Here is a 57,671-nt window from a genome sequence, read left to right as displayed (position 1 = left end):
ATCTCTATACCCAGACCGACGGGGGATACGTTCTTGACCTGCGCCGTGACCCCGCTTACACCACTGCAGCTAACGTTGATATTCAAGGGCACATTGACCCTTAAAAATCGTCTTCTCTCAGGTAGTTTTTGCTTCATTTGTCACCTATGCCGAGAAGTATAACACACAAAACGCCGTTACGTCAAGAATATCTATAATATTATATATATAACAAAAGCGAGCGGTTATAAACCGCCCGCTTTCGCATTTTCCCTTGATCCCGCTTACTTCGCAGCTGGCATATCCGGCGTAATGACCGGTTTGTCATACTGCCCTACCGGGAACGTTGCCATGTCGACAACGCCTGATGCCGTCCGCGCGAATGCCTTACAGCTACCCTGCCACAACCCCAGGAAAAGTCCCTTTACCGGGTTCGACGCTTTCGACTCATCTACTATCCTCTTAGGTATCTCTGTCCAACCGAAAACGGCATTAGAAAACCCTCTTTCCGCTTTCTGTATGGGCCCTACGGGATATGTCTTGGCGGTCGATGCCTTAGCGGATGGCGCATCCGCGGCTATGGCCGTTAACGAAAAAGACATCGCAAGAACTAACACCAAAAAAACCACAAAAAACTTCTTCATTATTAGTCCCCCTTTCAGGTTTTCATGGAATATATCATAACGCGGACAAAAAGTCAAACGCATACAATCAGTTACGGACTTTACGCTCGTATGCTTTTATGGATAAGCGCCTACAAGGGCCGGAACGCCTACTCTCCCCGCGCGGCCTCTCCACTTGTTACCCAATTACGAACAAGAAGCACGACATCCTTGTCCAGCTCAAAATACCGTCTTCCGTTATGTTCATTGTACTTTCCCAGATAATCGCTGATATCACGGCAAACAGCGACTTTACTGTCGGGGTTATTGAGTTTGGCCGCTTTTTCAATCTGGGAAAGGAATCCCGGCGTAAAATTTATATCGTTCCTTCCTGTAACGATAAGCACAGGGCCTGGCAAAGCTTCTACGGCACCGATAAAATCCCTCTGCAGTATATTGCGGAATTCAGATACAGGCATGTTCATCGCCTTAAAGAACATAACTCCGCCTTCGGTCCTGCCAAGTTGATCAAAGAAAGCCAGAGTGCCATCCGGAACATTACTCCCCACTACCGCGTCCCCGCGTATGATGGGATCTCGGGACATATACTTGCCGATCATCTCCTTAACATCGGACACCGTCACGCTCGATCCTAAGGGAGTTGCTTCCGGCAATCCTAATACGATACATCGACCGGCATATTCCTCCCCATCCACCGACCTTACAGCCAGATATCCACCTCCTTTATACCCGGCTATACACATTCTGGCCTGGTCTATTTTGGGGTCCTTCATCATGAATCTTATAAAAGACCTTATATCCTGTAACTTCTTTTTATCGTCCATTCCCCCTATACTGCCTTGGCTTTTCCCTCGACCGGGGCCATCATAAGTGAAGAAAGCGTATCCGGCGCTATTCAGCTCCGCCGCCATAGCTTTTATCATTTCCTCTTCCCCCAGCGGTACCGGCCCGTCGTCCGGTATAAAAAAGAAAGCACCGTACTTTTCCAGCTTGTCAGGGTACCAGGCCCGACCGGAAAGCACACGGTTAAAACTGTCGAAATATATGTCTTTTTGCGCGCCGTAAGGCCTGCGAGAATGAACAGCTTTTTCGATATACAGGGTCGCTGGAGCCGGGGAGAAATTTTTCTCCGTCATATCGGACGAGAGATACAAACTGTTCCTGACCCCGTCAATCACACCATAGACCTTATGCGCGAATTTCCGGATACGCTCGACCGGGTCTTCCGTAACCCCTGTAAGCACGTACTTTCCCCCATCATTGAACACTATCATGAGGGGTTTATGGGTGTAACGTGACATATATAGGGTTATATCCTCTATATACTCACCCGTAAGAATAAAGCGATCAGCTTCTACCTTTTTGCCTAATACCGTAATATAGCTTTCATCGTCGTACCTCACGGCTATGGACCCCATAAGCGGAGCCAACGGGTCCTTGAACGGTATGATCACATGGAAATATTGCGTTCCCTTTTTCCAGTAATTATACATTTCCATAAGCGGCATATAGGATACGGCTCCCTCAGGGGAGAACTCAAGGCTGTCAGTTGCCACCGGGAACTTGTTCAGGACAAAGAACCGGGGATGTTCATAAAAGAGATAATCCATACCATCGGGCCTGATGTCCGCGATAACAAGCCTTTTCAGGCCGCGCTGACCTAACGCCTCTTCACGCGACCTCAGGAACTTTACAGCGTCTTTTTTTAAGAATATCTCCTTACGCACACGGGAATAACCATAAGAATCGTCCGCCCTATACGCGCTTCTATACACGATCTTATCCTCTGTCACATACCTGTCTATCTTTACATAGGCCTTGGTTATCCCGCCGTTATCCTTGAGTTCATATTCATACCAGACATGACCCGACATATCGATATATACTAACGCGAGAAGGAACAGCAGGAAGACCGAGGCCGTTGCCAGAAAGACCATTATCAATAATTTCTTCATATGAGCTTCAGCCCCTTGAGCGTATATTTCAATTCTATGTTCTCCGCGAACTCGTTCCTGGCGAAACTATCGCGCGAAGCTATTCGCTCGATCATACCTTCGGGGCAATTACGTAGCGGTTGGCGGAAAGAAAGAGTTTCCCCCGGGGCTATGCCTTTACCAGCGCCCAGGTCATCATAAAGCTTATCATGCAATACCGCGCCGGCTTCATCCAGTGGTTTGAGCCACGCCTTATATACAACTGTACCGTCATCCTTCACGAACCCGACCTCCAGCAATATGGAAACTATGGTCTTGCCCGAATTGTTCTTTACAGCCCACTCCAGGATCGGCACATCCGCGTGGTCGCCTTCAAGCTTGACCCGGATATTGGATATAACGACTTCGTTACGAAAGATATCGGCGGTAAGTGAATATATCGAGAACCTGTATTTTGAAGCCAGGCTATCCTTCCTCCACTGCCCGTACAGTAAATACCCCGCAAGGGTGGAAATGAACACCAGAGCGATTATCCCGGAAGAGAATATAGCCACAAAAACGTTCTTTTTCTTTATGAACATACCATTTCCCCTAAAGAGACACAGCCGGCATGACTTTCAGAAGTATGTCGCCAAGATCACATCCGACATATTTCGCCACGACCGGGCATTTTGCCTTGAATATGAAGAAAATACGCCGTTCGGCACTGCCGGCAAGGGTCTCGAAATTTCCCTGCCCCTTACTGATCACCATATCGGCTGTATTATAACACTTAATAAGCTCTTCGTTGCATTTTTCTAATATGGTGCCTGGGGCCCGGCATCCACTGGAGATGACCCTGCATACCTTGTCTAACCCTATATATACAGCGTCTTCGATGGTAACGTCGTTGATTATCGGGCCTTCCCGGACAACTGCCGTTACATTTTTTCCCATGGTCTCTATCAACAGCTTGTCCATGACTATCTCGCCGGCATTGTCAAGCAGGTACAGGATATTCCGGGCGGAGCTGACCTCCTCCCGGAAGGCTTTGTAATCAAACACCGCGAAGTCCCTATCCGCGCATTGTTCCAGTTCCTTTTTGACATCGAACACATGGGAAACGCCATAATCGATTATATTGCCGGCGACAGCCATCCTCACCGCCAAAAGCAGCGGGTCCCGCGCGGACCGCAGTGTATTTTTGAGCTCAGGGTACAACGCGAGCGCCATTCTATTGTTGGAAAGCTTTACCTCTTTATATATATCTTCCTTCCCCATGATTTCCGCTACCATGTCATATATCTGTACCGAGGACTCCGGGGGGGACGAACTAGGATCAAAAGCAGAGATCAATTCCTGGGCCTTTTTGGCAACAGACCCTAAAAGACCGCTATCAGCGCCGGCGAACCCGGCCGCGTCTCGAGCCTGACGGATAAAACATGACATACATTCCGGATATGTTCTCAAATTATCTCCTCTTTCAGGATGATCTGCCAAGGCCGGGACTTAGGAATATATCTGACAGGTAAAGTAATTGGAACAGGCCTATAAGCCGGGTTCTGTAGGCATATGCCCTGTGACCATCCATCTGGGGCTATTATCACTAACAGCCTCTTGCAGCCTACCCGGGAGTTTGACGAAACTAGCAGCTTCGTGACCAGCACGCGCGGTGATCCGCGCATACAAAGTTCCTCCCCTATTTGGCCTTGCTCCGCGTAGAGATTGCCGCGTTTCACCCCCTGACCTCAGGATGCCAGGCATCTAAGACCAGGGACTCGTCTCTGTGGCTCTGATCCTCATCTTGCGATGGACGGGTATTACCCGCTACGCTGCTATGTGGAGCCCGGACTTTCCTCACAATGTACAAAGTACAAAGCGCGGTCACACAGCCTGTTCCAATGAGCTTTATAAGTGGCGTTACGCCACAATTCCATACGCTCTGTTAACAAGAGCGTCTGCTTCTCTGTTCTCGGCCCTGGGGATCTCAACGACCTTGACTTCCCTGAACATCTTGAATATCCGTTTCGCGATACAGTTCAGCTTCAATATGTTCGGATCCTTAACCTTGTATTTGCCCGTAAGCTGGCGGGCCACCAGCTGGCTATCCATACATATCTCTATGTGCCCCGCGCACATATCTTTCGCTTCCAGGAGCGCGAGGATAACAGCCATGTATTCGGCTATATTGTTGGTCCCGGAACCTATAAGCGCCGACAACTCCCCGGCCTTATTCCCCTCGGCATCATAAAGGACCGCCCCAATGGCTGACGGCCCGGGATTTCCTCGCGACCCGCCATCGGTGAATATCTTGAGACTGTCAGTCTTTTGCATAAAGTATCCGGGCGCAATTTTCACAGAACACGATATCTCTTTTTATTTTGACATCGTTCAATACCTGGGGCCTGAGCTGCATGTTACATTCGCCGCAAAAAGCTCCTTTAACTTCCGCCAGAGCCGTCCTCCCCTTGTTCTTTAGGATACGTTCATACCGGTAAAGGGTTTGCTCATCGACGCCGGCGGCGACGACCTTACGGTCCGCCTCCATCTTACTTACCTGGGCTTCAAGCTCTTTCCTGTGATCCTCGATCTTACGTTTTTCCGTCTCGACCAAAGCCGCTTCTTCCCCACAGGCATCCTTTTCACGCGCTTGGTCAGCCTTAGCGTTCTCGATCTCGTCAAATATCCGGATCAGGTCTTCCTCCAAAAGGGAAATATCAGCCTTTATACTTTCTATCTCCGACTGGAGAGCCGTGTATTCCTTGTTGTTCTTGATCTGATAGAGCTCTCCCTCATGCTTCTTGACCTTCTCTTCTTTATCTTTCATTTCAAGTTCTTTTTTCCCCTTGGAGAGCTGCAGTTCCTTCAGTCTTGATTCCGCCGCGTTAAAAGCACTCATTTTCTCGGCCAACTCAGCGTCAAAACCCGCGATCATATCGGGAATGGACGCTATCTCGGAGCGGATGTCATAAAGCTGGGAATCGATCTTCTGAAGTTCGGCCAAGCAATCGATCACGCCGGAATAGTCCGTCTTGTCGCTCATTTTTTTCCTTTTCAATGTAATGGTGGGCGCAGGGGGACTCGAACCTCCGACCTCATGCATGTGAGGCATGCGCTCTAACCAGCTGAGCTATGCGCCCCAAAAATAACAAAAAAGTCAACCACCCAATAGACCGAGGCCTCATCGTAAGTCCATTGTACAGTTGACCTCACATACGTTCATTGAGCGGGGACCAGTATCCCGATGTTAAATGGTGGGGGCACATGGACTTGAACCATGAACCTACTGATTATGAGTCAGTTGCTCTAACCACTTGAGCTATGCCCCCACACTGCAACAACCGACGGTTTTTACAGAGTGCGTATTATATCACAATATTTTGAGGATTTGCAAGAGCAAAAAATAAGGCCTATATAAAGCGAAAGGACAGGCTTTTGCCTGCCCCTCCGTGATCAACTTAATCTTTCGTGTACTTACTTTTTCTTCTTCGCTACTTTTTTCTTCGCGACCTTTTTCTTTGCTACTTTTTTCTTCGCGACCTTTTTCTTTGCGGCCTTCTTTTTCTTTACTACCATTACTTCACCCCCTTTAGTTAAATTTACTGCCCCTCAACTTAAATATTTTTTCTTTGATTAAAATATACATTATAAAAACTGATTTGCAAGCCAAAATAAAAAAATTTTTCATATTTTCTTCTTTATCACGACAACCGATAGCATGTCATTGCCGAACATGCGCGCGATCTGCGGCATCTGCTATACCCCTTGAAATACAAGGGCTGTAGGAGCACGCCCTGAAACGCGTTATCCACCCGCTACGGATCGGGCCGTAATTTTTTTTTCAAAAATCATGTTGTAGGAAAATTTTTTATGAAAAACCGCCGCGATCAAGCTTTCAACGCATCTCTCAATCGTCGTTCCGCGTCACTAACGGCCCTGGTGAACTCAACGGCCACACCGTAGGTCTTCACCATTCCGTGTCCATACTCTTCGCATCTTACGACACGGCCCATCCATTTACTTTCATGCCCGTCAGGCATAAGTATTACGATATCGACTTCATGTCCGATCTCCATCATATCCATGGACACGAAAAATGTACCGCCCATACTTAGATTTTCGGTCACGGCAAGTCCTGCGGCGGTCCCATTCGGGGTCCCGGACCTGTATTTTAGCGTGAACTTGTGACCAGCCCTTTTAAAGGCCCTTTTTTCATCTGATATCATCGTACTATGAGGCTCCCGGACCGTTAAAACGAAGTATATTACATCCGCTTCCCTCATCGAACCCTTTTGAGACATCCGGCCCGACGACCTCAGTTATAACGGCCTCTACAGTTATAAATACCTTATCCCCGGAACGCAGGCACCCGGTGGTTCCGCCTCCTTCCCTCCCCGCGGAAATATGTAGATGTACCTTGTGAGACACCCCTGACCTGATTATCGTCCCCGATCCAAGAACTTCCCTTGGCTCTTCGAAATCATACATAATGGGTTTAGGCGGGATAGCCCCGTCCTCAGGGCCCGTCACCATACGAGCGGATGCCAGGGCGCCAAGAAGCGTGACCGTAGCGAACGAAATGTTCTCCTTGCGCGCTATCTCCTCGATCCCACGCAAAAGAGGGTCACCATTGTCAAACCTGACAATGATGACCCTCCCTACTTTTGCTTCGCGATACTCCATGATACGAATACGGACTTGTTACATATAACGCTCTGGCCCGCTATCCTGTTCCTTGAATTCCGGTTTATATTGTTCCGAGGGTCGTCCGAAACAGATCCCCAGCCCCTCGAATATCTTCACCTGGTCCAGGTCGACATGACGTTGTTCAATGGCTTTTTTCGCCTGCATATAACGTATTTCTTTCCCCCTCACTCCGGCCACGGTGACACCGGTGATCCCGTTAACCATGAGTTGGACCGCCGCCGCGCCGACCTCCTTGCCAAAATTAACATCATACGCGGAGCTGCGACCGCAACGGACAAGATGTCCCGGCGCGACAGAACGCACTTCCGGTATGGTATAAATATCTTCCACGTACATATGCGTCTCTTCCATTATCTTCTTTACACTTGTGTCCGCCTTGAACCTCTTCGTAAGTTCCTGACAAACGTATTTGGCGGCACCGGCGAGTTTTTTATGCCCGAACGAGTCCACCCCGGCGGATTCATCCACGATCTCAGCCCCGCTAGCGTTCCGGAGCCCTTCCGCCACGACTATAAGATATGTCACGGCATTGACGTCACTTACATGCACACGGCTATAGAACCTTTCTTTTACATGCTTGTACAGGATATCGAAGTCCACGGGTATTTCCGGGATAAGTACCGCGTCGACATCTCCCGCCACGCCACCCCTGAACGCGGTATGCCCGGCATATCGCCCGAACACCTCCATGACGATTATCCTGTTATGTGTACGGCCGGTGGTCTTGAGTTCATCGGCATAAACGGCTATTTTATTGATGGTCGAATCACCACCCACCGAATACGTCTGGAGGTCAAGGTCCATGGTCTTCGGCACATGTACACAGTTGACACCATTCGTATGGAGGTCCACCATGACACTACCGGAATCATCCCCTCCGCTGATGACAAGGCCATCCAGCTGGAATTTCTTCATTCCTTCCTTTATACGGTCATATTTGCCTTCATCCTTGATCTTCTTCACCTTCACACGCGAATGTCCGGCCTCGGACCCCGCGTCGTTGGCGTTTATCAGGTCAAGCCGTTCCGACGTCAACTCGGTAAGTTTTTCGAAATCCACCAGGTTATACAATCCCGCGTACCCGTTCGGCACCACATAGGTCTTGATCCCCAGGGCATTTCCCATGCCCGCGGCACCCTTGATAACAGCGTTAAGCCCCCCGCAATCCCCTCCGCTGGTTATGATCCCGATCTTCTTAATAGCCGACATACTTCCTCCTGTTCCACTGTTTTATGGTTGTTAAGCAAGTGTTTTAAAAATACGCGTCCAGGGATTTCTTGAAAAAAGAGTTCCTGGTGGGCATCTTTACCTTGAACGTTCGTCCACTTAGTATCATTTTTTCCAGGGCCTTATCCCCGCTTTTCCAGTTACCATACGTCAAAATGAACTCAAAATCATCCCCGCTCTGTCTTATTGAGCTAATAGTGTAAGGCTTGAATGGAACGAACTGAAAATCCAGTTTGGCGTCCTCGAACGTATAGTCCACCTTCGACTCTTCATCTATCAGCTCATACATTGTCTGGTAATCCGACCTCTGCCACGCGTTCAGGAACTGGGTCACCACGCTGACAGCCTGGGGGCATAGATCATAATCCGGTCCATCCCCGGAACCGCCCAAGGGAACCCCAAGCATCATGTCCCCGTCTTCCATGCTGATCTCACTATGGGCCATGGTCACCACAACCATAAATAACAGCAGGAACACTACCTGCGCGCTGGAATACCTGAGCATGATCCTCATGAGCCGAACCTGTAATGTTTTTTTATCTTTTCGCTTATATCCCATACACATTGCATCCCTTCGGGAAAAGTGACCAGGTCTCCCGGGCCGAACTCCGCGGGAGAACCACCATCAGGTGTCACCTTAGCCCTGCCTTCAAGTATGTAACAGACCTCTTTCTGGTCATAGGACCAATCAAACCGGGAGGGTTCTTTCGTCCATATGGGCCATTCTTTAATACCCATACTTTCAAGTGTTTTTTTGTCAGGCCTTTCCACGTTTATACGCATATCACACCTCCTGGAACGTTCATATCGCGGTATCCAGAACAAAAGTGACCGGGCCGTCATTCTCCAGCCCCACACACATCTTTTTCCCAAAGGATCCCGTCTTTACCGTCAGCCCTCGGCCCCGAAGGACCTCATTGAAATACTCCCATAACGCCATGGCCCTCGCCGGTTCCTCGGCGCCATCAAATGCCGGCCTGTTGCCGTCCTCCAGGGATCCCAATAAGGTAAATTGCGGTACGCTGAGGATCTCACCCCCCGCGCGAAGTATGTCCAGGTTCATTTTGCCGGCTTCGTCCTCGAATATCCTTAACTTGGATATCTTGGCGGCCATCCTGCCGGCATCTTCCAGCGTATCGCCGACAGCCACCCCTACCAGGAGAAGCATGCCCTTGCCTATTTTCTCTTCTTTCCCGGGTTCAGACACTACTCTGGCCCGGGTTACCCTTTGTACAACGATCTTCATCGATCTATATCCTATTATAAACCTTTCCTATTATCAACTATTATCATGCGGATCAACAGGCTAGCCTCTTATATTAACAAGCTCGCCGATACCGTCGATCTCTACCTTTACCTTGTCCCCAGACCCCATTGGGCCCACCCCCGGAGGTGTGCCTGTCGCGATGACATCTCCAGGCATAAGTGTCATTATCCCGCTTATGAACTCCAGTATTTCCGGGACACTGAAGATCATCCGGGACGTTCGGGAGGATTGGACGACGTTCCCGTTCAGATATGTCCGTATCCCGAGATCTGACGGGTCGAGTTCTGTCTCGATCCACGGACCGAAAGGAGCGAAAGTATCAAAGGATTTCGCCCTTGTCCACTGCACATCCTTTTTCTGCAACCCGCGGGCGGTAACGTCATTAAAACAGGAAAATCCACTGATATGATCATATGCCGCTCCGGCCCTTACATGCCTGGATCCCCTGCCGATAACGAACGCCAGTTCTCCCTCATAATGGACCTCTCCCTCGCCTTCATATATTATGGTCCCACCCGGTCCTATTACAGCCGTCGCCGGCTTAATGAATATTACCGGTTCCCGCGGTATTTCCATGTTCAGCTCTTCCGCGTGATCCCTGTAATTCAGGCCCACACATACTATCTTGGAAGGGGCTGACGGAGGAAGAAGCGTAACATCATCGAGCTGGTATTCGACCTTACGGCCGGCGCTTATAACTGTGGCCGTATCTCCGGAAGGGGTCAATATGCCCTCTAATATCGAATTATCATGTTCAAATCTGATCAACCTCATAAATGTCCGGCCTCACGATCCCTGGCATGGGTCATTTGTTCAACGCTTATATGCGGTAGCTGCTATCTCTATGCGGGCGTTTTTCGGTAATTTCACGGCCTGGACAACATATCTGGCGGGTTTTATCTCTACTTCACTGAAAAAACGCTCGTATACACCGTTCATATCCGCAAAATCACCCATATCACGCAAAAAAACCTCTGTTTTAACGATATCCGCAAGGGACAGACCGGTACTTATGAGTATGTTCGAGATATTCGCCAGAACAGTGGCTGTCTGTTCAAGGATATCGTCTTTGCCCATATCCCCGGTGATCCGGTCTATAGCTATCTGCCCGGAAACAAAACAAAGATCCCCGGCCCATACCGCCTGTGAATAAGGCCCTATGGCAGCCGGGGCATCGTGGCATTCTACCTTCTTCTTGGTGATTTCATCCATGGATCATGCCCGAGACCAGGTTATTGCTCTTCTATGCTGATCCCTTTGTCCCCTAAATAGTCGAACATCCGCGCTATTTCCTCTTCCTCGCCGTGTATAATAAGATATGCCCATCCGCTTTCCGTGGAGAAAGACGCTTCCACGATCTTTATGTCCACCTTATAGTTACGGATCATATTACAGATTATAGGTTCTTCCTTCAGCTCACCCGGGATAAATAACTCAACATGTTTTTCCTGCATATCGGCTCCTTCCATTTGTGTGGACCTGCTGCCCCTATTCCGCGAACCCCATATCCAGGAAGTTCTTGAGTTTTTTAGCGCGTATCGGGTGCCTTAATTTTTTCAAGGCTTTCGCCTCTATCTGTCTTACCCTCTCCCGGGTAACATTGAATATTTTCCCCACCTCTTCGAGGGTGCGGGGATACCCGTCCCCTATACCAAAACGCAGGGTAAGCACTTTCTGTTCTCTATCCGTAAGCGTCTCAAGGACCTCATCCATCTGCTCCTTGAGCATCGCGTACGCGGTAGCGTTCGCCGGCGATACTGCCGACTTATCCTCGATAAAATCACCAAAGCTCGTGTCCCCCTCATCCCCTATAGGCGTCTCAAGTGATATGGGATGTTGTGCTATCTTGATTATCCCACGTACCTTTTCCACCGGAAGCTTCATCGCCGAAGAGATCTCCTCAGGGGTAGGCTCCCTCCCGTTCTCCTGGACGAGCGACCTGGAGACCCTGACAAGCTTGTTTATGGTCTCCGTCATATGCACGGGGATCCTTATGGTCCTCGACTGGTCCGCGATAGAACGTGTTATGGCCTGCCGTATCCACCAGGTCGCGTACGTGCTGAACTTATAACCCCTCTCGTACTCGAATTTATCGACCGCCTTCATCAGGCCCATATTCCCCTCCTGTATAAGGTCCAGGAAGGAAAGTCCCCGATTCGTGTATTTTTTGGCTATGCTGACCACCAGCCTCAGGTTTGCCGCTACCAGCTCTTTTTTCGCCTTCGTATATTCTATCTCGATCTGCTCTATCTTTTCCTGGTCCTCCTTGATCTGGTCCACCGAACGCCCTACCTTGCGAAGCAATTTCCGGAGCTGGGACTTAAGCGCGGCGTTGTTCTTTTTCTTCCTGGCGTTCCTCGGGTTCTCCAGTTTGGCCCTTATCAGATTGGCCTCTTTAAGTATTTCCAGGAGCTCATCCGATATCTTTTCCGTTACGGAAATGGACACCTTTAGCTTCTTCATGAGCTTAAGTATGGTGTCATGTTTCTTGGACAATTTGATGCGCTTGATCAGGAGGCTCTTGCGTTCCTTGACCTTTTCGACATCTGACCCGGGTTCTACGTCAAGTACATCATCAAGGTTATAGTCATTAAGCATATATTCCTCTATCCTGCCTATGACCATCTCCCGCCCGAGCTTAATCTGGAAGACTATGTCCTTGAAATCCTTTTCCGTCTTTTTTATCCTTTTGGCCAGTTCCAGTTCCTCATTGCGGTTCAGGAGCGGTATCTGTCCCATCTGTTTCAGGTACATCTTGACCGGGTCGTCTATCTGTACGAATTTCCGCGTCTTGATCTTCTTCTGGTCACGTTTGACCGCGAGTGGTATCCTTTCCACTTCCTCTTCGGATTCGACCACCTTTATATCCGCGCTCTGCAAAGCCGTTATGACCTCGTCTATCTCACTTGAAGAAACAACTTCTTCCGGGAGGATATCATTGACCTCATCGTAGCTCAGGAACCCCTTGTCCTTACCCGCCATGATCAGTTTTCTTACTATCGCGGACCGGGCAGCTGGGGCCTCGTCCTCATCCTCGGGGAAAACCTCGTCAACATCAACATCGCGCACCTTTTCGCCCGCGGCTTTCATTATCTTCTTTTTTCTCGGCATGATATTACGCCACCTTTTCTTTATGTATCTTCTTGATCTCTTCTTTTAGGTCCTTCATTTTCTTCATCAAGAGCAACATTTCCCCGTTATCCTTAGCTCCCCGCAACTTATCCTGCAAAAGAGCGTATTTAGCCTGGAACTCGTCTTCGCGCATACGAAAGATACAGTCTTTCAAGACCTTTTCCGGCTCGCCACCTATATCTGAGTTCCTGATAGCCGCGATGACCGCGTTCTTAACGCCTTCGTCCTCTTCTATCCGGCTCAGGAACTTACCCGGGGTCACGTTCACGGTACCGCCCTCATCCATCATTTGTTTAAGGGCCATGAGGGCCTTTTTTATATTGTTGTCCGTGAACCTGTCCAGTCCCAGATCGTTCTCAATGGACTCGAACATGGACCGGGAGGATATCGCCAGGCCCAGAAGATGTAGTTCTCCGCTGTTATACAGGTCCCTTTTTTCATCCGTCTTTTTTTTATCCGCGGTGAACCGATATGAATAATCCTTCACCTTTTTAAGCTCATGCTGCAGGGCCGATTCATGCACCCCTAGCCGCTGTCCCAGTCGCTTAAGATAATCGGACCGCTGCACATAGTTCTCGGCCTTCGCGATCGTCGGGAGCATCTCGCTGGCTATGCCGGCCACATCCGAGGCCCCAAGCTTCTCTATCAAAAGATCCAGCTTGTAGTCAAAAAGTTCCTTTGCTTCCCGCGCCGCTTTCAGGAAAGCCTCTCCGCCGTTCTTACGAGAAAAACTATCCGGGTCCTCTCCCTTAGGAAGGCGGGCCACACGCACCTTCATTCCATTCTCAAGCAATATATCCAGGCCCCTCAGGCTAGCCGATTCCCCCGCCTGGTCGGAATCATATACCATGACCACCGTATCCGTATATTTCTTGATCATGCTTACCTGTTGTATCGTCAAAGCGGTGCCGGAAGTAGCCACGACGTTATTGACCCCGAACTGTGCCGGCATCACCACGTCCATATAGCCTTCTACCATGATGACAAAACCATTCTCCCTTATGGCCCTTCTGGCGAAATTAAGGCCGTACAGGGTCCTGCTCTTGTTATATATGATGGTTTCAGGGGAATTTATATATTTAGGGAGGGAATCGTCCATTACCCTGCCCCCGAAAGCTATGATCTTCCCCCGTTCGTTAAAAACCGGATATATCACGCGGTTCCTGAACCTGTCGTAATCGCTTTTGCCTTTCTCGCTGGGTATGGTCAACCCGGCCTGACGAAGAAGATCATGGGAAATTCCCTTTTTTTCGCAGTATTTACGCAGGTTTTCCCATCCTTCCGGGGCATATCCTATGCGGAATGTGGTCAACGTTTCAGGATTGAGCCCTCGGTCCTTCAGATACTGTAAAGCCCCATGGCCGGACTGTCCGCGCAGGTTGCTCTGGAAAAAACTCGCGGCTATCTGGTTCATTTCGTGCAATTTAGTTGCGATCGAATCAGTAACATTCTCTTGCTCACTTGTCTCAGGGACCTCTACGCCGGCCTTCGGGGCCAGGACCCGCACGGCCTCAGGAAAGCTAAGGTTCTCATACTTCATCACGAACCCTATAGCGTTCCCACCCGCGCCACACCCGAAACAATGGTATATCTGTTTCTCGGGGCTGACAACAAAAGACGGGGTCTTCTCATTATGGAACGGACAACAGGCCTTAAAACTCCCTCCGGTCTTCTTCAGGGGCACGAACTCCCCTATGACCTCAACAATATCAAGCCGGTCAAGTATTTGGTCTATTATTTCCTGTTTGATCCTGCCCATATATGCTCACACCACTATCGTTTAAAACGCCTGAAACCGGAACACGCGACAAAATCCAGTTTACCACTTTTCTCTACCTCATCGAAAAGAAGGTTCAACCCCAGATTATCGCTGGAGATGTGTCCCGCTATGATATAATTCACCATTTCGGATGACGCCTCTTTATACGCGCTCTCCTTACAATGCATTCCCACGATCGTCCTTACACCTGCCTGCGAGAGGCGGCTGAACATCTTATCCGGGCCAGAGGTCCCCCCGGTCATATCCACGAATATACGTCCCGCCTTGTCCGTCTCCTTCCCTATCAATATATGCGGACCCGCGCCGTTCTTTACGGCATCCTTGTACTCAGGTATCGCTTTCAATATACCAAGCGCGTTCTTCAATGTGCCCGGTTTTTTCTTGTCGAAGATCCCCTGCAAATAAGAGGCCACACAGTTGTCGGCGGCCGTATGGATACACATGAAAGGTATCCCCAATATCCTGGCGGCATCCACAGCACGCTGGTGATTTGCCGCCGATATGCCCCTAGACACCTCTTCCGACCGTTTTTTCATCAGTTTACTCGCCACCTCCGGATCGAAACCATACCGTTCCCATAGAGAGGGCTGTATCTCCATGACCCTGTTAAGTTCGGCGTATGCCCTTCCTGCCGGGTGATGGGAGACGACGAGGTCAATTTTGACGCCTTTTTCCCGCAAACGATCGGCAAGGAGTATCTCCCCTACATCTATGTCTATCCCCGCCATAACGGTACAGACCTCTTCTTCGCCCGTTCCCGATAAGATACGCGTATCATAGTAGGGGTTAGATAACGCAGCCTTATCGAAATAACGCCTATCCACACCTTTAGCCTTTTTATACTCACTGCGGGCACCGGAAAGAGTCGCTTTTACCTGATTGTCCTTCCGCATATCGGCTTTCATGCCTTTTTTGACCGCCAGCTCATAAAATGTCCTTAACTTCACCGCACACTCCCTTTTTACTTATCCTTTTCCCCGAGCAATGTCATCATGACATCCTCGGAGTCGATATTCTTTTTTATACCGGTAAGGCCCGTGAGCCAACTATATATGTCCACATCGATATTCACGAAAAAAAGCGCCGTAGGTGTCTTCTCCAGCAAAAATGTCTTAGCCTGCTCCATCGGCATAAGCAGTATCTGTATGCCGATCATGCCGAAAATCACCAGAGCCCGTATCGCCGACACGAACGCGCCGCCTATTCTTTCTAAGAGTGAAAGCTCTTCGCCTGCCGCCGCTATGATCATCTTCTCAATGATCTTTATGATTATGAACGGTACCATTGCCAACGCGAAAAAGGATAGCGGCTTTGCCCAATCCTGAAGCATAAAACCGAATATCGCTTTGGAGAGATATTCATAATAACCCAGAGAACAAAAAACCAACACCACCCATCCTATCAAAGAAATGATCTGCGCACTGATGCCGGACCTTGTGCCCTTATAAACCATTCCTGATAAAAGGATTATGTAAAATATCTCAAATATGGTGATCTTCTCCAAAAAGACAGGCAATTCTACCCCTTATAAGCTGAAAAAGAAGTATATCATATAAAAAAATAGATGTCAAACCACCCGATGGATAGTTTCATAAAATTTAAACTTTTTCAAAATTAACAAAGTAAGGCGAGCGCGTAATTTATGTAACTTATTTATACATAGTATATTACGCTGGTTTAGCGCAAATTAGGCTTGGTTCTATTCGTTTTTCAGCTTTTGTCGGAGTGACCCGAATAATATCCCCAATGCAAGAGTTATATCCGGACAAGACCACTCTCACGTATTCACCTGTATATCCCTCAAGCATCCCTCCCTTTTCCTGTTTTTCCAACAGCACATCTACCGGGGTACCTATAAATGAACGACAAAATCTATCTTTAAACCCTTCTCCGAGTTCAATAAGTTCGTTCACGCGTTGTTTGGCTACATCAACAGGTACCTTGAAGGACATACTGGCCGCTTTCGTGCCGGGACGTTCACTAAAACGGAAAACATGCAAACGGGATGGAGATATTTCATGAAGAAAATCGCGTGTGTTCCGATGGTCGTCCTCCGTTTCCCCCGGAAATGAGGATATAACATCCATAGTTATTCCCGCGGACGGCATGACCTTCCGGATATGCTCGATCCTGCGGGCATAATCACGCACAGTATACCTACGCCCCATGGCCCCCAGGATATGGTCCGAACCGCTTTGCAGCGGGATATGGAGATGCCGGCACAACCTTTCATCTCCCGACAATACGTCCAAAAGCTCCTCGTCCACATGGTTGGGCTCCAGGGAGCTCAATCTTATCCTGTACCTTCCCTTTATACGGAGTATCTCCCTCAATAGATGGTCAAGACGCTCGCCCCCATTACCACGCCAAAGCCCGAGGCATATCCCGGTGATAACCATTTCCCGATACCCTCTCTCAAGAAGCCTTTCCACCTCGGCCACTATCTCATCAATACCCCTGGAGCGGGATGGGCCACGAACAATGTTAACCTTGCAATACGCGCATTTCTGGTCACATCCATCCTGCACCTTGATAAAAGCGCGTGTATGGGTACCGAACCCGGATATGCCCGCGTTGACCGCGCCCACACACTCCCCGGACAGATCCCTGACTATCATTGGGACTATATTTCCCTTCTCACCGCCGGGAATAACGCTATGTATCTCGCTAATACCATTCAATGTTCGTATATCCTCGGGAAGGACCGCGTAACATCCCGTAAAGAATATCCGTATATCAGGATTATCACGTTTTACACGTTTCAGGTAACGCCTCGCTTTCACCTCCGCCTGCCCGGTTACCGTACACGAGTTGACAACGAGCACATCAGCTTCATCCGTCCCGGTCTCTTCCCACCCGTACTTCACGAAGCCTTCCCGCATAAGCTGCTCTTCATACTGGTTGACCTTACAGCCGAAAGTCTTTAAAGCGAATCTGAATGTTCTCATGGGTTGACAGACCTTATCTTGAATAGCGTCATATGGAATACCGGCACCCTATAGCGGAAAGAATGAAAAGGGCCGCAGTATCACTTTTCAGCACCCTTGGCCCCAGGGAAACGGACCTGCAATGCTCATTACACAACGCGGCCGTTATCTCATCTTGAGTAAAATCCCCTTCCGGTCCGACAAGCACGAGTATGCTTCCCTTACCGATATCTTCTATAGCCTGTCGCAAAGGTATCGTATCGGGTCCCAGATACGCCAGGAGGATCACATCGTACCGCGCGAGATCGGCAACTAGATCGTTATAGAGGACGGTCGCGGCAATTTCCGGGACATTTGTCCTGCCGCATTGCTTAGCGGCCTCTACCGCTATCTTGCGCCACCTTTCCTCCTTACGTTTCGAGGAACCTTCATCAGGGCGGACTATCGTCCTCGCCGTTACAAGTGGGATCATATGGCTGACCCCCAATTCCGTGGCCTTTTCGACGATAAGGTCCATTTTGTTCTTTTTGGGCACAGACTGCGCCAGGGTCACATCGGGCATCTTATCCGGCAGTGGCTTTTCCATTTTGATTATCTCCACGATAAGACGCTTCGCCCTTTCGTCCACGGTCTTTATGAACCCCGTATATTCGGCGCCGGTACCATCGAAAACGACCACTTTATCGCTCTCCACAAGACGCATAACGTCCAGTATATGATGCGCCTCATTACCGTCAATAAGTATGTCTTTTTCGCCTATGTTCTCTTTTGGAGCGTAAAACCTGCTCATCAGGGCGACCCCTTACCTGGACACGTCCACATGTTCATTCTTGTTTTTCACCAAAAACTTCCGCGGTAAAAACGTATATCTCGCATTTCCCCGTCTTCCAAGCGTCATACGGTATCCCGGCCTTCTGTCCGCAGAGACTGTTCATGAACTCTTCCTTACCCCATCCGGTCTCCGTAGCCACCTGCGGAAGATATACACCGCTCCTTGGCCCCATACGCACCAGCACACCATGTTTCCCTACCTCGACCTCATCAGCACTGGCCACCTTACGCAGGGGAGATAGCACGGATATCTCGATATCAATGGCCGCAAGCTCCCCCTCTTTGACCGCGTGGAAACGTGGGTCCTCCGTAGCCGCCGCAACCGCCATATCCCTGACCGTAAGATAAAGTGGCCCCCGGGCCATCATATTCCCGATACATCCCCGAAGCTCACCATTCTCGTGAAGTGTGACAAACGCCCCCATCTCCTCCCCCAGATCAGCGTCATCGACCACGGGCTCATAGCGGCGCCCTGTCTTGAGGTAATGCCCTATGGAATCCCTGGCTATCTTTAAAAGCTCTTTTCTCTCGCCCGCGTTAAGCATATCTCCCCCCTCCGCCTTATCCTGTATCGAGACCACCGCCACCGGGTCCGCGACCTTGTCTTCCGCCACTCGCACAAATGCCCCGCTCAAATATCCCACCACCTTTTCCTTTACTCCTGATGTGTCCCCGGAATTAGCTCGTTCCAATACAAGGAATTTATTCGCGCCAAGCTGCTTTGCCAGTGACATCACGGTGTACGCGGCCCCATAACCACACATCAGCTGCTGTTCATTGAGCATATTGAACCCGTAGAACTTTGCAGGGTCCATTTGCCGGATCACCTCTGTGGTCATAGCGTCTATCTTATCTCCCACATCATATGGCAGATAATGGCTCATATCGCTGGACGCTATCACGATCATCTTCTTCTCCGAGCCCTTGATAACATCATATAACGCGTTGATCAGGGACTCACAGCTCTTCAGTCCCTGGTCTTCCATGGCGACGAAGACCGCCTTGGTGCCAGGTAACGCGTGTTTTATGAACGGGAACTGCATCTCAATGGAATTCTCGGAATCAAAAATATCTTTACTGCCGATGAATTTCGGGCCGGACGATATGAGCTTCCCTGTTAACTCCTTATCGATCTCGATATCCCCCAAAGGCGTAACGATACGATCATCGTCAAGGACCGCTATGGTACCCGGGGCGAAAAGCCTGTGCGTGAAACCAACGACTATAACAACTTCCGGGCCCGCTTTCTGGAGCAATTTATACGCGTACGCCGCAACCGGACCGGAGAACTTAAGTCCCGCGTGCGGAACAAGAACAGCGTAGACCTCGCCATCCACATCCTGCACATCCGCCTGGGACATATAGGTATCCAGCTCTTTTTTGAGAAATGCCGGGGAATCCGTATACCAGCTACCGGCAAGATCGGCGTTCTTTGCGTGAACGGTTCCGCCCGACAGAAAAACGACCGTAACACACATACATAGGACCGCTCTTATGACCATACCACCCTCCGCATCGTCACAATACCCAGAGCAAGAAAAGAATGACTACCAGTAAAATAACGACCGCGAACACAAGACCATGCGCCGAATAACGCATCTTCCCGAGGACTCCTACCGGCCTGCCTATTTCCTCTCCGCAGTAAAGGCACAATAAAGCGTCCTCATCATATATGGGTTTTCCACAGTTCTGGCAATATACGGGGTTTGACATTATTATTTACGAAAAATTTTTTTATGTTATAATGTTCTCACATTTCGGTGGGGCTGTAGCTCAATTGATAGAGCGCCTGGTTCGCAATCAGGAGGTTAGGGGTTTGATCCCCCTCAGCTCCACCAAATATCCGGCCCACGTCAAGTCACGTTCGTTATAAAAGACTCCACGGCCTTTTTAATGTTCTCCCAGTCCGCCTTGGAATGTATGCCGAACTTCTGCTTGCGCTTCCATTCCTCTCCTGTCTTCTGCCACAAATAGAAACATACCTGCTTTTTCGCGTAGCTTTCCAGAAGCACCACCGAGGCCCACCACCCGAATTTCTTGCTTATCGTCCTCGACTGGAGCACCTTAAGCGGAGGCTTGATGGGCACCGGCTCATCCGGGTCCGCGACTCCCGGGGCGGGCATGATATTATGTTGGGCGTAGTTTTCGCCGTCCATACGATATCTCCTTATATTACCGGGTCAACGTTACTTTATAGTTCTCCTGGCCGCCTTCAAGCACGACATGGCCTTCTCGCGCCAACCATCCAATACTCATCAGTACCAGGTCCCGGTCCGAACCAAGCCCCTGTACCATATCGTTTATACTGGATATTTTGCCATGCACTTCAAGATAGTTCCAGATGTCTCCCGCCATAAGTCCGATCCTTGTTATCACTTTATCCTCCTTTTCAGGCCATGCCTGATCTTTTATTCTTTCGTGCCAGGCCGTAACGGCCCTTCTGGTTAAAACTACCGCATCTGGGGCATTTTGATATTTCTTCGTTAAGGCTGTCAATATACGCGAGAGCGCATATTGAACAATGCCACAGATGTTTTTCGTCCGACGAGAACGTCTTCAGTTTGACTCCGAAATCATAGAACGACCATATGATCAGCACAAGCACTGTCGATATAAAAAGATATATTACGAGCGCGGTTGTAATATCTAATTTTATCATATATCAGCTTTCGGTGCTCAGGATAACTTCCTCTTCTATCCATTCATCCCCGTAATACCCCTGTTCCCGGGGCTCGAACATGAGTCCCCTGAGATATTTCTCTGCCAACAGGTCGACCTGTGGATGTCCGCTGGTTATAAGCGGCTCCGCCCGTTTAACGTCCCCTTTCGGCGATACCAACACCCTGAAACGGGTTATGAACATGTCTTTATCGTCATATTGCCCTCTAGGAAGAGGCGTAAGAGCGGGCCTGTATATCACCCTGCGTTCGTTCTCCATGGCCATGAGGTCGGAATTGAATTTGTTGAACAAAGATCCTCCAGACTCTGTCCCCATACGCATATCCGGAAGCAATTTGGCGCTGTCCAGGAATTCCCGGGCAAGCCTGTCGATCCCCATATCCATGCGCGTGACCGTACCCCTGTCTACCGCTTCTCGCCGCTTAAGACTGACCCTCAGGTAGTTAGCGCTGGCATCATCGGCGTCATTTACCCGGAACGCGGTCACAGCCGACGGAACTACGTTCTCCAGCATTATATCAAATGCCGACTTTTTGAGTATAGGCCCGAGGAAATCTATGTTCTGGTACGGGCTTTTCTTCTCATACGCCGTCGGGCTTACGATATCTACCAACGAGAACGCGACCATATGCGCGCTCAGCGATATCAGTAAAGCTATGGATAAATTCCTTGTAAGCGAGTTCATGCTCCGCTCCGGCTCACTGGGTCGTAGTGGCGATGTTTATCTGTTTGACATCTAGCTGTCGGCATATATCCCAGACCTCGATCACACGTCCCAGTGGCGCTTTTTTGTCCGCCTGTATCAAAAGCGGTTTATCTTCTTTTGCCGCCACGGATATGCGTGAATACAGCTCTTCCGGATTTACGGCCCTTTCCCTGATATATATCTTGTTGTCGCCCGTTATGGTTATGATCAGGAGTTCTTTATGCAGCACTTCGCTGGTGATCGCCTTTGGAAGATTTACCCTTATGCCCGGCTGGAATATAAAACTGGACGTTAACATGAAAAAGATAAGCAGCAGGAACACGACATCGATAAGAGGAGCCATGTCCAGCCGCCCTTTTTCAATGGACATTTTCCGCTTAAATCTCATCATCTTCCCTTTTCTTGCCCAATATATTGACCAGGTCCGTAGCGCTCTTTTCCATTTCCAGCACGAACCCATCGACTTTCGTGACCAGGAAATTATAAGCGACATAAGTGGGTATGGCTACCGCGAGGCCGGCCACCGTGGTGACCAGGGACTCCCAAATCCCGCCCGCGAGATCCCCCGGATTCACCGGCATAAGGGCTCCCGCCTTCTGTTCTATTACCTGGAACGCCCTAACCATACCCGTGACCGTACCCAGAAGCCCCAAAAGCGGCGAAATATGCGCGATCGTGGCCAGCACACCCAGATTCCGCTCCAGACGAGGCACTTCATGGAGCGCCGCCTCCTCTATGGCCTCTTTTATCTCGGCCCTGGGCCTGTCATATTTCAAAATACCGGCTTTGAGTATATTCGTGATCGGGCCCGGCAAGGCGTTACATTTATCAATGGCGTCGGTGATCTTGTTCCTTCGAAGCGTTTCAGTAATGTCTTCCATGAACTCTCGCGTATTTATGCGTACCTGCCTTATGTACCACACGCGCTCAATAAGCACAGTAAAAGCTATTATCGAGCACATTATGATCAAGAACATCAAAGGACCACCTTTTAAGATAAGACCCCACATTCCTTTTTCTCCTTTCGGGTATATTTCAGCGCGTGTATTGTTTGATCGTTTTGATCTTTTCCTTAGCCAGTTCCGCTTCCTGGCCATCGCCCTCGGCCAGGCGGTTATAGATCTTATAAGCCCTGGAATTTTCTCCGGACTTTTCTAATAGCTCCGCCGTCTTCAACAAAGCCTGATTTACCCAATACTTACCCTGCGGGTATTTATAATCCACCTTCAGGTATTCCTCAATGGCTTTATCCGGCATACCCAGGGTCTCATAACACTCCGCGATATCATATTGGACCTGAGCGTTGTTCTCAGTGTTCTCATCGGTAAGCCCTACCCTGAAATACTCCAAAGCCAGCCTGAAATTACCCTGTTCCTTAAGTATCACACCGATACGTATATTGGCCAGGCTCGTTATCCCGCTATTGGGATACCTGTTTATCAAACGTTCATATTCGTCAATAGCGTTATCATACGAACCTTCCCTGCGGTATATATCCCCCAGAGCTAATATGGCCTTGGGCGTCCACTCACTCGACGGTCGGTCCTCTATGAACTTGGTGAATTGCCCTATGCTGGCATCCACCTTCTTGGCGTCATATAGCGCCCACCCGAGCCAATACGCGGCGCTGTCGGCCGACTCCGTTCCGGGGAAATCGCCTTGTACCTCCCTGAAATAATTCTGCGCCTTATCAAGCTCGCCCTTACCGTAGTAATATTCCCCGAACCACAGCTTGATCCCTGCCGCGAAACGCGACCCGTTATCGACCGCGAGTAGCGAGTTAAAAAGGTCCAGCGCCTTCTTCTCCTGGTCTGTTTTGTAATATGCCCACGCCAGGTAATATTTAGCTTTTTCCAATATATCGCTTCGTTCGCTCTTTTTAATGATATTCTCATAAAGCCCGGCGGACTTACTATAATCTCCCTTGTTGTAGAGGTCGTTGGCCTTCTGGAGCCGCGCGTCATCGTAAAGATAGCTGTCCGGGTATTCGCGTATGATCGCGTCATATTGGGCTATTGAATCGTTGAACTCGTTCTTTTTTGAGTACAAAAGACCAAGCTGGTAATGCGTCCTGTCAGCGAGCGTGGACCTGGGAAAATTCACCAGGAGCGACTGGTAGGTCAGAATGGCGGCATCAGTGCGCCCCATTTCCTTAAGTATACGCGCCATCTCGTACTGGGCGTGATCGGCGAATATGCTCCCCGGGTAATCCCTAAGCACCCTGTCATACATATCAAGGGCCCTGTCCATCCTTCCCCGCGAACTGAGAATATCCCCGATACCGCACAAAGCGCTTACGACCAGGTCTTCCCGGTCCGATCCCTCAATGGTCTTATCAAATTCCTCAAGCGCTCTGTCCTCATCCCCGGCCCCCAGATATGCCCACGCGAGGTTATAATGCATCTCGTCGGAAAATTCGCCGTTCGGATATATTGAAAGCGCCTTTTCGTAGACCTTTATGGCGTTCTTGTTGTCACCACTTTTATAATACAACTCGCCCAGCCAGTAGTAGGCGTCATCCGTCCACTCGTTAGGCGCCGCGCTCTCGACCACCTCTCTATACGCGTCTATGGCCTTACCGGTATCTCCTTGATCTGAATAGATATGGGCCGCGCCTACCACCGCGGCGCTCCTGACACCCGGATCTTTTGAGAGAGAAGCCGCCTTGTTAAAATTCTCAAGGCTCTTATCCAGCTCCCCGAGCTTGTAATACGCTTTCCCCGTACGATATATCGCTATAGGCTTCCATGGCGTCTCGTCGGATATCCCAAGGGAATTCCTGTATTCCTCTATGGCCTTCTCCATGTTCCCCATCTTGAAATAACTGTCTCCGAGCATGTAATATGCGTCAAAGATGTTCTCATTCACGGGATAAGCCCTGATGAACTGCCCGATCTCGTCAATAGCCTTCTTATACTCGCCTCTTGTATAGTAGATCTCCCCGATCTTATATTTACCTTTTACCGCCAGTTCACTGCCGGGGTACTCTTTAAGCAAAGTACGCAAGGTATCGACGGCCGCCTTCTGCTCGCCTATCTTATCGTAACACCAGGCCTGCGAATAATATGCATATGACACGTATTCATTAAGCGGATATGATTCGATCACATCCTGGTAGAATGACAACGCTCTCTCAAAATCCCCCTCACGAAAGTATACTTCGGCGATCCAGTAAGTCGCGTATCCGGCAAGGTCACTATTATCCATGAGTTTTACGACTATATTGAACTCGCTCAAGGCTTTTGACGGCAAGTTCTCCCCGTAATAGACCTTCCCCATCAGAAGATGCGCCTCGCACTCAACGTCGCGGGAAAGACCGGGCGTGCGCAATATCTCGGTCAGCTTCTTTCCAGCAAGGTCAAAAAACCCGTCCTTTACGGCTTTCCTGGCAAAATCCATGTCAGCCTGCAATGCGCCGGTATCCGCCGACAATGGCCCCACGGAACAGGATAGGAACGAGAATACCGCTATAATGACCGCGAAGATCTTGATAAGTTTCATATAATAAATATGGTAAGTTATTTATACGCTAAGAATTCGACCCACATATGCTATCAAATAAGATAGGCTACTTCAAGATATTTTTTAGGTAGCGACCGGTGTAAGAGGCCTTACATGCGGACACATCTTCGGGGGTCCCGCTCACCACAAGATATCCTCCCTCGTCCCCGCCTTCGGGGCCAAGATCTATTATGTGGTCAGAGGACTTGATCACATCAAGGTTATGTTCTATGACCAGCACCGTATTCCCGGAGGATACAAGTCTGTGAAGAGCTTCCAGAAGCTTATGTATATCCGCGAAGTGAAGACCCGTAGTAGGCTCATCCAGGATATAGAGGGTCCTGCCGGTCGCCCGTTTAGAAAGTTCGGTCGCGAGCTTTATTCGCTGGGCCTCGCCTCCCGAAAGTGTGGTAGCCTGCTGTCCCAGGCGTATATATCCCAGGCCGACATCCATGAGCGTCTGGAGCTTGACCTGTATGGTCGGTATGTTACGGAAGAGGTCCAGGGCCTCCTCCACGCTCATAGCCAGGACTTCGGATATGTTATAGCCCTTGTATCTTACCTCAAGCGTCTGGTCGTTGAACCTCTTGCCCGAGCAGACCTCGCACTCGACATATACATCCGGGAGGAAATGCATTTCGATCTTTTTAACGCCATCACCCTGGCAGGCCTCGCAGCGCCCACCCTTTACGTTGAAGCTGAACCGCCCGGGCTGGTATCCGCGCATACGCGATTCCGGCAGAGAGCTGAAAAGCTTCCTTATCGGGTCGAAGGCTCCCGTATATGTCGCGGGATTGGACCTCGGTGTGCGTCCTATAGGTGACTGGTCGACCACTATGACCTTATCGATGTTCTTTACGCCTTTTATGGACTTGTGGCGGCCGGGTTTCACTTTCGCGCCATAAAGCTTTTTTGAAAGTGCCCTATACAGCACCTCGTCTATCAGGGTGCTTTTCCCTGATCCTGAAACTCCGGTAACACAGTTAAATACCCCAAGCGGTATCGTAACATCAACGCCCTTGAGATTATGTTCGGTCGCGCCGACAATGGTCAGGGATCTATCCTTGGTCCATGCGCGGCGTTCTTCCGGCATCATTATCTCAAGTTCCCCCCTGAGATATTTCCCCGTAAGTGAGGCCGGACTGGCCAAAATATCGTCCAGAGTACCCGCGGCTACCACCTTGCCCCCATGTTCACCGGCTCCCGGGCCCAGATCGATTATATACTCGGCCTTGCGTATGGTCGCCTCGTCGTGCTCGACCACGATAAGCGTGTTCCCCATGTCCTTAAGCGCGATCAACGTATCCAGGAGCTTCTGGTTATCCCGCTGATGGAGTCCAATACTCGGCTCGTCCAGCACGTAAAGTACCCCGACAAGGCCCGCGCCTATCTGCGTGGCCAGGCGTATACGCTGGTCCTCCCCGCCGGAAAGCGTATTCGTTCCCCGGTCGAGCGTAAGATATCCCAGGCCGACATTTATCATGAAATCCAATCTCAGCCTTACTTCTTTCAGGATCTCCTCCGCTATCATCCTGCGGGTATCATCCAGCTTTAATGATGTGAAGAACTCTTTGGCCCCCAACACCGAGAGCTCGCATACATCCGCTATGTTCTTCCCGCCTATGAACACGTTAAGCGCGACAGGGTTCAACCTCTGCCCTTTACATGTCAGACAAGGTTGCACGGACATGAACGTTCCTATAAGCTCTTTTATAAAATCACTGTCGGAATCACGGAACCGTCTTTCCAGGTTCGGGATCACACCTTCAAAACCACTGTCGGGATCGCCGTGCAGGACCATATGTTTCTGTGCGGCCGTAAGGGACCTATAGGGGGCGTCGGGATCGAACCCGTGGTAACGTGCCAGCATGCGAAGCTGCCTCCGGAAATGCAGGACCATTCCCTTACCTCCGCGTTTCCACGGCACAACAGCCCTTAATACCGTTTCATCCTTATCCGGGACCACCTGGTCCGGGTCTATTTCCATACGGTTCCCGAGCCCATTACATGACGGACACGCTCCGTATGGGCTATTGAATGAGAAATTACGCGGTTCCGGTTTTTCAAAACTCACCCCACAGGCAAGACACGCGTTATGCTCGCTAAAAAGCGTTTCTCCGGTTATGTTCCCGGATGGGTCCGTAACTGCGGCGATAATGGCCCCCTGCGCCGTTTTAAGCGCGGTCTCCACCGAGTCGGAAAGTCGCGTGCGCGCCCCGCTATTTATCTCCAGCCGGTCCACAACGGCTTCAATAGTATGTTTCACCTTCTTGTTAAGCTCCGGGATACGGTCGCCTATCTCCGTTATCGTACCGTCTACACGAAGACGTATGAACCCCTCTTTTCGGGCATTGCGCATGATATCAACATGCTCACCCTTACGCCCCTGCACAAGCGGAGCCAGTAGCATCAGGCGGGTTTTCTTTGGATACACAAGTATCTGGTCGACGATCTGCTGGGAACTCTGGGCGGAGATCTCGCGGCCGCATTTCGGGCATTTCTGTATACCTATCCTCGCGAAAAGCACCCTCAGGTGGTCATATATCTCCGTCTGTGTCCCTACCGTTGAACGGGGGTTACGTCCCCCGGTCCTTTGCTCAATACTTATAGTAGGCGACAACCCTTCTATGTGGTCAATATGCGGCTTCTGGAGCTGCTCAATGAACTGCCGCGCGTAACTTGATAGTGACTCGACGTAACGTCTTTGTCCTTCCGCGTAAATAGTATCGAAAGCAAGCGAGGATTTACCCGACCCGGACAGGCCCGTTACCACACACAAAGTGTTCCGTGGTATTTTTACATCAATACCCTTGAGATTATGTTCTCTGGCCCCTTTTACTATTATGAATTCTTTGCTCATGGCCTATAATTTTACCACAAGCATCCTATTATAACAAGAATGTGTAAGCAACCTTGTACCTGGTACAAACCCCCGCTTAACCTGTCCCCGCCTTTCTGGCCCTCCGACACTTCCTCGCGGCTCGGTGGCCCCTCGGTCGGTCTGAACCTTTCTCACCTTTTGTACCTGGTACAAACTCCCGCTCAACCTGTCCCCGTCTTTCTGGACCTCCGACACTTTCTCGGGGCTCGGTGCCCCCTCGGTCGGTCTGAACCTTCCTGGGTTTCCGACACTTCCTCGGGGCTCGGTGGCCCCTCGGTCGGTCTGAACCTTTCTCACCTTTTGTACCTGGTACAAACTCCTTCTCAACCTGTCCCCGCCTTTCTGGGCCTCCGAGCAACCTTGTACCTGGTACAAACTCCCGCTTAACCTGTCCCCGCCTTCACCTTGTACCGGGTACGGTTTGATAAATGGGAAATTTAATTTGATTATTGTTTAAATTTGAAGTATAGTAATATTATACCCAAACGGAGGTGACACATGAAAATAGGCCATAGATTGCACCAATTGAGGAAAGATAAAGGCCTCACACTTGAGGAATTATCAAGTAAAAGCGGCGTCGCCCTGGCAACGCTAAGCCGCATGGAAAACAATAAGATGCCCGGCACATTAAAATCCCACATAAGTATCTGTAAGGCATTGGACGTCTCCATAGCAGAACTTTACAGGGAACTTGAGGACGAAAATAAGACCGTTGAGGCGGTTCCCCACAAAAAACGCACGGAACATTTTGTCCATTCGGCAAAAGCGAAATACGAACTACTTGTAATGAAGGCCCTGGATAAAAAGATCATGCCTCTTATGATGCTTCTCGGCCCAGGAGGGTCGACCCAGGAAGAGCAGACCAAACCTGGCATTGAAAAATTTGTTTACGTCATATCCGGATCTTTTGACGCGCATGTGGGAGAGGATAAATATACCCTCCGTAAGGGTGACAGCCTTTACTTCGACGCTTCGCTCAAACACAGATTCGTGAACGCGTCCAAGGCCGATGCGGAAGCCATATGTGTATTATCCCCACCTGCTTTATAAGATTGCATAAGGAGGAGTTCCATGAATAATAAAAAACGCTTACTGATATGCGATGACGAAAAAGGCATACGTGAAGCCCTTGACCTGATCCTGGGGGACGATTATATCCTGGGGTTCGCCTCGTCCGGCGATGAAGCCGTGCAGGAAGTGAGGAACAATAATTACGACGGCCTTCTCCTGGACCTTAAAATGCCGGTAAAGAACGGCCTGGAAACCCTGGCCGAGATCCGCGCCATATCCCCCGACATCAAAGTTATCATCATTACCGGATACCAGAGCGTAGAGACCGCGGCACGCTCGGTGAAACTCGGCGCAATAGACTATATCACAAAGCCTTTCGACAGCAAGGAAGTAAAAGAAAAGGTTAAAATGATATAAAGCATAGAAGTCCATATGCAATCTTACAACAACTTACTTCTATTTTCTATCAGTGGCATCATAAATTTCCTGGGCGCCTTTTCTCTTGCCCTCTTAGTTATATTCAGAAATCCCCACTCAAAAATAAACATTCGCTGTGGATTGGCCAATTTATCTTTTGCCATGTGGAGCTTTGGATACATTTTTTGGCCAATAGCCGAGACATATTCCGGAACTATGCTTTGGTTTCGAATATTACATTGCGGCGCAGTATTTATACCAATAACACTTTTCCACTTCATAACCACTTTTTTACAATTAGAACTTAAGCGATTAATAAAAACTGGTTATGTCATCAGCATTTTGTTCTTGCCTATAATCTTTACAAAATATTTTATCAGCGGCATGCGTCCCATCGGGATTTTCCCATATTGGGGCATCCCCGAATTAGCCTACATCGCATATTTGATTTATTTCTATACATATGCCATACTTTCAACCTATTACCTGATCTCTTCGTATAAGCATGCCTCAAAATTATTAAAAAACCAGATCAGATACCTGCTTATTGGGATCGTATGCGGATATATCTCGGGCTCGAGCAATTACCTGCTCTTTTTCCGGGTATCATTACCTCCTTATTTAAATTTATTCGCGATACTTTACGTGATCTGTTTTACATATGCAATACTTGCCCATAGATTAATTGACCTCAGGATAATCATACGAAAAACACTTGTTTATTCCATTCTTGGCACCATAATTACATTATTATACTTCTTCGTGATAATCGTTATCGAACTTATATTCCGAAATTATTACGGTTATCATTCGCCATATTTAACAATCGCCATAATCTTACTTTTTACCATAGTTTTGCAACCAGTCAAAATCAAGGTACAAAAGACAGTTGATAAATATTACTTCCATAACACTATTGACCAGATAGACGAAGAAAACATCCGCCTGCGGGGGGAGCTCCAAAAAAGCGAGAAATTGAAAGCCGTTTCCACACTCGCTGCCGGCATGGCACATGAGATAAAGAACCCCCTGACCGCCATAAAAACATTCGCCGAATACCTGCCCGTCAAAGGCGACAACCCGGAATTCAGGGATAAATTCTCCGGTATCGTCATAACCGAAGTTGAACGGATAAACAACATAGTCAAACAACTACTGGAATTCTCCAAACCTAAGGAGCTGGTCCCGGTACCGACCGATATGAACGCCCTGATAGAGGAGACACTGTCCCTACTCAACAATGAAATGATCAAGAAAGATATAAGGGCCATAAAAGAACTCTCACCGTTACCTATGGTCAACATCGATCCCCCCCAGATGAAACAAGCGCTGTTAAACCTTTTACTGAACGCTATTGACGCCATGAAGTCCGGCGGGACACTTACCGTGAGAACACGTATCTTTGATAGTAAAATATCTATCTCCATCGAGGATACAGGGTGTGGTATAGACAAAAAAGACTTAAAGAACATATTCGACCCGTTCTTCACCCGGAAAGACGAAGGCTCGGGGCTGGGGCTAAGCGTAGTTCATGGGATAATTGATAAACATAACGGAAAAATAGATGTAAAAAGTACTTTAGGAACAGGAACAACGTTCACGCTCACGATATAGCCTTATAGATCAAACTCCACCTTAAACTCTGTACCCTTCCCCTTCTCACTAACTACGGATATCTTACCAGCATTCGCGGCAATTATCTGATGAGTCACAAAAAGCCCTAACCCCGTTCCGCTATCCTTTGTCGTAAAGAAGGGGTCAAATAGATGTGGAATGTTTGCGGGCGAAATCCCCGGACCGGTATCTTTCACCATAACAACCAAATGATCAGCCCCCTCCGTCCCTACCGTCAATACCCCATTCTCCCCCATGGCCTCTATGGCGTTCAGGACCAGGTTTATAAAGGCCTGTTTAAGCTTATTGGGGTCACAGGTGATGTTCGGGTTCTGGGCCGCATAGGCCTTCTCAAGCCTTATATTACGCCTTATAAGCTCATTATTGTGTAATTCCAGCACATAGTCCAGAATATCATGAATGTTACATTCGGCCAGCCTTGTACGGTCTGTCTTGGAATAATCCAGGAGCTGGTTGACGATATTGGTTATTTTGTCTATTTCCTGGGGGACTATCTTTTCGAACTTCTCTCTAAAGTCATGCTCCATACCGCGCGTTTTAACGAACTCCGAGAACGTTTTTATACTTGTTAGCGGGTTCTTTATCTCATGGGCCATGCCTGAAGCCAATGTAGCTATGGACTTGAGGCGTTCTGTCCTTTCCAGCTCGGACTCTAACAGGCGTTTTTCCGCGTCTATCTGGTCTATGCTTCCCTTGAAGAAGTACTTATCAACTATATGTTGAAGCCGATTCTTGAGAGGCGTGAAAATTAGGATGATAAATGATATTATCAGAATAGATAAAAATGGAGAGTGATAGCCAATATACACACTGAAGATACGTTCCATAGCATAGACAATAAGAAAGTAAAGCAAAGTAATAACAGTTATTAGAGCAGAATAAATTAGGGTCTTCTTAATTATGATTTCGACATCCATCACCTGATGCCGAACAATAGCATATGCAAATATTAATGGATATATCGCGATAAGGAAGTTCGAATAAGGATATGCGTCAACATGAAGTGCTGGCAAAAAAAGCGGTTCCGTCCCCAACCAACCAATGCCAGCCGCAATTATAAAATATTTGATTTTTTGTTTGTATGCGCCTTCGGAGTCGCAGTACTTAACTATTAACTTGTAAAAAACATAAAGCAAGGCAACCCAGTAATAACTCACATAAAATATGTACCACAAAAAATTATTAGCTTTTATGGCATCGAGCCAATATATCTCATTAAAAACAAAACGTAAGTCTTGCAAGAAATAATGCGAGTTTTGATACCAATTAAAAAATGAAAAGATTAAACCCGATATGTATAAATATAAGATAAGTTTTTTACGACCCATATCCAGGTATTTCATCACAAAATGTGAAAAAAATATTACCGTGAAGAACGCCCCCATATATGCTATCTTCCACCCTAAAAACGCTAGATCATACCCTTGCATTGAAGCTGACGAAAAGATATAAGCTCCAACTCCCCAAACACCAGCACTCATGGTAAATAATGCGAACAAATAGTGCTTTCTTGCGCTAAAAAGAAAAAATATGGCAATACCAAAGTTAGTCGCCACTACCATGATATTTGATAACTGAAAGACACTCATTATTCCTTTACCCTCAAAACTCCACCTTAAACTCTGTACCCTTCCCCTCTTCACTGGATACTGATATCTTCCCGCCATTTGAGGATATTATCTGATGAGTAACGAACAGCCCTAATCCCGTGCCGCTATCCTTTGTCGTAAAGAAGGGGTCAAATAGATGTGGAATGTTTGCGGGCGAAATCCCCGGACCGGTATCTTTCACCATAACAACCAAATGATCAGCCCCCTCCGTCCCTACCGTCAATACCCCATTCTCCCCCATGGCCTCTATGGCGTTCAATACCAGATTAATAAACGCCTGTTTGAGTTTGTTGGCGTCACAGGTGATATTCGGGTTCTGGGCCCCGTAGGCCTTCTGGAGCCTTATCCCACGCCTCATAAGCTCATTATTGTGGAGCTCAAGCACATAGTCCAATATGTCATGGATATTACACTCGGTCAGTCTTGTGCGGTCAGTCTTTGAGTAGTCCAGGAGCTGGTTCACGATATTGGTTATTTTGTCTATTTCCTGGGGGACTATCTTCTCAAACTTCTCCTTGAACTCGGGGTCTCCGCCTTTCGTTTTAACGAACTCTGAGAACGTTTTGATACTGGTAAGCGGGTTCTTTATCTCATGGGCCATGCCTGACGCCAGCGTTGCCAAGGACTTTAACCTCTCGGACCTTTCCAGTTCGGATTCCAATAGGCGTTTTTCCGCGTCAATCTGGTCTATGCTGCCTCGGAAGAAATATTTATCGATGATATGCTGGATACGGTTCTTAAGAGGGGTAAAGATGAGAATAAAGAATGTAATTATGGCGACTGACAGTAAAGGCGAATGATAGCCAATATACACGCTGGAGAGCCGCTCTATGGCGTAAACCATCAGGAAATATAGCAACGTAATTATGGTTATCAGAACGGAATAGATGAGGGTCTTTTTAATGATAACATCTATCTCAAGAAGTTGGTGCCTCACAATAGCATACCCAAGAATTATGGGATAAATTGCTGTAAGAAAATTTGATAAGGGATATATGGGGATATTCCAGACCCCAGCGAAACAGCCCTCGGAGCCTATCCACCCTATGGCGGATCCTATTATCAGGTAAAATAACTGAGTTTTTTCGATACCCGAAGACGATTTGAGTTTTTTAAATAACAAATAAAACGAGTAAAGATTAAGCCCTAAGTAAAATGAGACATAGAACGTAATAAATATTGGTCCCGGGTAACCGCACCAATGCAATCCCTCGAAAATTGTATTAATACCCCCCAAGAATGTGTCATCAAAAAAGAGATAGGAGACCAAATAAAAACTCGCGAGAAGGTATAAAAACTTGATAAACTTACTTCTATCAATTTTTAAAAAAACACAAACAAAATGGAAAAAAAATACCGGGACATAGATCACTCCTATGTATGTCAGCTTCCAAAAAAGCATTGAAAAACCAATATTAGAAGGGTGTGTAGCTATAAAACTCCCAAAACCCCAAATTGTGACACTAAAAGTCACTCCCAACCAAGTCCGGTTTACTTTTTCATTTTGTCCATTCAAATAGACAAAGATACCCATAAAAAAACTTGTGACTCCGGCTAACAATGCGGAGACGCCGAATAAGGTCATTTCATTCTCCTGCAATTAAGGACAATATCGTCTTGGCAGCGGCTTTTCCAGATAATGCCACAACTGGAATACCAGTTTGTCCAAGACCGCTTGTGGTCCAATGTCCCGCAAAAATTGAATTTTTAAATACTAATATTTGAGGTGAAATCCTGCGCTTTATTTGTTCTTTTGTGGCCGCCCGCCCATATATCGCCCCCCTGCTATTAAGCGTATACTTTTCGAAGGTATATGGACTCCCAACAACCTTTAAGTCAATGTGCCTAGTAAATCCTGAAAACGTGAATGCATTCATGTTTGATCAACTCCACCCTGAACTCTGTTCCTTTCCCCTCTTCACTGGATACGGATATCTTGCCACCATTCGCGGTAATTATCTGATGAGTCACAAAAAGCCCTAATCCGGTACCATTATCCTTGGTCGTAAAGAATGGATCAAATAAGTGCGCTAAATTTTCTTTAGATATCCCCGGGCCGGTATCTTTAATTACAATGGTTAACACCTTTTCATCCGCTTCAGTTTGTACGGTCAAGGCCCCATCCCTGCCCATAGCCTCTATCGCGTTCAAGACCAGGTTTATAAAGGCCTGTTTGAGCTTATTAGCGTCACAGGTAATACCGGCGTCCCGGGCCTCATATGCCTTCTCAAGGCGTATACCGCGCTTGATAAGCTCATTATTATGGAGCGCCAGCACATAATCCAGAATGTCATGGATATTGCATTCTGCCAGCCTTGTGCGGTCCGTTTTTGAATAATCAAGGAGCTGGTTCACGATATTGGTTATTTTATCTATTTCCTGTGGGACTATTTTTTGAAATTTTTCCCGAAACTCGGCATCCATTCCTCGTGTCTTCACGAACTCCGAGAACGTCTTAATAGACGTTAACGGGTTCTTTATCTCATGGGCCATGCCTGAAGCCAGCGTTGCTAAGGACTTTAACCTCTCGGACCTTTCCAGCTCGGATCCCAAACGGCGGTTCTCCTCATCTATCTGGTCAATACTACCACGAAAGAAGTATTTATCAATGATATGTTGTATACGGTTCTTTAATGGCGTGAAGATCAAAATAATAAATGAAATTATCAAAATGGACAACCACGGTGAATGATAACCAACATAGACACTAAAAAATCGTTCCATTGCATAGACAATAAGAAAATATGAAAGCGTAATTACCGTTATGAGAAGCGAATAGATAAGCGTTTTCTTCATAATAACATTAATCTCGAATAGCCTGTGCTTAAATATCGCATATGTCATAATAATACACATAACTGGCAATAGATAATTTCCATACGGATAGATATTTAAGCCAAATATGAGAAAGATATATGCTCCCCCACCCCATAGCCCCAAAATATATGAAAAAATATATAATCTGGCAACGGTTTTTTCCGGTAAAGAGGCTTGCCTGTACATACCAATTAAAAGAATTGTTATATAAACACCAATTGCGAACCAAAGAATGCAATATGAAGGATAAATGAGATTTGTATAGGCAGGAATATAAAAACTATCGAATACATATCTCATGGTTATACCATGAAAATTAAGATAGAAGACAATTGGCAAAGAAACCGAAATAACATACGCCCCAAATATTAGTATCGGACGACTCAATTGTCTAACCAATAGAACATGATGCAGTAAAAATGCAATAATAAAAAAAGCAACTATATGCGCGATCTTCCACCACAACAAAGCATTAGTTGGATTTTTTGCAATTCCTGCAAAGCCACATGCAAAACCCCATATGGAGATAGAAAGTACTTGTAAGGAAAATGTAAAATGGATTTTATTGGTGGAGTACCTTAAAACAAATAACCCCATGCATAAGCACGCAAAGCCCGCTAAAAATCCTGATAACGCAAATGCGTTCATGACACGTTACCAAATTTGCCTTTCCGATGCGCCAGCAGAAAAGCGCTTACCACTATGGGATCGAACTGGCTGCCAGAATTATCCTTGATGATCTGTATGGCTACTTCCGCCATTTTTTTCTGTCTATACGGCCTGTCGCTCGTTATCGCGTCAAACGTATCCGCGACGGATATTATACGCGAAATGAACGGTATTTCCTCGCCTTTCAACCCGTCAGGGTATCCTTTCCCATCCCATCGTTCATGATGGCACCGGACCTCACGCGCCACATCGCCGAGCTCACGTATCGGATAAAGTATAGCCGCTCCCGTAACTGAATGCTCCTTGAGCTTTTCATACTCGTCGTCCGTAAGGCTGCTCTTTTTATTGAGAATGCCATCCGGCACGCCTATCTTCCCGACATCATGCAAAAGGCCGGAAATATGCAGCGTTTCCTTGAAATTAGCGTATTCCGCTGCTTCCGGAAGCTCCTGGAGCTCTTCGGCTATGCTTAGAGCGTATTGCGTCACACGCTCGGTATGGCCGTGTGTATACGGGTCCCTGGCGTCGATAGCGGCGGCAAGAGATATCGCGGTATGTATGAACAGGCTATGCTCCCTTTCATAGAGATTATGCACCTCGAATATTTTATCCTGGAGGTCCTGTATCAGCTGCGCGTTCGAAAGCGCCATCGCTACGTCGTTGGCCAATGTCGTAAAGAACCCTATTTCCTGCCTTGAGAACTTCACATTCGAGAGCTTTTTCCCCAATATAAGTACGCCGATAAGGTCTTTTTTATAATATACCGGCACGCATAAAGTCGCCTTTAAAAGCTCCATCTGCTTGATGGCCATTTCAACTATGGATTTCAGGTCGCTATCGGACTTGGTCGCCGGGTCTCGCTGAAGGAAATTCAAGAGGTCCTTGTACCCAACCGACCCGGATTCCGACATTTTGTAATTATGGCGTTCGTTAAAAAGGCGTATAAGCGAATTCTCGTCGGTAAGCTTAATGAACCCGACCGGTATCTTGACTCCTTCCGCGCCCTTACTGTCTATCAGGGTGAAAGGCCCGGATGCGTCTTTCCTGAGAAGCATAGCAGTATGCGTTACCTTCACCTGCTCATCCATTACCCGGACTATCATCCTTATAAGCCTTTCGGGCTTCTTGAAGCGTATCATGGTACGCGACGCCGCCTCAAGCATGAACTGGTAATCGAGCTCGGGTTCCTGCCGCTGCCTTATACTGTCCCTGTCCATTGGTATAAGGGCCCCGTCGCAGTTCTTTATCTTCTCGACCGTCCAGTCCTGCAACCTCTGCCAGCTATCTGAGTAAGCCATTTCTCCCTCTCCCCTTTCAGCCGAACCGTTATTTTGCGCTATCCATCCTTATCTGTTCCGCCACGGTAAAAACCGTACGTTCAAGCTGCTCTAAAAGCAGCGGTTTCGTTATATACTCCACCACACCATGTTTTTTCGCTTCCTCGATCTTATCCGGCTCGTCGACGGCGGTCACCATGATAGTTTTTATCTGGTTGCCTTGCTGCCGAAGCTCCCGAAGCGCTTCAAGTCCGGTCATTCCGGGCATATTCATATCGAGAAGCACGATATCCGGTTTTTCCTTCTCAATGGTCTCGATGGCCTTCTTGCCGTTGTATGCGACAAATACCTCAAAATTACGTTCCTTGAAGAAACTTCTTACAAAATCACAGATGTCCACTTCGTCATCGACAACAAGTAATTTTAGCATATTATTCACTCCTCCTTACGGTGTTAGCGGCCTGGTTCACCAATTCCTCGAGATTCTTGAGGCTGGCAACAGGTTTTTCCATGAACGCGTAAGCGCCTTTGTCTATAAGGGACTGCCTGGTCTTCCCGGAATCACTGAAGGCGGTGATAAAGATTATAGTCGTACCGGGAGAAACATCCTTAATGCACCCCATAACTTCGTCCCCGTTAAGCCCTACCATCTTGAAGTCCAGAAGTGCCACGTCATATTTCTTAAGTTTCAGCATTTCGATGCCCGTTTCCCCGTTAGACGCCGTATCGATCTCGTAGCCCCTCGGCTCAAAGTACTGTTTAAGCATATCGGTGAAATTCGCTTCATCATCCACCGAAAGTATCTTTGGTTTATCCACCTTGCCTCCCCCCATATTAATGAAATACCCCGATATTTACGCGTTATTTTCTCTCACGCCTATATTGTCATGTTCATTCACATCACTGCTATCAAAAGCCTTAAAAACAAGCGTGAACGTGGTCCCACTGCCGGATTCGCTTTTAACAAAGATCCGGCCGTTATTCCTTTCCACGATCTGCTTCACTATGAAAAGGCCCAATCCCGTACCTTTACCCGGTTCTTTTGTCGTGAAGAATGGATCGAAAATGCGCGCCTGGTCCTGTTTGCTTATCCCCTCACCTGTATCCGTAATGTCGATGTAGACTTCCCCGAACCGCGCGTAAACCGATATCTCAATGGTCCCACGCTGTCCCATGGCCTGCGCCGCGTTACGCACGATATTAAAAAGTATCTCCTGGAGCTGTTTCCTGTCGGCGGATATCGCCGGGATATCGCCCTCCACCCTCTTGGTTATGACTATATTATCCAACTTGAGATCATGTTCCACGAGCGTCATTACTTCATCTATCTCTTTCTCGGCGTTGACATCATTGGTTATTTCCCCTTTGGCCGGCTTCGCGAATGAAGACAATTTCTTCGTTATAACGGTCGCCCTGTCTGTCTCTTTTATGACCTTTTCCATTATCACTTTGGCCTGCTCCAAAAGTTCACCCGTAGATTTGGTGGCGTACAAACCGTCCTGCATGTTGAGAAGGAACATTTCGCACTGCCCCCGCGCTATCCCCAGGGGATTACATATCTCATGGTTTATCCCGGCCGAGAGCGTACCAATAACCGCCATCTTTTCCCGCTGGGCGGCCTGCGCCTGTGCCTGAGACAGCTTTTCAAAAAGCTGCGCGTTCGTTATGGCTATCGATAATGTGCGGGACAACGGCAAGAGGATATCAATATCTTCCTGGTTAAAGATCTCATCCGATTTTTTCTTCCCGAGAAACAAGACCCCTACCATTTCATTTCGATGAAAGAGAGGAATAGCTAAAACTGATCTTTCATCCGCCATGACAGACACTATCGATGGGTTTAATATATTTTTTCTGGCAGGGTCATCCAAAAGGAGATATTTTCCTGTAACCTGCAAATAGGCAAAAAACTCTTTTTGGGCGTCCAAATGCCATTTTGAAGGACTCATTCCGCTGAATGCCACAACGCGAAACATCTCCCTATTCTCATCCAACAACATTATATAAGCATTTTCCAATTTCATAAAATCGACAAGCCTATTCACAGTCAAATTCACTAGACGGTTAATATCAAGAACCGATAACACCTCATTCGCGAACAGCTTTAATAACTGTTTTGAGTCATACTGTTTTTGAAATAGGTATTTGTCAGTTATATTTCGGAGAAAGCTTTCTAATGGCCGCAATAACATTACAACGATAAATACTGATGGCATCATAGCTATCCACCTATTATTAACAACGTTTTCCAAAAATGTTGTACCTATATATGCAAAAGTCGCAAATACCGTATACGCAAAAATGAAAAGACCCGCAAATACGAGTGTTTTTTTGATAATAACTTCAATGTCGAGCAAATTATGCCTCAAAATAGCATACGTCACTAGTACACAATAAAACGAAATCAACAAATTTGCCGCTGGCAGGAAGTTTAATCCCCACATGGGCAAGGTATCTAATATTGCCCCAGAAAATGCTGCCACAAAACCTATAAAAATAAATTGATACTGGGTACGCTTTGCTCCTGTAGATTGCTTAAGCAACACAAATAGCTCTACAATTGCACAAGCGACTATCATTCCCCAGATTGACACCAAAAGTCCCCATTTGTAATTTGTCGCTTTTACATAAAACAAAGAATCATGAATCCGTGTTATTGATAAATCAAGAAAGTCAAATAGTGTTAAAAGGTAGAAAAACATACCAAAAGCGTAAAAAATATACAATATTTTCTTGCGATTCAAATCGCCTAACACAGTTATCATATGATAGAACACAATTGGAGAAAATATGGACCCTATCAATGCGATTTTCCACGATATCATAGCAACAGTTGGGGCTTTGGACAAACCAACTAAAAAACCACCTAATCCCCATAGGCCACCCACAAAATTAAAATATGCCCACATGTAGTGAACTTTTTTCTTACCATATACAAAGAGTATTATGATAAGAATAATACATGTGACCCAAACTATACAATTTGATATTGTGAATATTAAGCCAGCCATGTTTTACTGTTAGCCTCTTTTAAGAACATTTCTAACATAAGAGCAATACCATGCTATGTGGGCGATTGACAAATATAGCCACTTGGGTAATATTGGAGCAACTTCTATGCATTCATCATCAATTTCATCCTCCACACTTAACATCTTCCTGCACAACATCTCATACGAATGCAGTAAATTTTGATTTTTAACACCAATATACCTTATATGATCCTGCCTAATAAATGGTGCCATGCTTATCGACATTCCTCCTCCCCACAAAAAACCACAACAATCCGCAAAGTTTTTATAAATCATTAAAGAAAGCTCGTTGTGAACAGCTTCGGGATAGCCACAGAGTGAAATAGCAAAAATTTTTTTGCATTTTTCATTATTAAGAGTTTTGCTTTTTTCACTAATAATTTCAAGAAATTTTAAAACCATAAAAGGCGGAGAATCAACATATACCGGCGATATAAATGTAATGATATCTACTGAATTTATTTTTTTGAAAAATTTATCAATATTCTCGCTATCATTTAGACTTAAAAACAATGACATGACATGTACACATGCTCCTTGCTCTCCCAAAATTAATTTTAATTTAGTAGCAATTGATTCTGATGTACTATCCTTCTTCTTTGGGCTACCAATTAATATTAAAATTTGAGTACTCATATTAACTCAACCCCGCATAAAAGATAAGATTTTATCCCCTAGTCCTTTACACCCCACCGAACTTTTATAAACAAGACAAATATGTCGTGAATTAAAAAAATTTTGGGCATTTTTTTCAACAAGCAAGGAAAATACATCACCATATTTATCCTGTCCAGTATCATTAACACCTATTGCTATAATCCTTACTTCTCTATTAATTCTCGGCACATGTTGTGTTATACCATCTATTTGCCTAAAAAACGGTTCTGCAAGTGGCGCTAATCTATCAATAATCTTTTTCATGTCAGACGAATAGCTACCAAACATTATAGTAGAGAGCAGGACAAGATAATTCGTCTTTTTGATAGCATTGATAATATCATTTGAATCATCAACTATGCTACACATTCCAGGCGTTTTAACCCAGCACCCAAAACATCCTACACATGACATTATATGTAAATCCTGAATCTTGTAATGCTGCACATCGCATTTTTCCAGCGAAAGAACTTTGTTGAGTTTGTCAACAATAGTCATATGCATACTATTTGCGTTATTATCCAATGTGTTCAAAATAACTACATTTTTCATCTGCAAATCAGCTAATTATACCTTTCTGAATATACCAACTGCATTGTATCCAGCAAAACCTATGGCCATTTTTGCGAACGTTTCGATTTTAGCCTTTTTATTGTTTTTAATAATATTCAGATCGCACCCATCAATGACATCCTCGCAATTCAACGTTGCCGGTACAGTTTGATGTTGCATCGCTAAAAGCCCTATCACTGTTTCCAACAAAGCACTTCCTCCCAAATTATGGCCAACTAATGGCTTAAAAGCACTTACCATAGCACTTCTTTGTGAAAGTACACGTTGTATTGTTCTGGTTTCGTATAAATCTGTAACTTTTAACCCAACTCCATGTGGATTAACTAAATCAATGCTATTTGCTTTGATGCCAGAACGGTAAATCGCTTCCTCAAAGGCTTTTTCATAATAATTACTTGTGATATCTGGTACTGTGATTTTCCACCCCTCTAAGCAAAACCCACCACCTAAATACTCTGCATAAATTGTAGCACCTCGCTTTTTTGCACTTTCTAACGTTTCCAATATCAGCGCAGCGCCTCCATCACCAAAAACAACTCCATTTGCCTTTTTTGAAAATGGCTTCATTTTACCATCTTCATCGTTATATAAACCTAGCTTTTTAAACCACATATATTTATAAATTTTTAGGGGCGAATCTATCGCCGCAACAACCGTTGCCGTGTTCAAGCCACTTCTAATGTTACGGGCAGCCGCTTCGATTGCAAAGAGCCCTGAAGCACACGCATTATTTATAAACAGAGAGTACCCGTGCAAATCAAATACTTTTGCAACTGAGTACAAATACGTAAACGTCTGAAGACTATATCCCGACTCTTCACAATCGTCATATAATTCGTGAATAAAATCTAATTTGTCGTTTTGTTTAGATTTTTTGAAAATCTCGTATGCACTTTTCGTTATATCTTCAAACAAAGATTCCATCCCAGGATTCTCGTGCGCAAGAACAAGCCCGACTTTGTTTTCTTTTAAATCATAGTCATAGCCACTGTCTTCTAATGCTAATTTAACTGCGGCTAAAAAATAATGCAGATCCACATCAGGGTCTCTAAAACCTCGCAAGCTATTTACATAAACATAATTTCCCTTCGGCAAAGCATAATCATCAAGATTAAAGTTTTCAATTTTATGCAGATAAAACTGTCCTAATTCCATGTCATCTATTGTGTGTTTATGCTTAACCAAATTTTGCTTTCCCTTATCTATGGATTCCCATACTTGCTTAGTCCCAGAGCCCAAAGAACATAGTGGTCCTACTCCAGTAATTACAATTCGGTCTCGCTCACTCTTCTCTATATCTAAATACATTTATCACCTTACCTTGTTTGCATTAATAATGAAATGTATTCTCTAACTTGTTCAGCAGCAATCCAACCCGAAGTAGCCGATGGGGCAACACCTCCACCAGGATTAGTCCAATGACCAGCCAAATATACACCCTCAATTGGTGTTTTATTATACAACCTTTTCAGATGCATACACTGCGGGCTCATCTCCCATCCACACATGGAACCATTTGTGTTAAAAGTAAATTTTTCAATTGTACTAGGACTCGAGACCTCTTCGTATAGCACTTGTTCTCTCAAATGTGGCATGACTTCACATATTTTCTTCCATATCCAAATCTGAAACATATATTTACGTTTCTCCCAATCTATTTCAGATGTATTTTCCTCATAAAATGGCATGGCAAGTTGAAGTACGCTTTTATCGGAAGCAACCAAGCTGTTATCTATACAGCTAGGCGAGAACGCATAAAAAGGTGATTCGTCATTTGCCTCTAAGTTATAGGAGGAATGATACCACCCACATTTTTCGCTTAAATCATTAATTTTATTTAGCCCCAGATACATAGTAAAAAATGATGGCCCAACCTTTAACTTTTTCAAGAAAGACAAGTATCCTGCCGGAAGTTTGGAGCAATCTATAATATTCGAAAATGCTCTCCTCACGTCAGAAGCAATTACTACAGCTTTTGAACTATACTGATTTTTTTTGGATGTTGTAATTAATTTAACGTTATCTCGAACAATACAAATTTTCCGCACTTCCTCACAAAGCTTAATTTCTCCTCCTGTATTCTTAATGCCGCGAACAAATGCATCTGGTATTGCTTGCGTCCCCCCCTTTGGATAAAATGTTCCATCCCGAAGATAACTAATCATCATGAGAGACATTGAAGTGGCACCAAGTTGTCCTGGAGCGATGCCTAGATATGAAAAGCTAGCCATTAACACTCCTATCAACTTTATGTCTGAGAAATGTTTTCTGACCAAGTCTATAAACTTCAAATCGTAAAATCTACTTAATTTTTTTTCAGATGAATAGCTTCGTGCAATTTGTATAACTTCCCTAAAAAAACTATTAATTCGCCTAGAACTTGTTGGGAATTTAGTTTTTAACATTTCCACGTACTCATCTAAATCTTCAGGTATTTCTACTTTTTCATCTGAAAAAAAATATCTATCACTTGGCGATATGCGAATAAAATCTAAGTCTTTAACATTCAAACTGTCCAAATAGTATTTAAAAATACCGTGTGCACTCAAACTCCCAAAAAGATGTGCTCCATAATCAAAATAGAAGTCTTTTTTCCGCACACCACAAATGCATCCTCCAGCGTAAGAATTTTTTTCCAGAACAAGAACACTGAAGCCTTCCTTTGACAATTTCGCTCCACAAATTAAACCACTTATCCCAGCACCTACTACTATCACATCATACGCCCCATTCATACAACTCCTAACACCAAACATGCGTTATTCCCGCCAAAAGCAAAAGAATTATTCAAGGCTACCCTAATTTGTTTTTTTACAGCTTTATTCGGAATACAAAAAATATCGCAGTCCTCGTCTTGTTCATCTACATTTATAGTTGGAGGTAAAATAGCCGTCTCCAGAGCCATACAACAAGCAGCCGCTTCAATAGCACTTGCCGTACCCATGGTGTGCCCTAACATGGATTTTATCGAACTTACAGCCAGATCTTTGGAATGGGCTCCGAACACCCGATGTATCGCCTCGCATTCAGCATTATCATTAGCGGGAGTCCCGGTTCCATGGGCCGAAATATAGTCAACATCTCCCGGACCGATCCCTGCGTTAATTAAAGCTTTTCTCATAACCTTCTCTATACCATCCACATTGGGAATTGTCATGTTATACGCGTCGCAGCTTAGGCCATATCCCAATATTTCCGCGTAAATATGCGCTTTACGTTTTTTCGCGCTTTCAAGAGCTTCTATTAAAAGAACTGTCGCACCTTCCCCCAACATCATACCTTTCCGGTTCTTATCAAAAGGTTGGCACTTTTCCGGCGCCATTGCGAACAACCTATTAAAACCCGTAAACGCCAACCGCGAAAGTGGATCGGCACCACCAGCTATTAGCAAATCGCATTTATTTCTCGATATCAGATCTGCCGCGAATCCTATTGAATAATTCCCAGCAGCACACGCTGTAGGAACAACCAAATTCAATCCGGCCACAGAAAAGGAGAACCCGATGTTGTTTGAAAGATTGTTTACCGGAAAATTCGCGACATTGGACATATACACATTTTCTTCTCCCCCGGATGTCCAGAACCTGTCGATCATTTCGATCGAAGGCGACTCACCCATTGTTGTCCCGACAACTAGCCCAGAGCGCTTTTCGCGAAATATATTTGGGGACAATCCTGCGTCTTTAAAAACCAGCGATGTGGCCGCAATGGCTAGCTGAGACCCTCTGCCTATTTTTTTAACTGAGCCTGATGGCATAAAATCATCCGGTTTGAAGCCTTTGATCTCCCCGGCTTTTTTTATGGAAAAATTGGACACATCAAACCTGTCGACATCAGTAATACCAGATCTTCCTGAAACGAGATTTTTCCAGAAAGTATCCTTTCCAATACCGATCGACGATACTATACCAAGACCTGTTATTACTACACGCCTTTTCATCCTGCTCTCAATCAATTAAATATTCTTTTGTCACCTTGATAGCTTCCTGAAGATCGGTCAAGTTGGCTAAATTACTTTCAGGTATCTGGATACCATATTTCTTTTCGATGGCCGCGAGTATCTCCAATGCCATCATTGAGTCCATGCCCAGATCCTCGACAAATTTAGCGGTTAACGTTACTTCTTCAGGATCTGCCTCGATCACTTCGGATATAATTTTTTTCAGATCTTCCGCGAGAATGTTATCGTCCACCATGCAGCGCATCCCTCCTCCTTTTTACATATATAACCCACCATCAACAGAAAAAACCTGGCCCGTTATATAAGCCGAATCGTTCGAAGCCAGAAAAAGCGCTAATTTAGCGATGTCTTCCACGCTACCAAACCGCCCCAACGGTATGGTCTGTATCAATTTTTCTTTCATTGTGTCATCAAATGACGCGGTCATATCCGTCGCGGTATATCCCGGAGCTATGGCGTTCACCCTTATGTTATAAGGCCCGACCTCACGCGCAAGCGACTTTGTGAGGCCTATCTGTCCGGCCTTGCTTGATGAATAATTGACCTGCCGTGCTATCCCGGCCAGGCCAGCCACCGAGGTTATATTAATAACGTTCCCGCTCTTCTGCTTAAGAAAAGTCACTATGGCGGCACGGGTTAAATTGAACGTACCGGAAAGATTGGTCGATATAACATCCTGCCAATCTTCTTCTTCCATGAGCATCATAGCCTTATCCCGAAGGATCCCAGCGTTATTGACTACCACATCCAGGCGCCCAAAAACCTTTTTAGTCTCATCGACCATATCCTTCATCGCCTTGAAGTCCTTAACGTCCGCTTTTATCGCAAGAGCATTGCCACCATCGGCGTTTATATCCCTGCATATTTTGTCCGCTTTATCCCGGCTTTTCAAATAATTGAAGGCTACGGCAGCGCCTTCTGCGGCAAACGCGCGCACGATAGCCTCGCCTATGCCACGCGAACCACCTGTTATAATAGCGACTTTATCTTTAAGTAGCATTTATCCCCCGCATCACTATGGCCGAATTATTTCCCGTCGGGCCGAAATCATTAATAAGAATATCTCCCGAAGGCATATCCGAAACTTTTGTTAAATACGCCAACTTACATCGTTTATCCTTTTCTACCTCACATCGTATGGCGGGTATAAAACCCTCTGATGTCCCCACAAGCGCTGCAGCGATATTCATCGCCCCACTGGCCGAAAAAGTCTCGCCTACAAGAGGTTTAATATTGGTTACGGGGAGGGTATCCGTTCTATCACCGAAGACTTTCCGTATGGCCCTTGCCTCCATGACATCGCAATCCAGCGTCGAATTAGCCGTCGAAAAGATAAGCCCTATGTCATCCGGCATAATATCGGCGTCATCCAGGGCCATCTTGATAGCGCGAGACGCGCCTTCAGCCTTGGGACTGCATATGTTCCGGGACTTGGGATCGAACGATGTGCCATAACCCGTTATTTCGGCGTATACACGAGCTTTCCGTTCAAGAGCGTGTTCCAGTTCCTCAAGTACGAATATTCCAGCGCCTTCCCCCAGGATTATCCCATTACGGCGCTTATCGAATGGGCAGTTCACCTCTTCCTTGCCTTCACGTGACCCGGCAAGATAACCGATCTTATGAAAACCTTTATAAGTCTGTTCACACAGCTCCTCTACCCCACCGGCCAGAACGGTATGATACCCGTAAAGCTCCATCTGGTTCAAAGCGTAAAAGATAGCGTCAAGACTCGCGCAAAACCCGGTCGATACGGTAGCATTGAACCCTTTTATGTTAAACCGTATAGATATATGACTTGCTGGTGAATTTATTACGGTATTTGGGAAAAGCGCGGGATTGGTCGCCCTTGGCCCTTCCCTTAGAGCGACTTTATCAAATTCGCTTATAGACCATACACTGCCAAGCGTCGAACCGAGAGAAACACCGACTTGATCCGTTACATCTTCTCCGATCGGGTCAGAAAGTCCCGCGTCGTCTATTGCTAGTTTTGAAGCCGCCATAGCCAAAAGGGTCGTACGATCAAGATTCCGCAGGCCTTTTTTCCCCAGAATTGAAGCGGGGTCAAAATCCGATATCTCCCCGGCCAGTTTACTTTTAGTGGTCGAAGTATCGAAAAGAGTAACGGGTTTTATACCCGATACTCCATTCTTCAGGGATCCGGCAAATGCCCTTAATCCTATCCCGTTCGACGCGAGCACTCCCGCTCCTGTTATCACTATCCTTTTATCCATAATGTGTTACATCCCGCTATATAACCGATGTGTTATTTGTAATTCTTTTCCTGGTCCTCGATCCACTTATCAATGGTTTCTTTCTTGAACCGCCAGGTCGATCCCACCTTAAAGGCAGGGATCTTACCATCCTGGGCGTGTTTATAGATAGTCACCGTCTTCATCTTAAGATATTCCGCCACATCTTTTACCGTCATCATAGTATTCGACATATAAGCTCCCCTTAAATAAAAAATCGGCTATTTTTTCTCATTCAAGAAAAAATGCCGATTATGAACACAAAGATAGTCGAATAAATATTCGACTTTATCTAATAAGAACAGTAACATTTCCCCCACCCGGTTAGGTTACTTGTACTAATAGATTTTACTGTATTTTATACGTTCGACTATATTTTTATACCTCTTATTGTTGTTTGTTATATGTTAAAGAGTATAATAACGGATCCATAAAAGTCAAATTTAATTGAAAATTAACAAGTATTTTTATAAGTATATAGGTAAAGAGGAACTTTAAAGCACAAAACCGTTTCTATTCTAAAAGCTAAACCTGTACCCAGGATCAAGCAGAGACCTGTACCCCATAAGATCCTTTTACATAAAGACTCAAAACCTTCTAGCACTTAGCGTACCGGTCCGGGAACAATACACTCTCAAAACCATTTTTGTCTTCAAACACAAACCTGGTCCATTATTAAAGTTAAACCGTTTATATTCTCAAAGCTAAACCTGTACCCACCAACTAAGACACTTTTACATAAAAACTCAAAGCCTTAGCTCTTGAAGGACAGCTCTCGGAACAAAACCTGGTACAGGTCTAAGATCAAAATCGGGTACAGGTTTGAGAGTGAAAACAGTGACAGATCCAGGTTTGATTTTAAAAACGGTTTTGAAGAGCGTTGACGCGGGAAACATCGGTTAACAGCGCTATTATGTGTAATATATTGTAGGTATTAACGATAAAGCAGGTAGGTATGTAGTAGCGCCCTGAGCAGGAGATTAGCGATAAGCCCGGCCGCGATATCATCGGCCATTATGCCCCATCCTCCGGGTATTTGTTCTATCTTCCTAATTGGAAAAGGTTTAAAGATATCAAGAAGCCTGAAAAGGATAAAACCTGTAATAACGGTTGCGACATTTATCGGCATGAAAAGAAAAACAAAGAAAATACCCACGAATTCGTCGATAACAACAAAAGAAGGGTCATTTTCCCCGGTTATGTCGGCTATCCTACCAGACACAATAATACCTAATATAGAGGAAGAGATCATTACGGTTAAATAGAGAAAAATATGTCCGCTTACCAGGAGAACTGCCGCAAGCCCGGCAACGCTACCCCACGTCCCCGGTGCGTAAGGCAACCTGCCCAGTCCCATTATAGTAGCTATCCTGTCGCAAAGCTTATCCAGGTTCATTTATCCCCATCGTTGAACAGGTACGCTTTGTTACCTAATATATATGAAAGCCCGGTAGCCACGGTAAGTGTGGTGGTAATTATCATTACCCCGAAGATCATCTGTTTATACCAGTATTCGAAATCCGCGGTCCACGTGCCCCCGGTCCATTTACTTTCTTTATACACGATGAATATTAATATTATCAATATCGAGAACATCTGGAACACGGTCTTGTGTTTTCCACCCTTACCCGCGGGAAGCACTTCTTTCTTGGTAAGAGCCTTTATACGTATACTGGTTATCACCAGTTCCCTTAAAATAATAAGCGCTACCATCCATGCCGGCACTATCTTCATTTCGACAAACGCTATAAAAGCTCCCAGGGTAAGCATTTTGTCCGCGATCGGGTCCATGATCTTCCCGAAATCCGATATGCAGTTGTACTTCTTGGCCAGATACCCGTCAAAATAATCCGTTAGCGCCGCTACCAGGAAGACCAGGAGCGCGGCGCTCTTGGCGTAGACACCTTTGACGTAAAGAAGCCCCATAAAGATAAAAACAAGGAATATACGTGATACCGTCACTTTGTTCGCGATGTTCATGCCACTTCTCCTATAAGATCATATTCCATACTGCCTGTTACCCTTACGTCCACCATGTCACCAGCACTCAATCCTTTTCCTCTTATATACATCACCCCGTCTACTTCCGGGGCATCCATATAGGTCCTGCCTATATACTCGGTATCGGATCCCTCAACTATCTCATCCACGATGGCCCGGTAAGTACGGCCGATGTATTTCATGTTATTCTCCGCCGATATCTCCTGCTGCAAAGCCATTATCTCCGCCATACGTTCCATTTTTACCTTTTCCGGCACCTGTCCCGACATTTTCGCGGCCGGGGTGCCCTCCTCACGTGAGTAAACGAACGCTCCCAGCCGATCGAACTTTACCTCCCTCAAAAAATCCATAAGCTGCCTGAACTCATTCTCTGTCTCTCCAGGGAAACCGGCTATGACCGAGGTACGGATAATAACTTCCGGCACTTTGCGCCGGACAAAACCCAGGACATCCCGGATCCTTTGCATGGTAACGCGTCGATTCATGTCATTTAGCACCCTGTCGCTTATGTGTTGTATGGGAAGGTCCAGATAATTACAGATATTCGGGGTATCCGCCATTATATTTATGATCTCTTCCGTGATATGCGCGGGGTGCGTATACAAAAGCCTGAGCCAGCCGTCCTCAACCAGCGGAGAAAGCTTGCGCAATAGCACCGCAAGCTCCCCATACACTCCACGGTCCATACCGAACGATGTGGTGTCCTGCCCTATCAATATCACTTCCCTGACACCATGTTCGGCCCTGAGGGCTTTTACTTCCGCCTCCACAGAACTAACGATACGGCTACGCCTGGGGCCCTTAAGATCAGGTATCACGCAATAAGAACACCTGTTGGAACATCCTTCCTGTATCTTGACATATGTAAAATGTTTCGACGGTATGAGTTTCCTGGGATAAGTGTGATCATACAAGAAATCCGGGGCAGCGGACACCTCATTCACCGGCCTACCGCTCATTATCCTGTCCCAAAGGTCCGGAATGCGGATAAAATCCGCCGTTCCGAAAATGGCATCTATCTCCTTGATCTCTTCCCGTAGTTCCAGGGGGTACCGCTGCGGCAAACAGCCGCATACGACCAGTTTTTTTATATCCCCAAGTTTTTTCATCTCGGCAAGTTCAAGTATGTAATTTATGGATTCCTGCTTGGCGTCATTGATGAACCCGCAGGTATTCACGATAGCGATGTCCGTTCCCTCAGGCGATTCGGCGATGGTCACGCCTTTCTTCTCAAGAAGACCGAGAAGGACCTCACTGTCGATCATGTTCCGCGGACATCCAAGGCTTAAAAGGTAGGCTGTCAGCATAAACGGCCTATTCTATACGGTAAACCCAGTTGCCGTTAACATTAACTCCCTTATCCGACACTTCGATGTTCTTAACCACACCGTCGGCAACTTTTCCTATTTTATGGCTGTTAATGATAAATTCCAACATCTCGGCTTTCCCCGTCCAGATGTTGAGGGTGCCATCGGCACGCCAGGTCTTGGAATCCCCTGCCTGCATTATGCCGACATATATTTTTTCCTCACCCTTATTGATCTGGACCCAAGCGTCACCATTGGCTTTAAGCGTGAAAATGAACGGTCCGCTCGCGGCAGGCTTCTCCTCCGCGGGAGCTGTCGTGACTAAAGGCTTGGCCGCAACTACCGGTGCTGGCTGCTCGACAGGCTTCTGCCGGACAGGCGCTTCCTTGGGGGGCTCAACCTTTGTCTCCGGTTTTGGCGTCGGTACCGGTTTGGGTTCAGGCTTTACTTCTTTTTTGGCCGCGGCTTGTTTCTCTTTTTTGGCTATAACGACGGGTTTTCTAACTTCTTTTTTCACAGGTTCGGCCTTTACCTGCTTAGCGGTAGAAGTATCCTGTGTCTTTTTAGCTTTATCCCTGGATGATGTCTTGGCCGGGCTTTTGTCCGTTCTCACCTCGGTTTTCTCGACCTTACGCGCGGTCTCCGGCCTGGTCCCACTGGAAAATCTAGCGTGCAGCATACCGAGGAACACTATGAACAGGATACAGAACGCCACCGTAAGCGCTATGACCAGCATGTTCTGGGCCTTGTCCTTATCCACCTTGACCTTGGGCGGCACTATCGCCAGTAACGGTTTTTTTACGGAAGCAGCTGGCTTCTTCACTGCGGGAGTTTTTTTGGGGACCGCTATGGGCTTTTTGTCCTGCACGTCGAACGTGAACTGCTTCTCGGGCATAACGTTGACGATATCGGAGAACATCTTGAGGATGTCATTCGTATTCGCGCCCAGGAACTCGGCATATTTCTTTATGAAACTTTTCAGATACAATTTATTGAGCCGGCTGAACACGCCGTTCTCTATGTCGCTAATGACATTTATGTGTATTTTGCTAGCTTGCGAGGCCTCGTCAACGTTCATTCCCTTACGTTCACGCAACTCCTTCAGCTTATTACCTATGTCTTTTGGCTTGGTCATGGTTTATTCCGTTCCTTCCAGCTCCTCGACCCCTTCGACAAGTATCTCACGCGGTTTTGAACCGTTATAAGGGCCGACTATACCTTCTTCCTCCATGATATCGATCATCCGCGCCGCGCGTGTATACCCTACCCTGAGCTTCCTTTGTACCATAGATACCGAGGCCTGTTTCGTCTCGATAACTATCCTTACGGCCTCGTGGTAAAGATCATCTTTCTCCTGTTCCACCCCCAGGCCTTTCTTCTCCTGTTTTTCCACAGCGGACTCTATGTACCTCGGACCGGCCTGGACCTTTATCTCCTTGACTATCCTGCGCAGCTCTGAATCCTCAACAAGCGAGCACTGGCCCCTGATAAGAGATGATTCACCCGGCTCCATAAGCAGCATATCACCCCTGCCGAGCAGTTTTTCCGCCCCGTTAGCATCAAGAACTGTACGCGAGTCCACCTTCGATGCCACCTTAAAAGAGATACGAGCCGGCATATTGGCCTTTATAACGCCCGTGATCACATTGACCGATGGACGCTGCGTGGCCAGTATCATATGTATACCCGCGGCCCTGGAAAGCTGGGCGATACGCATTATGGCGGTCTCCACATCCTGCTGCCCCACCATCATGAGATCGGCAAGCTCATCCACTATCACCACGATATATGGGAGGTTCATATCTTCCGCCCCGGCGGACTCCTTATAGCTGGCGATATTCCTTACCCCTTTTTCCGCGAATATCTCGTAACGCCGTTCCATCTCCCCAACAACCCAGTTAAGGGCGGCCGCGGCCTTTTTGGGGTTGGTAACAATGGGTGACACGAGATGGGGGATCCCCTCGAACATCATGAGCTCTACCCGCTTTGGGTCTATCATCATGAACTTGACCTCGTCAGGCGACGCGTTGAAAAGGATACTGCTGATTATACAGTTTATGCAGACTGTCTTACCTGATCCCGTAGCGCCCGCGATAAGTAGATGCGGCATCTTGGCCAGGTCCGTTACTATCGTTGTCCCGGATATATCCTTGCCTAGGGCTATTTTTATCGGGGACGTCTCTTCGCTATACTCGGGAGATTCCAATATGTCCCGGAGCAGGACCTTTTCCGGCTTATCGTTCGGGACTTCTATACCGATAGTCCCTTTACCCGGTATCGGCGCCAATATCCTTATATTAGCAGACCTCATCGCCAGGGATATATTATCACTAAGGGATGTTATCTTGTTCACCTTTGTACCAACAGAAGGCTCCAGCTCGTACAGGGTTATCACCGGCCCCCTGTTTATCTTTACTACCTTGGCTTCCACGTCGAACTCCAGAAGAGTACGCTCAAGAACAGCGGCCTTGGCCTTCAGGTCATCATCCCTTTCCCTCACGTTAACTTTGGACTGCCCCTTAAGTATGTCTATTCCAGGAAGGTTATAAACGAGTTTTTCACCGGTAGCGGTATCAGCTACGTCCTTTGTCCTCTGTGGTTTTACTTCGACTTTCTCAGGACGCGCTGGCTGGACTATCCGTGGTTCCGGAGCCGCTTTTTGTTTTACCGGGGCAAGGGCGGTCTTGCGGACCTCCTCGACCTGTTTTTTCATCATCTCAAGTTTCTTGGCTATTTCTTTGCGTGAAGCACGTGGTTTGGCCGGCCTCTGTATCAGGCTGTCTTCTCTTTCCGGGACCAGTTCCTTTATTTTCACCGGCAACTTCTTTAAAAAATGGTAACAAGAAACGACTATGGGAAGTATCATGAATTCCGTAGCGATAAGGAGTGAAAGCGCGATAAGGACCATGATAAAAAGCGCGGCCCCCCCTTTCCCCAGGTATTCCAGGAGAAAACCGGACGATACCGTACCGACAAGACCCCCCGCGCTGAAAGCTGAAGCGCGAGTAGCGTCCGAGACCATGCTCAAGCTAGCGCTTACAGCCGCAAGAAGCACCAGGGTCCCGAATAACTTGAAATATATCTTCCGCGTTTCGATCTGCAATAAACGTGATATGCCCCAAAGTAAGAACAGGAGAGGAAATACGTACGCGGCTCGTCCTACGACAAAAAGGAACGCGCCGCCAAGATAGGCGCCTACTACCCCTGTCATATTGCGGCATATAGCGTTAGGTGTACTTGTATAAAAGGACAGGTCCTGTTCCGTGAACGTAAAGAGGCTTAAGAACAGGAATAAACCGGTCGCGAAAAGAAGAACAGCCATCATTTCGTTTTTTCTGGCCTGATCCATCAATATGTCTCTCCTTATGTCAAGAACCGGTCGCGATAGACACTATCAACACCACCGCGCCCAGCAAGATACAATACGCGCCAAAATACGGCAAACGTCCCGCTTTAATGACCTTTTTCAGAACATTCAGGCTCAAGAGCCCCGCTACGAAAGCCACCACCATACCCGCGATGAACGAGACAGGTGCCATCGTTGACGGTAACCGCGCGCCGCCCTTGATAAAACTCAGCACCAGAGCTCCCAGGATAGCCGGTATCGATAAAAGAAAAGAGAATCTGAAAGCATCCGGGCGGCTCAATCCGGTCATAGCGCCCGCGGTTATGGTGAACCCACTCCGTGATATACCCGGGATGATCGCTATGGCCTGGGCGATCCCGATAAGAAGTGCCTTTCCCCATCTTATCTTCGCAGCCGGCGCGCCACGCCTGAAAGAATAATGCGCCGCGAAAAGAGCAGCTCCTGTTACAAAAAGCATTAACGCCACTCCGGCCGGGCCGGAAAAGAACATCTTCTCAATGACATCTCCGGCGAGAAGAGCCATAACTACCGCCGGTATGGTCCCGATGACGATATACGCGATCATACTGTACCTGCGTTCCACAATGATATCCTTTATATCCCTCGCGAAGAATACAAGCACCGCGGCGAGCGTGGCACAATGCAGACATATGTCATAGAACAATCCCGGGTCATCGTACCCGAAAAAATAGTGAGCTAGAACAAGATGTCCGGAGCTCGACACCGGCAAGAACTCGGTGACTCCCTGAATAAATCCCGATATCGCGGCTTCTATCACCGTCATATTACACTGCCGGACCCGTCAGACACCCGTATGCCCGAACCCTCCATGGGCACGCTCGGTGCTCTCCAGCTCCTCCCGTTCCTCAAATTTCGCCCTGATGACCTCTTTTATGACCATCTGGGCGAGCCGTTGCCCGCGAGTTATGACGAACTCCGTCTTACCCAGGTTTATTAAAATCAGGTTAAGAAGCCCCCTGTAATCACTGTCTATCGTGCCAGGGGAGTTAACAAGCGTTATCCCATGCTTAAGGGATAATCCACTCCTCGGCCTTATTTCAGCCTCATACCCCTCCGGTATCTCAAGGTATACACCACATGATACAAGTTTTATCTCTCCCGGGAAAATAGGGGTATCCGCGTCAACATCGGCATACAGGTCCATGCCGCTTGAACCGCTGGTGGCATAAGACGGGATCGGCAGGTCTCTAGCGCTGTCCTTGCGTTTTATGTGAATCTTGATCGTCTTCAATTGACCGTTTTCTGAATATTAGGTTTCAGTCAAAATGTTGTACAGAACAACGCGGCAATTACGAGATAGTCGTTATGCTGCCGCTTGTTTTATGCTCAGTTTAACACGGCCCTGGTCATCGATACCTATAAGTTTGACCTTGATCTCCTGGCCTTCCTTAAGGAATTCGCTAACGTCCTTAACATATGAATCCGCTACCTCTGACACATGCACAAGACCTTCCTGTCCCGGCATGTACTCACAGAACGCCCCGAAAGCCATTAACTTGACCACTTTGGCGTCATATATCTTCCCGACTTCCGGCTCGGCGGTAAGGTCCTTTACCCACTTGACCGCTTTGTCCAGGGATTCCTTGTTGGCGGACGCTATCTGGCATGTCCCATCATCCTCGATATTGATATCCGCGCCGGTCTCAGCGATGATCTTGCGTATCATTTTCCCGCCCGGGCCGATCACGTCGCGTATCTTCTCCGTGTTTATCTTAAGCGATACTATCCTAGGCGCGTTGGGAGAGATATCCGCCAAGGGTTCGGCTATCGTACCCTTCATGTGGTCCAATATCTCAAGCCTGGCCTTTTTCGCCTGTTCGAAAGCTTCAGCGAGAAGTTCGAAACTCACGCCCTTAACCTTAAGGTCCATCTGCACGGCGGTTATGCCTTTCCTGGTCCCTGCTACCTTGAAGTCCATATCGCCATAATGGTCCTCGGCACCAGCTATATCCGTGAGTATGGTGTAATCCTTGCCATCTACTATAACGCCCATGGCGATACCGCTTACCGCGCCCGATACCGGGACACCGCTGCTCATAAGCGCCAGAGAACTGGCGCAAACCGTGGCCATGGAGCTTGACCCGTTGGATTCAAGTATCTCAGAGACTATCCGGAGCGTGTATGGAAATGATTCCTGTGAAGGTATCGTGGGTCTTATAGCCTTTTCCGCCAGGGCTCCGTGCCCTATCTCGCGTCTTCCCGGACCTCGCAGCGGTTTTGTCTCGCCGACGCTGAAAGGCGGGAAATTATAGTGGAGCATGAACGTCTTTACACCTTCTCCCATCAAGGTCTCTATCCTCTGCTCATCCGTGCTGGTCCCTAGTGTGACCACGGCAAGGGCCTGTGTCTCACCTCTCGTGAAAAGCGCGCACCCGTGGGTCCTGGGCAGTATGTTTATCTCGGAGGACAAAGGCCGTATCTGGTCGCACTTGCGGCCGTCTATCCTTTTCTTTTCCTTAAGGATCATCTCCCTGACTATATCTTTCTCTATATCGCCGACGGCGCGGCCGACCTCTTTCTTGATCGTATCCGGCGCGTCCGGACCTTCATCCTCGACCGCCTTCGCGGCAACAGCCGCGAGTTCGTTCACGCGGTCCTGCTTGCCGGATATATGCAGTATTTCCTTTATCTTCGCCTTGTATTTTGAGGACACACGGGCCGTAAGCTCACTTATATCGCTGGTAAAGGAAATATCTTCCCTCTTCTTCTTGCCGACCTTCTTGCGCAACTCTTCCTGCGCCGTGATGATGGGTTTCATCCCCTCATGCGCTTTCTTTATCGCCTCCAGCATCTGGGCCTCTTCAAGGTCGCTTGAGCCGGCCTCGAGCATGACCACACTGTCCTTGTTGCCAACAACGATAAGGTCAAGCTGGCTGCCTTCTATCTCTTCGAATGTGGGGTTCACAACAAA

61 protein-coding genes, 3 tRNA genes and 1 other RNA gene (1 of these 65 running past the window's edge) are annotated in these 57,671 nt (G+C 47.1%); 4 read left to right on the top strand and 61 right to left on the bottom strand.

What is annotated here, in order from left to right; genetic code table 11:
- The 27 genes from PHH49_03290 to PHH49_03160 form a co-directional block, all read right to left on the bottom strand.
- Positions 1–137, bottom strand: the 5' portion of a protein-coding gene (locus PHH49_03290; GenBank protein ID MDD5487972.1) for a PilZ domain-containing protein. It extends 235 nt beyond the left edge of the window; the window shows 137 of its 372 coding nt (coding positions 1–137); it begins with the start codon at positions 135–137; its stop codon lies beyond the left edge, outside the window.
- Positions 138–263: 126 nt separating this feature from the next.
- A complete protein-coding gene (locus PHH49_03285) occupies positions 264–623 on the bottom strand; it encodes an exosortase system-associated protein, TIGR04073 family (protein ID MDD5487971.1) in 360 nt (119 codons plus the stop codon).
- 128 nt (positions 624–751) lie between these two features.
- A complete protein-coding gene (locus tag PHH49_03280) occupies positions 752–2,557 on the bottom strand; it encodes a hypothetical protein (protein ID MDD5487970.1) in 1,806 nt (601 codons plus the stop codon).
- Complete coding sequence (locus PHH49_03275; GenBank protein ID MDD5487969.1) at positions 2,554–3,117, bottom strand: hypothetical protein; 564 nt, start codon at positions 3,115–3,117, stop codon at positions 2,554–2,556. Before PHH49_03275 ends, PHH49_03280 begins: the two co-directional genes overlap by 4 nt.
- A 10-nt stretch (positions 3,118–3,127) precedes the next feature.
- Positions 3,128–3,985 (bottom strand): ARMT1-like domain-containing protein, encoded by an 858-nt coding sequence (locus PHH49_03270; protein ID MDD5487968.1) that lies wholly within the window; start codon positions 3,983–3,985, stop codon positions 3,128–3,130.
- 65 nt (positions 3,986–4,050) lie between these two features.
- An RNA gene (gene rnpB / locus PHH49_03265) (RNase P RNA component class A) lies at positions 4,051–4,415 on the bottom strand.
- A gap of 20 nt (positions 4,416–4,435) precedes the next feature.
- Positions 4,436–4,849: a ribonuclease HI family protein gene (locus PHH49_03260; GenBank protein MDD5487967.1), complete on the bottom strand. Its 414-nt coding sequence runs from the start codon at positions 4,847–4,849 to the stop codon at positions 4,436–4,438.
- A complete protein-coding gene (locus tag PHH49_03255; GenBank protein ID MDD5487966.1) occupies positions 4,836–5,558 on the bottom strand; it encodes a C4-type zinc ribbon domain-containing protein in 723 nt (240 codons plus the stop codon). Before PHH49_03255 ends, PHH49_03260 begins: the two co-directional genes overlap by 14 nt.
- Before the next feature lie 20 nt (positions 5,559–5,578).
- Positions 5,579–5,655: transfer RNA gene (locus PHH49_03250), tRNA-Val, on the bottom strand.
- A 112-nt stretch (positions 5,656–5,767) separates the two neighbouring features.
- A tRNA-Ile gene (locus tag PHH49_03245) sits at positions 5,768–5,844 on the bottom strand.
- A 558-nt stretch (positions 5,845–6,402) separates the two neighbouring features.
- Entirely contained in the window at positions 6,403–6,741 is a 339-nt protein-coding gene (locus PHH49_03240) for a PilZ domain-containing protein (GenBank protein ID MDD5487965.1), read from the bottom strand.
- Positions 6,742–6,745: 4 nt separating this feature from the next.
- Positions 6,746–7,198 carry a DUF296 domain-containing protein gene (locus PHH49_03235; protein ID MDD5487964.1) on the bottom strand — a complete coding sequence of 151 codons (453 nt, stop codon included), beginning with the start codon at positions 7,196–7,198 and terminating at the stop codon, positions 6,746–6,748.
- Positions 7,199–7,216: 18 nt separating this feature from the next.
- Positions 7,217–8,422 (bottom strand): 6-phosphofructokinase, encoded by a 1,206-nt coding sequence (locus PHH49_03230; protein MDD5487963.1) that lies wholly within the window; start codon positions 8,420–8,422, stop codon positions 7,217–7,219.
- A 52-nt stretch (positions 8,423–8,474) separates the two neighbouring features.
- On the bottom strand, positions 8,475–8,963 hold the full coding sequence (locus tag PHH49_03225; GenBank protein MDD5487962.1) for a hypothetical protein: 489 nt from the start codon (positions 8,961–8,963) through the stop codon (positions 8,475–8,477).
- Positions 8,960–9,232, bottom strand: coding sequence for a cupin domain-containing protein (locus tag PHH49_03220; GenBank protein ID MDD5487961.1), 273 nt, complete (start codon positions 9,230–9,232; stop codon positions 8,960–8,962). The genes PHH49_03225 and PHH49_03220 overlap by 4 nt, the downstream gene beginning before the upstream one ends.
- Positions 9,233–9,251: 19 nt before the next feature.
- The gene (gene dtd, locus PHH49_03215; GenBank protein MDD5487960.1) at positions 9,252–9,695 is read right to left on the bottom strand and encodes a D-aminoacyl-tRNA deacylase; all 444 of its coding nucleotides are present in this window, start codon (positions 9,693–9,695) and stop codon (positions 9,252–9,254) included.
- A gap of 60 nt (positions 9,696–9,755) precedes the next feature.
- Positions 9,756–10,490 carry a fumarylacetoacetate hydrolase family protein gene (locus PHH49_03210; GenBank protein ID MDD5487959.1) on the bottom strand — a complete coding sequence of 245 codons (735 nt, stop codon included), beginning with the start codon at positions 10,488–10,490 and terminating at the stop codon, positions 9,756–9,758.
- Between the two features lie 39 nt (positions 10,491–10,529).
- Positions 10,530–10,928: a Rid family detoxifying hydrolase gene (locus tag PHH49_03205; GenBank protein ID MDD5487958.1), complete on the bottom strand. Its 399-nt coding sequence runs from the start codon at positions 10,926–10,928 to the stop codon at positions 10,530–10,532.
- Between the two features lie 20 nt (positions 10,929–10,948).
- Positions 10,949–11,170, bottom strand: coding sequence for an NIL domain-containing protein (locus tag PHH49_03200; GenBank protein ID MDD5487957.1), 222 nt, complete (start codon positions 11,168–11,170; stop codon positions 10,949–10,951).
- Between the two features lie 34 nt (positions 11,171–11,204).
- Positions 11,205–12,827, bottom strand: a complete 1,623-nt coding sequence (gene rpoD / locus PHH49_03195; protein MDD5487956.1) for an RNA polymerase sigma factor RpoD — start codon at positions 12,825–12,827, stop codon at positions 11,205–11,207.
- A 4-nt stretch (positions 12,828–12,831) separates the two neighbouring features.
- Complete coding sequence (gene dnaG, locus PHH49_03190) at positions 12,832–14,607, bottom strand: DNA primase (protein MDD5487955.1); 1,776 nt, start codon at positions 14,605–14,607, stop codon at positions 12,832–12,834.
- A gap of 14 nt (positions 14,608–14,621) precedes the next feature.
- Positions 14,622–15,575: an NGG1p interacting factor NIF3 gene (locus PHH49_03185; protein ID MDD5487954.1), complete on the bottom strand. Its 954-nt coding sequence runs from the start codon at positions 15,573–15,575 to the stop codon at positions 14,622–14,624.
- A 14-nt stretch (positions 15,576–15,589) separates the two neighbouring features.
- Entirely contained in the window at positions 15,590–16,144 is a 555-nt protein-coding gene (locus PHH49_03180) for a CvpA family protein (protein ID MDD5487953.1), read from the bottom strand.
- Between the two features lie 151 nt (positions 16,145–16,295).
- Positions 16,296–17,576, bottom strand: a complete 1,281-nt coding sequence (gene mtaB / locus PHH49_03175; GenBank protein ID MDD5487952.1) for a tRNA (N(6)-L-threonylcarbamoyladenosine(37)-C(2))-methylthiotransferase MtaB — start codon at positions 17,574–17,576, stop codon at positions 16,296–16,298.
- 28 nt (positions 17,577–17,604) lie between these two features.
- Positions 17,605–18,345, bottom strand: coding sequence for an RsmE family RNA methyltransferase (locus PHH49_03170; protein MDD5487951.1), 741 nt, complete (start codon positions 18,343–18,345; stop codon positions 17,605–17,607).
- 34 nt (positions 18,346–18,379) lie between these two features.
- Positions 18,380–19,888, bottom strand: coding sequence for an AmmeMemoRadiSam system protein B (gene amrB / locus PHH49_03165; GenBank protein MDD5487950.1), 1,509 nt, complete (start codon positions 19,886–19,888; stop codon positions 18,380–18,382).
- Positions 19,889–19,904: 16 nt separating this feature from the next.
- The gene (locus PHH49_03160; GenBank protein MDD5487949.1) at positions 19,905–20,099 is read right to left on the bottom strand and encodes a zinc-ribbon domain-containing protein; all 195 of its coding nucleotides are present in this window, start codon (positions 20,097–20,099) and stop codon (positions 19,905–19,907) included.
- A 49-nt stretch (positions 20,100–20,148) separates the two neighbouring features.
- Here PHH49_03160 and PHH49_03155 point away from each other — a divergent pair.
- Positions 20,149–20,224, top strand: a tRNA-Ala gene (locus PHH49_03155).
- A 15-nt stretch (positions 20,225–20,239) separates the two neighbouring features.
- On the opposite strand, the gene PHH49_03150 is transcribed toward PHH49_03155, so the two are convergent.
- From PHH49_03150 to uvrA, 8 genes are all read right to left on the bottom strand, one after another.
- Positions 20,240–20,542, bottom strand: coding sequence for a hypothetical protein (locus PHH49_03150; GenBank protein ID MDD5487948.1), 303 nt, complete (start codon positions 20,540–20,542; stop codon positions 20,240–20,242).
- A 16-nt stretch (positions 20,543–20,558) separates the two neighbouring features.
- Positions 20,559–20,762, bottom strand: coding sequence for a winged helix-turn-helix domain-containing protein (locus tag PHH49_03145; GenBank protein ID MDD5487947.1), 204 nt, complete (start codon positions 20,760–20,762; stop codon positions 20,559–20,561).
- A gap of 13 nt (positions 20,763–20,775) precedes the next feature.
- On the bottom strand, positions 20,776–21,045 hold the full coding sequence (locus PHH49_03140; GenBank protein MDD5487946.1) for a hypothetical protein: 270 nt from the start codon (positions 21,043–21,045) through the stop codon (positions 20,776–20,778).
- A 3-nt stretch (positions 21,046–21,048) separates the two neighbouring features.
- Positions 21,049–21,750: a hypothetical protein gene (locus tag PHH49_03135; protein ID MDD5487945.1), complete on the bottom strand. Its 702-nt coding sequence runs from the start codon at positions 21,748–21,750 to the stop codon at positions 21,049–21,051.
- Positions 21,751–21,763: 13 nt separating this feature from the next.
- Positions 21,764–22,162 (bottom strand): biopolymer transporter ExbD, encoded by a 399-nt coding sequence (locus PHH49_03130; protein ID MDD5487944.1) that lies wholly within the window; start codon positions 22,160–22,162, stop codon positions 21,764–21,766.
- Positions 22,149–22,748 (bottom strand): MotA/TolQ/ExbB proton channel family protein, encoded by a 600-nt coding sequence (locus PHH49_03125; protein ID MDD5487943.1) that lies wholly within the window; start codon positions 22,746–22,748, stop codon positions 22,149–22,151. Before PHH49_03125 ends, PHH49_03130 begins: the two co-directional genes overlap by 14 nt.
- 58 nt (positions 22,749–22,806) lie before the next feature.
- Positions 22,807–25,272 carry a tetratricopeptide repeat protein gene (locus PHH49_03120; GenBank protein MDD5487942.1) on the bottom strand — a complete coding sequence of 822 codons (2,466 nt, stop codon included), beginning with the start codon at positions 25,270–25,272 and terminating at the stop codon, positions 22,807–22,809.
- A 67-nt stretch (positions 25,273–25,339) separates the two neighbouring features.
- Positions 25,340–28,132, bottom strand: coding sequence for an excinuclease ABC subunit UvrA (gene uvrA, locus PHH49_03115; GenBank protein MDD5487941.1), 2,793 nt, complete (start codon positions 28,130–28,132; stop codon positions 25,340–25,342).
- Positions 28,133–28,651: 519 nt separating this feature from the next.
- Here uvrA and PHH49_03110 point away from each other — a divergent pair.
- Positions 28,652–29,203 carry an XRE family transcriptional regulator gene (locus tag PHH49_03110; protein ID MDD5487940.1) on the top strand — a complete coding sequence of 184 codons (552 nt, stop codon included), beginning with the start codon at positions 28,652–28,654 and terminating at the stop codon, positions 29,201–29,203.
- Between the two features lie 21 nt (positions 29,204–29,224).
- Positions 29,225–29,581, top strand: coding sequence for a response regulator (locus PHH49_03105; GenBank protein MDD5487939.1), 357 nt, complete (start codon positions 29,225–29,227; stop codon positions 29,579–29,581).
- A 23-nt stretch (positions 29,582–29,604) separates the two neighbouring features.
- Here PHH49_03105 and PHH49_03100 read toward each other — a convergent pair whose 3' ends face one another.
- Positions 29,605–29,862 carry a hypothetical protein gene (locus PHH49_03100; protein MDD5487938.1) on the bottom strand — a complete coding sequence of 86 codons (258 nt, stop codon included), beginning with the start codon at positions 29,860–29,862 and terminating at the stop codon, positions 29,605–29,607.
- Between the two features lie 574 nt (positions 29,863–30,436).
- Here PHH49_03100 and PHH49_03095 point away from each other — a divergent pair.
- The gene (locus PHH49_03095) at positions 30,437–31,195 is read left to right on the top strand and encodes an ATP-binding protein (GenBank protein MDD5487937.1); all 759 of its coding nucleotides are present in this window, start codon (positions 30,437–30,439) and stop codon (positions 31,193–31,195) included.
- A 2-nt stretch (positions 31,196–31,197) separates the two neighbouring features.
- Here PHH49_03095 and PHH49_03090 read toward each other — a convergent pair whose 3' ends face one another.
- From PHH49_03090 to pnp, 25 genes are all read right to left on the bottom strand, one after another.
- Positions 31,198–32,883, bottom strand: coding sequence for an ATP-binding protein (locus tag PHH49_03090; GenBank protein MDD5487936.1), 1,686 nt, complete (start codon positions 32,881–32,883; stop codon positions 31,198–31,200).
- Positions 32,819–34,411 carry an ATP-binding protein gene (locus PHH49_03085; protein MDD5487935.1) on the bottom strand — a complete coding sequence of 531 codons (1,593 nt, stop codon included), beginning with the start codon at positions 34,409–34,411 and terminating at the stop codon, positions 32,819–32,821. Before PHH49_03085 ends, PHH49_03090 begins: the two co-directional genes overlap by 65 nt.
- 1 nt (position 34,412) lies before the next feature.
- A complete protein-coding gene (locus PHH49_03080) occupies positions 34,413–34,703 on the bottom strand; it encodes a hypothetical protein (protein MDD5487934.1) in 291 nt (96 codons plus the stop codon).
- Positions 34,672–35,622, bottom strand: coding sequence for an ATP-binding protein (locus tag PHH49_03075; GenBank protein ID MDD5487933.1), 951 nt, complete (start codon positions 35,620–35,622; stop codon positions 34,672–34,674). The genes PHH49_03080 and PHH49_03075 overlap by 32 nt, the downstream gene beginning before the upstream one ends.
- A gap of 665 nt (positions 35,623–36,287) precedes the next feature.
- Complete coding sequence (locus PHH49_03070) at positions 36,288–37,610, bottom strand: HD-GYP domain-containing protein (protein MDD5487932.1); 1,323 nt, start codon at positions 37,608–37,610, stop codon at positions 36,288–36,290.
- Between the two features lie 28 nt (positions 37,611–37,638).
- Positions 37,639–38,019, bottom strand: a complete 381-nt coding sequence (locus PHH49_03065; GenBank protein MDD5487931.1) for a response regulator — start codon at positions 38,017–38,019, stop codon at positions 37,639–37,641.
- A gap of 1 nt (position 38,020) precedes the next feature.
- Positions 38,021–38,407, bottom strand: a complete 387-nt coding sequence (locus tag PHH49_03060) for a response regulator (protein MDD5487930.1) — start codon at positions 38,405–38,407, stop codon at positions 38,021–38,023.
- A gap of 36 nt (positions 38,408–38,443) precedes the next feature.
- Positions 38,444–39,781 (bottom strand): ATP-binding protein, encoded by a 1,338-nt coding sequence (locus PHH49_03055; protein ID MDD5487929.1) that lies wholly within the window; start codon positions 39,779–39,781, stop codon positions 38,444–38,446.
- An 828-nt stretch (positions 39,782–40,609) separates the two neighbouring features.
- Positions 40,610–41,257 (bottom strand): NAD(P)H-dependent oxidoreductase, encoded by a 648-nt coding sequence (locus PHH49_03050; GenBank protein MDD5487928.1) that lies wholly within the window; start codon positions 41,255–41,257, stop codon positions 40,610–40,612.
- A 6-nt stretch (positions 41,258–41,263) separates the two neighbouring features.
- Positions 41,264–41,830 carry an NAD(P)H-dependent oxidoreductase gene (locus PHH49_03045; protein ID MDD5487927.1) on the bottom strand — a complete coding sequence of 189 codons (567 nt, stop codon included), beginning with the start codon at positions 41,828–41,830 and terminating at the stop codon, positions 41,264–41,266.
- Positions 41,831–41,845: 15 nt separating this feature from the next.
- Complete coding sequence (locus PHH49_03040; GenBank protein MDD5487926.1) at positions 41,846–43,159, bottom strand: beta-ketoacyl synthase N-terminal-like domain-containing protein; 1,314 nt, start codon at positions 43,157–43,159, stop codon at positions 41,846–41,848.
- Positions 43,160–43,167: 8 nt separating this feature from the next.
- Complete coding sequence (locus PHH49_03035; GenBank protein ID MDD5487925.1) at positions 43,168–44,586, bottom strand: NAD(P)/FAD-dependent oxidoreductase; 1,419 nt, start codon at positions 44,584–44,586, stop codon at positions 43,168–43,170.
- Positions 44,583–45,791 carry a beta-ketoacyl-[acyl-carrier-protein] synthase family protein gene (locus PHH49_03030; protein ID MDD5487924.1) on the bottom strand — a complete coding sequence of 403 codons (1,209 nt, stop codon included), beginning with the start codon at positions 45,789–45,791 and terminating at the stop codon, positions 44,583–44,585. The genes PHH49_03035 and PHH49_03030 overlap by 4 nt, the downstream gene beginning before the upstream one ends.
- A gap of 7 nt (positions 45,792–45,798) precedes the next feature.
- Positions 45,799–46,056, bottom strand: a complete 258-nt coding sequence (locus PHH49_03025) for an acyl carrier protein (protein ID MDD5487923.1) — start codon at positions 46,054–46,056, stop codon at positions 45,799–45,801.
- Positions 46,057–46,068: 12 nt separating this feature from the next.
- Complete coding sequence (fabG, locus tag PHH49_03020; protein MDD5487922.1) at positions 46,069–46,812, bottom strand: 3-oxoacyl-[acyl-carrier-protein] reductase; 744 nt, start codon at positions 46,810–46,812, stop codon at positions 46,069–46,071.
- A complete protein-coding gene (locus tag PHH49_03015) occupies positions 46,802–48,046 on the bottom strand; it encodes a beta-ketoacyl-[acyl-carrier-protein] synthase family protein (GenBank protein MDD5487921.1) in 1,245 nt (414 codons plus the stop codon). The genes fabG and PHH49_03015 overlap by 11 nt, the downstream gene beginning before the upstream one ends.
- Positions 48,047–48,078: 32 nt before the next feature.
- Positions 48,079–48,258 (bottom strand): helix-turn-helix domain-containing protein, encoded by a 180-nt coding sequence (locus PHH49_03010; GenBank protein ID MDD5487920.1) that lies wholly within the window; start codon positions 48,256–48,258, stop codon positions 48,079–48,081.
- 740 nt (positions 48,259–48,998) lie between these two features.
- Positions 48,999–49,460, bottom strand: coding sequence for a phosphatidylglycerophosphatase A (locus tag PHH49_03005; protein ID MDD5487919.1), 462 nt, complete (start codon positions 49,458–49,460; stop codon positions 48,999–49,001).
- Complete coding sequence (gene pgsA, locus PHH49_03000; protein ID MDD5487918.1) at positions 49,457–50,044, bottom strand: CDP-diacylglycerol--glycerol-3-phosphate 3-phosphatidyltransferase; 588 nt, start codon at positions 50,042–50,044, stop codon at positions 49,457–49,459. The genes PHH49_03005 and pgsA overlap by 4 nt, the downstream gene beginning before the upstream one ends.
- The gene (rimO, locus tag PHH49_02995; GenBank protein ID MDD5487917.1) at positions 50,041–51,372 is read right to left on the bottom strand and encodes a 30S ribosomal protein S12 methylthiotransferase RimO; all 1,332 of its coding nucleotides are present in this window, start codon (positions 51,370–51,372) and stop codon (positions 50,041–50,043) included. The genes pgsA and rimO overlap by 4 nt, the downstream gene beginning before the upstream one ends.
- A gap of 7 nt (positions 51,373–51,379) precedes the next feature.
- Positions 51,380–52,507, bottom strand: coding sequence for a DUF4115 domain-containing protein (locus PHH49_02990; GenBank protein ID MDD5487916.1), 1,128 nt, complete (start codon positions 52,505–52,507; stop codon positions 51,380–51,382).
- Positions 52,508–52,510: 3 nt separating this feature from the next.
- On the bottom strand, positions 52,511–54,721 hold the full coding sequence (locus PHH49_02985) for a DNA translocase FtsK (GenBank protein MDD5487915.1): 2,211 nt from the start codon (positions 54,719–54,721) through the stop codon (positions 52,511–52,513).
- A gap of 19 nt (positions 54,722–54,740) precedes the next feature.
- Positions 54,741–55,523: an undecaprenyl-diphosphate phosphatase gene (locus tag PHH49_02980; protein ID MDD5487914.1), complete on the bottom strand. Its 783-nt coding sequence runs from the start codon at positions 55,521–55,523 to the stop codon at positions 54,741–54,743.
- Positions 55,524–55,541: 18 nt separating this feature from the next.
- A complete protein-coding gene (dut, locus tag PHH49_02975; protein ID MDD5487913.1) occupies positions 55,542–55,991 on the bottom strand; it encodes a dUTP diphosphatase in 450 nt (149 codons plus the stop codon).
- A 72-nt stretch (positions 55,992–56,063) separates the two neighbouring features.
- The coding region (pnp, locus tag PHH49_02970) for a polyribonucleotide nucleotidyltransferase (GenBank protein MDD5487912.1) at positions 56,064–57,671 on the bottom strand (1,608 nt) is incomplete at its 5' end.

Source organism: Candidatus Omnitrophota bacterium, from assembly GCA_028715965.1.
In the GTDB taxonomy this organism is placed as follows: domain Bacteria; phylum Omnitrophota; class Gorgyraeia; order Tantalellales; family Tantalellaceae; genus JAQUQS01.
The sequence above is the reverse complement of the archived record's forward strand: the minus strand, read 5'-3'. Positions and strand labels throughout refer to the sequence as shown.

Bases quoted from the DNA above. Each gene is read 5' to 3' on its own strand.
- PHH49_03285 (MDD5487971.1), bottom strand. From the start codon at position 623: ATGAAGAAGTTTTTTGTGGTTTTTTTGGTGTTAGTTCTTGCGATGTCT.
- PHH49_03280 (MDD5487970.1), bottom strand. From the start codon at position 2,557: ATGAAGAAATTATTGATAATGGTCTTTCTGGCAACGGCCTCGGTCTTC.
- PHH49_03275 (MDD5487969.1), bottom strand. From the start codon at position 3,117: ATGTTCATAAAGAAAAAGAACGTTTTTGTGGCTATATTCTCTTCCGGG.
- PHH49_03260 (MDD5487967.1), bottom strand. From the start codon at position 4,849: ATGCAAAAGACTGACAGTCTCAAGATATTCACCGATGGCGGGTCGCGA.
- PHH49_03255 (MDD5487966.1), bottom strand. From the start codon at position 5,558: ATGAGCGACAAGACGGACTATTCCGGCGTGATCGATTGCTTGGCCGAA.
- PHH49_03240 (MDD5487965.1), bottom strand. From the start codon at position 6,741: ATGATATCAGATGAAAAAAGGGCCTTTAAAAGGGCTGGTCACAAGTTC.
- PHH49_03235 (MDD5487964.1), bottom strand. From the start codon at position 7,198: ATGGAGTATCGCGAAGCAAAAGTAGGGAGGGTCATCATTGTCAGGTTT.
- PHH49_03225 (MDD5487962.1), bottom strand. From the start codon at position 8,963: ATGAGGATCATGCTCAGGTATTCCAGCGCGCAGGTAGTGTTCCTGCTG.
- PHH49_03220 (MDD5487961.1), bottom strand. From the start codon at position 9,232: ATGCGTATAAACGTGGAAAGGCCTGACAAAAAAACACTTGAAAGTATG.
- dtd (MDD5487960.1), bottom strand. From the start codon at position 9,695: ATGAAGATCGTTGTACAAAGGGTAACCCGGGCCAGAGTAGTGTCTGAA.
- PHH49_03210 (MDD5487959.1), bottom strand. From the start codon at position 10,490: ATGAGGTTGATCAGATTTGAACATGATAATTCGATATTAGAGGGCATA.
- PHH49_03205 (MDD5487958.1), bottom strand. From the start codon at position 10,928: ATGGATGAAATCACCAAGAAGAAGGTAGAATGCCACGATGCCCCGGCT.
- PHH49_03200 (MDD5487957.1), bottom strand. From the start codon at position 11,170: ATGCAGGAAAAACATGTTGAGTTATTTATCCCGGGTGAGCTGAAGGAA.
- rpoD (MDD5487956.1), bottom strand. From the start codon at position 12,827: ATGCCGAGAAAAAAGAAGATAATGAAAGCCGCGGGCGAAAAGGTGCGC.
- dnaG (MDD5487955.1), bottom strand. From the start codon at position 14,607: ATGGGCAGGATCAAACAGGAAATAATAGACCAAATACTTGACCGGCTT.
- mtaB (MDD5487952.1), bottom strand. From the start codon at position 17,576: ATGAGAACATTCAGATTCGCTTTAAAGACTTTCGGCTGTAAGGTCAAC.
- PHH49_03170 (MDD5487951.1), bottom strand. From the start codon at position 18,345: ATGAGCAGGTTTTACGCTCCAAAAGAGAACATAGGCGAAAAAGACATA.
- amrB (MDD5487950.1), bottom strand. From the start codon at position 19,888: ATGGTCATAAGAGCGGTCCTATGTATGTGTGTTACGGTCGTTTTTCTG.
- PHH49_03160 (MDD5487949.1), bottom strand. From the start codon at position 20,099: ATGTCAAACCCCGTATATTGCCAGAACTGTGGAAAACCCATATATGAT.
- PHH49_03150 (MDD5487948.1), bottom strand. From the start codon at position 20,542: ATGGACGGCGAAAACTACGCCCAACATAATATCATGCCCGCCCCGGGA.
- PHH49_03140 (MDD5487946.1), bottom strand. From the start codon at position 21,045: ATGATAAAATTAGATATTACAACCGCGCTCGTAATATATCTTTTTATA.
- PHH49_03135 (MDD5487945.1), bottom strand. From the start codon at position 21,750: ATGAACTCGCTTACAAGGAATTTATCCATAGCTTTACTGATATCGCTG.
- PHH49_03130 (MDD5487944.1), bottom strand. From the start codon at position 22,162: ATGATGAGATTTAAGCGGAAAATGTCCATTGAAAAAGGGCGGCTGGAC.
- PHH49_03125 (MDD5487943.1), bottom strand. From the start codon at position 22,748: ATGTTCTTGATCATAATGTGCTCGATAATAGCTTTTACTGTGCTTATT.
- PHH49_03120 (MDD5487942.1), bottom strand. From the start codon at position 25,272: ATGAAACTTATCAAGATCTTCGCGGTCATTATAGCGGTATTCTCGTTC.
- uvrA (MDD5487941.1), bottom strand. From the start codon at position 28,132: ATGAGCAAAGAATTCATAATAGTAAAAGGGGCCAGAGAACATAATCTC.
- PHH49_03110 (MDD5487940.1), top strand. From the start codon at position 28,652: ATGAAAATAGGCCATAGATTGCACCAATTGAGGAAAGATAAAGGCCTC.
- PHH49_03105 (MDD5487939.1), top strand. From the start codon at position 29,225: ATGAATAATAAAAAACGCTTACTGATATGCGATGACGAAAAAGGCATA.
- PHH49_03100 (MDD5487938.1), bottom strand. From the start codon at position 29,862: ATGAAGTGGAAAAGTGTTATTGGTATAAATACTGCGCCGCAATGTAAT.
- PHH49_03090 (MDD5487936.1), bottom strand. From the start codon at position 32,883: ATGGCGGGAAGATATCAGTATCCAGTGAAGAGGGGAAGGGTACAGAGT.
- PHH49_03085 (MDD5487935.1), bottom strand. From the start codon at position 34,411: ATGACCTTATTCGGCGTCTCCGCATTGTTAGCCGGAGTCACAAGTTTT.
- PHH49_03080 (MDD5487934.1), bottom strand. From the start codon at position 34,703: ATGAATGCATTCACGTTTTCAGGATTTACTAGGCACATTGACTTAAAG.
- PHH49_03075 (MDD5487933.1), bottom strand. From the start codon at position 35,622: ATGAAGAAAACGCTTATCTATTCGCTTCTCATAACGGTAATTACGCTT.
- PHH49_03070 (MDD5487932.1), bottom strand. From the start codon at position 37,610: ATGGCTTACTCAGATAGCTGGCAGAGGTTGCAGGACTGGACGGTCGAG.
- PHH49_03065 (MDD5487931.1), bottom strand. From the start codon at position 38,019: ATGCTAAAATTACTTGTTGTCGATGACGAAGTGGACATCTGTGATTTT.
- PHH49_03055 (MDD5487929.1), bottom strand. From the start codon at position 39,781: ATGTTATTGCGGCCATTAGAAAGCTTTCTCCGAAATATAACTGACAAA.
- PHH49_03050 (MDD5487928.1), bottom strand. From the start codon at position 41,257: ATGAGTACTCAAATTTTAATATTAATTGGTAGCCCAAAGAAGAAGGAT.
- PHH49_03045 (MDD5487927.1), bottom strand. From the start codon at position 41,830: ATGAAAAATGTAGTTATTTTGAACACATTGGATAATAACGCAAATAGT.
- PHH49_03040 (MDD5487926.1), bottom strand. From the start codon at position 43,159: ATGTATTTAGATATAGAGAAGAGTGAGCGAGACCGAATTGTAATTACT.
- PHH49_03035 (MDD5487925.1), bottom strand. From the start codon at position 44,586: ATGAATGGGGCGTATGATGTGATAGTAGTAGGTGCTGGGATAAGTGGT.
- PHH49_03030 (MDD5487924.1), bottom strand. From the start codon at position 45,791: ATGAAAAGGCGTGTAGTAATAACAGGTCTTGGTATAGTATCGTCGATC.
- PHH49_03025 (MDD5487923.1), bottom strand. From the start codon at position 46,056: ATGCGCTGCATGGTGGACGATAACATTCTCGCGGAAGATCTGAAAAAA.
- fabG (MDD5487922.1), bottom strand. From the start codon at position 46,812: ATGCTACTTAAAGATAAAGTCGCTATTATAACAGGTGGTTCGCGTGGC.
- PHH49_03015 (MDD5487921.1), bottom strand. From the start codon at position 48,046: ATGGATAAAAGGATAGTGATAACAGGAGCGGGAGTGCTCGCGTCGAAC.
- PHH49_03010 (MDD5487920.1), bottom strand. From the start codon at position 48,258: ATGTCGAATACTATGATGACGGTAAAAGATGTGGCGGAATATCTTAAG.
- PHH49_03005 (MDD5487919.1), bottom strand. From the start codon at position 49,460: ATGAACCTGGATAAGCTTTGCGACAGGATAGCTACTATAATGGGACTG.
- pgsA (MDD5487918.1), bottom strand. From the start codon at position 50,044: ATGAACATCGCGAACAAAGTGACGGTATCACGTATATTCCTTGTTTTT.
- rimO (MDD5487917.1), bottom strand. From the start codon at position 51,372: ATGCTGACAGCCTACCTTTTAAGCCTTGGATGTCCGCGGAACATGATC.
- PHH49_02990 (MDD5487916.1), bottom strand. From the start codon at position 52,507: ATGACCAAGCCAAAAGACATAGGTAATAAGCTGAAGGAGTTGCGTGAA.
- PHH49_02985 (MDD5487915.1), bottom strand. From the start codon at position 54,721: ATGGATCAGGCCAGAAAAAACGAAATGATGGCTGTTCTTCTTTTCGCG.
- PHH49_02980 (MDD5487914.1), bottom strand. From the start codon at position 55,523: ATGACGGTGATAGAAGCCGCGATATCGGGATTTATTCAGGGAGTCACC.